Annotated in this window: 56 protein-coding genes, 1 pseudogene and 1 riboswitch (1 of these 58 only partly in view); of the genes and pseudogenes, 37 read left to right on the top strand and 20 right to left on the bottom strand. The window is 65.0% G+C overall.

The features are described 5' to 3' along the window. Positions 1-82: 82 nt before the first annotated feature. The 3 genes from rpsT to mutM all read right to left on the bottom strand — a co-directional run bounded on the left by rpsT (position 83) and on the right by mutM (position 2211). The gene (rpsT, locus tag K0P03_RS20070) at positions 83-349 is read right to left on the bottom strand and encodes a 30S ribosomal protein S20 (protein ID WP_023514010.1); all 267 of its coding nucleotides are present in this window, start codon (positions 347-349) and stop codon (positions 83-85) included. Positions 350-539: 190 nt separating this feature from the next. Beyond that, on the bottom strand, positions 540-1313 hold the full coding sequence (locus K0P03_RS20065) for an enoyl-CoA hydratase (protein WP_023514011.1): 774 nt from the start codon (positions 1311-1313) through the stop codon (positions 540-542). Positions 1314-1329: 16 nt separating this feature from the next. Continuing rightward, complete coding sequence (gene mutM, locus K0P03_RS20060) at positions 1330-2211, bottom strand: bifunctional DNA-formamidopyrimidine glycosylase/DNA-(apurinic or apyrimidinic site) lyase (RefSeq protein ID WP_023514012.1); 882 nt, start codon at positions 2209-2211, stop codon at positions 1330-1332. A 183-nt stretch (positions 2212-2394) separates the two neighbouring features. On the opposite strand from mutM, the gene ubiE reads away from it, so the two are divergent. The 6 genes from ubiE (at position 2395) to coaBC (ending at position 11114) form a co-directional block, all read left to right on the top strand. After that, positions 2395-3171 carry a bifunctional demethylmenaquinone methyltransferase/2-methoxy-6-polyprenyl-1,4-benzoquinol methylase UbiE gene (ubiE, locus tag K0P03_RS20055; protein WP_023514013.1) on the top strand — a complete coding sequence of 259 codons (777 nt, stop codon included), beginning with the start codon at positions 2395-2397 and terminating at the stop codon, positions 3169-3171. 37 nt (positions 3172-3208) lie between these two features. Then, complete coding sequence (ubiB, locus tag K0P03_RS20050) at positions 3209-4783, top strand: 2-polyprenylphenol 6-hydroxylase (protein ID WP_023514014.1); 1575 nt, start codon at positions 3209-3211, stop codon at positions 4781-4783. Between the two features lie 78 nt (positions 4784-4861). After that, positions 4862-8479, top strand: coding sequence for a FecR domain-containing protein (locus tag K0P03_RS20045; protein ID WP_272790425.1), 3618 nt, complete (start codon positions 4862-4864; stop codon positions 8477-8479). A gap of 42 nt (positions 8480-8521) precedes the next feature. Beyond that, positions 8522-9325, top strand: a complete 804-nt coding sequence (locus tag K0P03_RS20040; protein WP_272790424.1) for a potassium channel family protein — start codon at positions 8522-8524, stop codon at positions 9323-9325. Positions 9326-9453: 128 nt separating this feature from the next. After that, positions 9454-9681, top strand: a complete 228-nt coding sequence (locus K0P03_RS20035) for a hypothetical protein (RefSeq protein WP_023516244.1) — start codon at positions 9454-9456, stop codon at positions 9679-9681. A gap of 227 nt (positions 9682-9908) precedes the next feature. Beyond that, a complete protein-coding gene (coaBC, locus tag K0P03_RS20030; protein ID WP_272790423.1) occupies positions 9909-11114 on the top strand; it encodes a bifunctional phosphopantothenoylcysteine decarboxylase/phosphopantothenate--cysteine ligase CoaBC in 1206 nt (401 codons plus the stop codon). Here coaBC and K0P03_RS20025 read toward each other — a convergent pair. After that, a complete protein-coding gene (locus tag K0P03_RS20025; RefSeq protein ID WP_023516246.1) occupies positions 11107-11928 on the bottom strand; it encodes a class II glutamine amidotransferase in 822 nt (273 codons plus the stop codon). The two genes, coaBC and K0P03_RS20025, sit on opposite strands and share 8 nt — an antisense overlap. Positions 11929-12204: 276 nt before the next feature. Here K0P03_RS20025 and K0P03_RS20020 point away from each other — a divergent pair, with 276 nt between their 5' ends. The 4 genes from K0P03_RS20020 (at position 12205) to K0P03_RS20005 (ending at position 15077) form a co-directional block, all read left to right on the top strand. Then, positions 12205-13116 (top strand): pirin family protein, encoded by a 912-nt coding sequence (locus tag K0P03_RS20020; RefSeq protein WP_024270233.1) that lies wholly within the window; start codon positions 12205-12207, stop codon positions 13114-13116. 55 nt (positions 13117-13171) lie between these two features. Next, positions 13172-13576, top strand: a complete 405-nt coding sequence (locus K0P03_RS20015; RefSeq protein ID WP_023515492.1) for a GFA family protein — start codon at positions 13172-13174, stop codon at positions 13574-13576. 3 nt (positions 13577-13579) lie between these two features. Further along, positions 13580-14374: an AraC family transcriptional regulator gene (locus K0P03_RS20010; RefSeq protein ID WP_272790422.1), complete on the top strand. Its 795-nt coding sequence runs from the start codon at positions 13580-13582 to the stop codon at positions 14372-14374. 85 nt (positions 14375-14459) lie between these two features. After that, a complete protein-coding gene (locus K0P03_RS20005; protein ID WP_023511947.1) occupies positions 14460-15077 on the top strand; it encodes a LysE family translocator in 618 nt (205 codons plus the stop codon). A 26-nt stretch (positions 15078-15103) separates the two neighbouring features. Here the strand turns inward: K0P03_RS20005 and thiD are convergent, their stop codons facing one another. Both thiD and K0P03_RS19995 read right to left on the bottom strand, forming a co-directional pair. Beyond that, positions 15104-15907 (bottom strand): bifunctional hydroxymethylpyrimidine kinase/phosphomethylpyrimidine kinase, encoded by an 804-nt coding sequence (thiD, locus tag K0P03_RS20000; RefSeq protein WP_023511946.1) that lies wholly within the window; start codon positions 15905-15907, stop codon positions 15104-15106. A 41-nt stretch (positions 15908-15948) separates the two neighbouring features. After that, positions 15949-16045, bottom strand: a riboswitch (TPP riboswitch). A gap of 135 nt (positions 16046-16180) precedes the next feature. Further along, positions 16181-17761, bottom strand: a complete 1581-nt coding sequence (locus tag K0P03_RS19995) for a peptide chain release factor 3 (RefSeq protein WP_023511945.1) — start codon at positions 17759-17761, stop codon at positions 16181-16183. Positions 17762-17854: 93 nt separating this feature from the next. Between K0P03_RS19995 and dut the strand changes: the two genes are divergently transcribed. Next, positions 17855-18328: a dUTP diphosphatase gene (gene dut, locus K0P03_RS19990; RefSeq protein WP_272790421.1), complete on the top strand. Its 474-nt coding sequence runs from the start codon at positions 17855-17857 to the stop codon at positions 18326-18328. Positions 18329-18332: 4 nt separating this feature from the next. Continuing rightward, positions 18333-18674 (top strand): annotated as a pseudogene (locus K0P03_RS35610) (GNAT family N-acetyltransferase); the annotation flags it as partial. On the opposite strand, the gene K0P03_RS35605 reads toward K0P03_RS35610, so the two are convergent. Further along, entirely contained in the window at positions 18648-19088 is a 441-nt protein-coding gene (locus K0P03_RS35605) for a hypothetical protein (protein WP_336314295.1), read from the bottom strand. The pseudogene K0P03_RS35610 and the gene K0P03_RS35605 overlap by 27 nt on opposite strands. A 131-nt stretch (positions 19089-19219) precedes the next feature. Next, the gene (locus tag K0P03_RS19980; RefSeq protein WP_272790420.1) at positions 19220-19852 is read right to left on the bottom strand and encodes a LysE family translocator; all 633 of its coding nucleotides are present in this window, start codon (positions 19850-19852) and stop codon (positions 19220-19222) included. Between the two features lie 206 nt (positions 19853-20058). On the opposite strand from K0P03_RS19980, the gene K0P03_RS19975 reads away from it, so the two are divergent. The 4 genes from K0P03_RS19975 to K0P03_RS19960 all read left to right on the top strand — a co-directional run bounded on the left by K0P03_RS19975 (position 20059) and on the right by K0P03_RS19960 (position 22548). After that, positions 20059-20676 carry a LysE family translocator gene (locus K0P03_RS19975; RefSeq protein WP_050742668.1) on the top strand — a complete coding sequence of 206 codons (618 nt, stop codon included), beginning with the start codon at positions 20059-20061 and terminating at the stop codon, positions 20674-20676. Between the two features lie 130 nt (positions 20677-20806). Beyond that, positions 20807-21775 (top strand): cysteine synthase A, encoded by a 969-nt coding sequence (cysK, locus tag K0P03_RS19970; protein WP_272790419.1) that lies wholly within the window; start codon positions 20807-20809, stop codon positions 21773-21775. Between the two features lie 61 nt (positions 21776-21836). After that, the gene (locus tag K0P03_RS19965; protein ID WP_272790418.1) at positions 21837-22235 is read left to right on the top strand and encodes a VOC family protein; all 399 of its coding nucleotides are present in this window, start codon (positions 21837-21839) and stop codon (positions 22233-22235) included. 115 nt (positions 22236-22350) lie between these two features. Then, positions 22351-22548 (top strand): hypothetical protein, encoded by a 198-nt coding sequence (locus K0P03_RS19960; RefSeq protein WP_272790417.1) that lies wholly within the window; start codon positions 22351-22353, stop codon positions 22546-22548. Between the two features lie 91 nt (positions 22549-22639). Here the strand turns inward: K0P03_RS19960 and K0P03_RS19955 are convergent, their stop codons facing one another. The 9 genes from K0P03_RS19955 to rsmI all read right to left on the bottom strand — a co-directional run bounded on the left by K0P03_RS19955 (position 22640) and on the right by rsmI (position 32164). Beyond that, positions 22640-24172 (bottom strand): YifB family Mg chelatase-like AAA ATPase, encoded by a 1533-nt coding sequence (locus K0P03_RS19955; RefSeq protein WP_272790416.1) that lies wholly within the window; start codon positions 24170-24172, stop codon positions 22640-22642. Between the two features lie 263 nt (positions 24173-24435). Further along, positions 24436-25380 carry a glutathione synthase gene (gshB, locus tag K0P03_RS19950; RefSeq protein ID WP_023511937.1) on the bottom strand — a complete coding sequence of 315 codons (945 nt, stop codon included), beginning with the start codon at positions 25378-25380 and terminating at the stop codon, positions 24436-24438. 72 nt (positions 25381-25452) lie between these two features. After that, the gene (locus K0P03_RS19945; RefSeq protein ID WP_272790415.1) at positions 25453-26445 is read right to left on the bottom strand and encodes an endonuclease/exonuclease/phosphatase family protein; all 993 of its coding nucleotides are present in this window, start codon (positions 26443-26445) and stop codon (positions 25453-25455) included. Continuing rightward, on the bottom strand, positions 26442-27557 hold the full coding sequence (locus tag K0P03_RS19940; protein ID WP_272790414.1) for a sn-glycerol-3-phosphate import ATP-binding protein UgpC: 1116 nt from the start codon (positions 27555-27557) through the stop codon (positions 26442-26444). The genes K0P03_RS19945 and K0P03_RS19940 overlap by 4 nt, the downstream gene beginning before the upstream one ends. Before the next feature lie 12 nt (positions 27558-27569). After that, positions 27570-28412: a sn-glycerol-3-phosphate ABC transporter permease UgpE gene (gene ugpE / locus K0P03_RS19935; RefSeq protein WP_023514973.1), complete on the bottom strand. Its 843-nt coding sequence runs from the start codon at positions 28410-28412 to the stop codon at positions 27570-27572. Between the two features lie 13 nt (positions 28413-28425). Beyond that, a complete protein-coding gene (locus tag K0P03_RS19930; RefSeq protein ID WP_050742675.1) occupies positions 28426-29307 on the bottom strand; it encodes an ABC transporter permease subunit in 882 nt (293 codons plus the stop codon). A gap of 170 nt (positions 29308-29477) precedes the next feature. Beyond that, positions 29478-30776, bottom strand: a complete 1299-nt coding sequence (locus K0P03_RS19925) for an extracellular solute-binding protein (RefSeq protein ID WP_050742676.1) — start codon at positions 30774-30776, stop codon at positions 29478-29480. 103 nt (positions 30777-30879) lie between these two features. After that, positions 30880-31248, bottom strand: coding sequence for a YraN family protein (locus tag K0P03_RS19920; RefSeq protein WP_050742677.1), 369 nt, complete (start codon positions 31246-31248; stop codon positions 30880-30882). Next, positions 31238-32164, bottom strand: a complete 927-nt coding sequence (gene rsmI, locus K0P03_RS19915) for a 16S rRNA (cytidine(1402)-2'-O)-methyltransferase (RefSeq protein ID WP_130517814.1) — start codon at positions 32162-32164, stop codon at positions 31238-31240. Before rsmI ends, K0P03_RS19920 begins: the two co-directional genes overlap by 11 nt. A 235-nt stretch (positions 32165-32399) precedes the next feature. On the opposite strand from rsmI, the gene dnaN reads away from it, so the two are divergent. The 6 genes from dnaN to K0P03_RS19885 all read left to right on the top strand — a co-directional run bounded on the left by dnaN (position 32400) and on the right by K0P03_RS19885 (position 37036). Then, positions 32400-33518 (top strand): DNA polymerase III subunit beta, encoded by a 1119-nt coding sequence (dnaN, locus tag K0P03_RS19910; RefSeq protein ID WP_130517816.1) that lies wholly within the window; start codon positions 32400-32402, stop codon positions 33516-33518. 213 nt (positions 33519-33731) lie between these two features. Next, positions 33732-34334 carry a phospholipid N-methyltransferase PmtA gene (gene pmtA, locus K0P03_RS19905; RefSeq protein ID WP_037405986.1) on the top strand — a complete coding sequence of 201 codons (603 nt, stop codon included), beginning with the start codon at positions 33732-33734 and terminating at the stop codon, positions 34332-34334. Between the two features lie 9 nt (positions 34335-34343). After that, positions 34344-34925 carry a histidine phosphatase family protein gene (locus K0P03_RS19900; RefSeq protein ID WP_130517818.1) on the top strand — a complete coding sequence of 194 codons (582 nt, stop codon included), beginning with the start codon at positions 34344-34346 and terminating at the stop codon, positions 34923-34925. A 2-nt stretch (positions 34926-34927) separates the two neighbouring features. Beyond that, positions 34928-35626 (top strand): orotidine-5'-phosphate decarboxylase, encoded by a 699-nt coding sequence (gene pyrF / locus K0P03_RS19895; protein WP_165909379.1) that lies wholly within the window; start codon positions 34928-34930, stop codon positions 35624-35626. 21 nt (positions 35627-35647) lie between these two features. Further along, a complete protein-coding gene (locus K0P03_RS19890) occupies positions 35648-35935 on the top strand; it encodes a DUF1330 domain-containing protein (protein WP_023512752.1) in 288 nt (95 codons plus the stop codon). A gap of 120 nt (positions 35936-36055) precedes the next feature. Further along, positions 36056-37036 (top strand): complex I NDUFA9 subunit family protein, encoded by a 981-nt coding sequence (locus K0P03_RS19885; RefSeq protein WP_272790412.1) that lies wholly within the window; start codon positions 36056-36058, stop codon positions 37034-37036. Between the two features lie 124 nt (positions 37037-37160). Here the strand turns inward: K0P03_RS19885 and K0P03_RS19880 are convergent, their stop codons facing one another. Both K0P03_RS19880 and K0P03_RS19875 read right to left on the bottom strand, forming a co-directional pair. Continuing rightward, the gene (locus tag K0P03_RS19880) at positions 37161-37379 is read right to left on the bottom strand and encodes a hypothetical protein (RefSeq protein ID WP_272790508.1); all 219 of its coding nucleotides are present in this window, start codon (positions 37377-37379) and stop codon (positions 37161-37163) included. A 90-nt stretch (positions 37380-37469) separates the two neighbouring features. Beyond that, on the bottom strand, positions 37470-38276 hold the full coding sequence (locus tag K0P03_RS19875) for an undecaprenyl-diphosphate phosphatase (protein ID WP_023515689.1): 807 nt from the start codon (positions 38274-38276) through the stop codon (positions 37470-37472). A gap of 186 nt (positions 38277-38462) precedes the next feature. Here K0P03_RS19875 and K0P03_RS19870 point away from each other — a divergent pair, with 186 nt between their 5' ends. The 13 genes from K0P03_RS19870 (at position 38463) to cml (ending at position 52752) form a co-directional block, all read left to right on the top strand. Continuing rightward, on the top strand, positions 38463-39155 hold the full coding sequence (locus K0P03_RS19870) for a glutathione S-transferase family protein (protein ID WP_023516760.1): 693 nt from the start codon (positions 38463-38465) through the stop codon (positions 39153-39155). A gap of 10 nt (positions 39156-39165) precedes the next feature. Beyond that, entirely contained in the window at positions 39166-40311 is a 1146-nt protein-coding gene (gene queG / locus K0P03_RS19865) for a tRNA epoxyqueuosine(34) reductase QueG (RefSeq protein WP_023516759.1), read from the top strand. Then, positions 40308-41183: an SDR family NAD(P)-dependent oxidoreductase gene (locus K0P03_RS19860; protein WP_272790411.1), complete on the top strand. Its 876-nt coding sequence runs from the start codon at positions 40308-40310 to the stop codon at positions 41181-41183. The genes queG and K0P03_RS19860 overlap by 4 nt, the downstream gene beginning before the upstream one ends. A gap of 364 nt (positions 41184-41547) precedes the next feature. Beyond that, the gene (locus K0P03_RS19855; RefSeq protein ID WP_037405988.1) at positions 41548-41907 is read left to right on the top strand and encodes a septal ring lytic transglycosylase RlpA family protein; all 360 of its coding nucleotides are present in this window, start codon (positions 41548-41550) and stop codon (positions 41905-41907) included. Between the two features lie 75 nt (positions 41908-41982). Further along, positions 41983-43272 carry an RsmB/NOP family class I SAM-dependent RNA methyltransferase gene (locus tag K0P03_RS19850; protein WP_272790410.1) on the top strand — a complete coding sequence of 430 codons (1290 nt, stop codon included), beginning with the start codon at positions 41983-41985 and terminating at the stop codon, positions 43270-43272. A gap of 211 nt (positions 43273-43483) precedes the next feature. Beyond that, positions 43484-44761 (top strand): imelysin family protein, encoded by a 1278-nt coding sequence (locus K0P03_RS19845; RefSeq protein WP_050742684.1) that lies wholly within the window; start codon positions 43484-43486, stop codon positions 44759-44761. A gap of 46 nt (positions 44762-44807) precedes the next feature. Further along, positions 44808-46343 (top strand): di-heme oxidoreductase family protein, encoded by a 1536-nt coding sequence (locus K0P03_RS19840; protein ID WP_272790409.1) that lies wholly within the window; start codon positions 44808-44810, stop codon positions 46341-46343. Beyond that, the gene (locus K0P03_RS19835; protein ID WP_336314291.1) at positions 46343-47473 is read left to right on the top strand and encodes an imelysin family protein; all 1131 of its coding nucleotides are present in this window, start codon (positions 46343-46345) and stop codon (positions 47471-47473) included. The genes K0P03_RS19840 and K0P03_RS19835 overlap by 1 nt, the downstream gene beginning before the upstream one ends. Then, on the top strand, positions 47473-48576 hold the full coding sequence (locus K0P03_RS19830) for a DUF1513 domain-containing protein (RefSeq protein ID WP_272790408.1): 1104 nt from the start codon (positions 47473-47475) through the stop codon (positions 48574-48576). The genes K0P03_RS19835 and K0P03_RS19830 overlap by 1 nt, the downstream gene beginning before the upstream one ends. Before the next feature lie 134 nt (positions 48577-48710). After that, on the top strand, positions 48711-49160 hold the full coding sequence (locus tag K0P03_RS19825) for a PaaI family thioesterase (RefSeq protein WP_023512217.1): 450 nt from the start codon (positions 48711-48713) through the stop codon (positions 49158-49160). Beyond that, positions 49157-49801: a 5'-methylthioadenosine/S-adenosylhomocysteine nucleosidase gene (locus K0P03_RS19820; protein ID WP_050742688.1), complete on the top strand. Its 645-nt coding sequence runs from the start codon at positions 49157-49159 to the stop codon at positions 49799-49801. Before K0P03_RS19825 ends, K0P03_RS19820 begins: the two co-directional genes overlap by 4 nt. 53 nt (positions 49802-49854) lie before the next feature. Beyond that, positions 49855-51417 (top strand): glutamine-hydrolyzing GMP synthase, encoded by a 1563-nt coding sequence (guaA, locus tag K0P03_RS19815; RefSeq protein ID WP_050742689.1) that lies wholly within the window; start codon positions 49855-49857, stop codon positions 51415-51417. 141 nt (positions 51418-51558) lie between these two features. Further along, positions 51559-52752, top strand: a complete 1194-nt coding sequence (gene cml, locus K0P03_RS19810; RefSeq protein ID WP_443020587.1) for a CmlA/FloR family chloramphenicol efflux MFS transporter — start codon at positions 51559-51561, stop codon at positions 52750-52752. 32 nt (positions 52753-52784) lie between these two features. Here the strand turns inward: cml and K0P03_RS19805 are convergent, their stop codons facing one another. Then, positions 52785-53345 (bottom strand): methylated-DNA--[protein]-cysteine S-methyltransferase, encoded by a 561-nt coding sequence (locus K0P03_RS19805; protein WP_272790406.1) that lies wholly within the window; start codon positions 53343-53345, stop codon positions 52785-52787. A gap of 155 nt (positions 53346-53500) precedes the next feature. On the opposite strand from K0P03_RS19805, the gene K0P03_RS19800 reads away from it, so the two are divergent. Then, positions 53501-54559 (top strand): succinylglutamate desuccinylase/aspartoacylase domain-containing protein, encoded by a 1059-nt coding sequence (locus tag K0P03_RS19800; protein WP_272790405.1) that lies wholly within the window; start codon positions 53501-53503, stop codon positions 54557-54559. Between the two features lie 167 nt (positions 54560-54726). Beyond that, positions 54727-55786, top strand: the 5' portion of a protein-coding gene (locus K0P03_RS19795; protein WP_023513947.1) for a phospholipase D-like domain-containing protein. It continues 401 nt past the right edge of the window; the window shows 1060 of its 1461 coding nt (coding positions 1-1060); it begins with the start codon at positions 54727-54729; the stop codon falls past the right edge of the window.

The following is a 55786-nucleotide window of genomic DNA, read 5'->3' as shown; positions in this document are numbered from 1 at the left end:
CCATGGCCGGGTCAAAAAACCAAAGAAAAAGCCCGGCGCAAGCGCCGGGCTTTTTCTAATATTGCATAGCTCGATGGAACTATCAGGCCGACATCGTCTTCACGCGGTTCGCCAGACGCGACACCTTGCGGGATGCTGTATTGGAATGGAGCACACCCTTCGTGGCGGCGCGCATCAGTTCCGGCTGGGCAGCCTTCAGAGCGGCAGCGGCGGAAGCCTGATCGCCGGAGGCGATGGCCTCTTCGACCTTGCGGATGAAGTTGCGGACGCGCGAGCGGCGCGACTTGTTGACTGCGGTGCGCGCGGCGATCTTGCGGGTCGCCTTCTTTGCCGAGGTTGTATTGGCCATTTATGCCTCTCTTCAGAAATCTGACACAAACTCCACCCTCGCCGTGCCGGGTCACTGCGACCTGTCATCAAAGCAATTCGGGAGCAATATCGGAAAACCTTGGAATTCGGCTTTCCAAACTGTGGGCGGCGTATAGCGGGAAACCACGGCGACGTCAACGCGGATTCTGCAAGAAACGCCAACCGCGGTCTCAGCGATGCCGGAAGGCCGGCTTGCGCTTCTCGATGAAGGCCGCCATGCCCTCCTTCTGGTCTTCCGTGGCGAACAGCGCGTGGAACAGGCGGCGCTCCGCGCGCATGCCCTCGGCCAGCACGGTCTCGTAGGCGCGGCCCACCGCCTCTTTCGCCAGCATGGTGGCCGGCAGGGAGTAGCCGGCGATCTTCTCCGCCGCGGCCAGCGCCTCTTCCAGCAGCTTTTCCGGCGCCACCACACGAGCGACAAGGCCGGCGCGTTCGGCTTCGGCCGCATCCATGAGACGGCCGGTAAGGATGAGGTCCATCGCCTTGGCCTTGCCGATGGCGCGTGTCAGGCGCTGCGTGCCGCCCATGCCGGGGATGACGCCGAGCGTGATTTCCGGCTGGCCGAACTTCGCCGTCTCCGAAGCGATGATGAAATCGCACATCATGGCAACCTCGCAGCCGCCGCCGAGCGCAAAGCCGCTGACGGCGGCGATCATCGGCTTGCGGCAGGCCGCCACATCGTCCCAGCCGGCGGCAAGATCCTCCATCATGGCGTCGGCGAAGCCATAGGGCTGCATCTCCTTGATGTCGGCGCCGGCGGCAAAGGCCTTTTCCGAGCCGGTGATGACGATGGCGCCGATGCCGGCATCCGCCTCGAAGGCGGCAAGCACGCCCTTCAGCTCGTCGAGTAGCTTGCGGTTCAGCGCGTTCAGCGCCTGCGGCCGGTTGAGCGTGACGAGACCGACGCGCCCGCGCGCCTCCACCAGCAGGGTTTCATAGGTCATGGTTCTCTCCTCTGTTCTATTTCTGGCAGGCGGCGCAATGGAATGTCGATCGGCCGCTCTGCACGATGCGGCCAATCGTGCCTGCGCAGCCCGGCGTGCGGCAAGGCTCCTTCTCGCGGTCATAGACGGAAAAGGAATGCTGGAAATAGCCGAGCGAGCCGTCGGCGCGGATATGGTCGCGCAGGGTCGAACCACCCGCCTCGATGGCATCGGCGATCACCTGACGGATCGCCTCGGTCAGGTAGACGAGTTCCTTCTTCGGCTTGCCCGCAGCCGTTACCAGCGTGCCCGCCAGCCTTTCCGGCGAAAGATGCGCGCGCCAGAGGGCTTCGCAGACATAGATGTTGCCGAGGCCGGCAATATTCTTCTGATCGAGCAGAGCAGCCTTCAGCGGCGTCTGGCGGCCGCGGAACTTGGCGGCGATGTAGTCGGCATCCAATGTATTGCCGGTCGGCTCGGCGCCGAGATCGCGGAAGAAGGCGTGGGCGGCGATATCTTCCCGCCGGGCAAGGTCCATAAAGCCGAAACGGCGGGGATCGTTATAGATGACGCGGCGCTCGCCTTCCGGCGTCTCCAGATGAAACACGACATGATCATGGCGCGTGTCCTTGCTGCGGGGAATGTGGAAATCGCCGGGTGGCTCGGCACCCTCCACCCGGAAGGAGCCGGACATACCAAGATGGGCGATCACCACGTCTCCGCCGTCGATATCGATGAGCAGATACTTGGCGCGGCGGCCGAGCGAGACGACACGGCGGCCGGACACCGCCTCGGAAAAGGCCGGCGGGAAGGGGAAGCGCAGGTCTGGGCGGCGCAGCTCCGCCCGGCGGATCGTCGCTCCCTCCATGACCGGGGCAAGGCCGCGGCGCACCGTTTCCACTTCCGGCAATTCCGGCATTACGTTCTCCTTCGATTTAACCTTGAGCGCATTTGCCGCGGCGCGGCATTTCCCTCTCGGCAATCTATGTCCTATATACCCGGCGAAGCGACGGGTGCTGTGCGTGAGATAGCGCGGCCCCGGCCAATTCGCTATGGTCTTTGCGGCAATCCGGCTGCGACAGACCGGCCCATGGAGACGACGATGACGGAACAGCGCACATCCGCGGACGGCGGCATGGAAACCTCCTACGGGTTTCGCGAGGTGCCGCAGGGCGAGAAGCAGGCGCTCGTCAACGACGTGTTCCACAAGGTGGCCAAGCGCTACGACATCATGAACGACGTCATGTCCGCCGGCCTGCACCGGGCCTGGAAGGACGCGATGATCGCGAGCCTCAATCCGCGCAAGGATCCGTCCTACAGAGTTCTGGACGTCGCCGGCGGCACGGGCGACATCGCCTTCCGCATCGTGGAGGCTTCCGACAAGCTGGCCCATGCCACCGTGCTCGACATCAACGGCTCGATGCTGTCGGTCGGCGCCGACCGGGCGGCGAAGAAGGGCCTTTCCGCCAATCTCGATTTCGTCGAGGCCAATGCGGAGGAGCTTCCATTCGAGACCGGCAGTTTCGATGCCTATACGATCGCCTTCGGTATCCGCAACGTGCCGCGCATCGATGTGGCGCTGTCGGAGGCCTACCGCGTCCTGAAACGGGGCGGGCGCCTGCTCGTGCTCGAATTCTCCGAAGTGGAGATGCCGCTGCTCGACACGTTCTACGAGACCTGGTCGTTCAAGGCGATCCCGCAGTTCGGCAAGATGATCACCGGGGATGCCGAGCCTTATCAGTATCTCGTGGAATCGATCCGCAAGTTCCCGAACCAGCAGGATTTTGCCGCGATGATCCGCACCGCCGGCTTCTCCCGTGTCACCTTCACCAACTATACCGGCGGCATTGCGGCGCTGCATTCGGGCTGGAAGCTCTGAGCATGGCCCCGTCCTCCTGCAAGCGGCACCGTTCCGCATGAGTATTTTCGGTGCCTATCTTCGGCTCGCCCGCGTGGGCTGGGTTCTCGTGCGCGAGGGCGTCGTCTCGGCGCTGCCGACCGAGGGCATGCCGCCGCTCGCCCGCACCGCGCATACGCTTGCCGGCCTCTTCGAACGCCGTCGGGCTTCGAAGGAGGACCGCAGCGACCGCCTCGCCCGCGCCATCGAGCGTCTCGGCCCCTCCTATGTGAAGATGGGCCAGTTCCTGGCGACCCGGCCCGACGTTGTCGGCGCCGAGATCGCGGTCGATCTCTCCGCCCTGCAGGACCGCATGGCGACTTTTCCGCGCGAAGCGGCCGTTGCCACTGTCGAAGGCTCGCTCGGCCGGCCGCTCGACGATCTCTATGTGAATTTCGGCGACCCGATCGCCGCTGCCTCCATCGCGCAGGTCCATCCCGCGACGGTGCGCGACGCGACCGGCGAACGCAAGGTCGCCGTCAAGGTCATCCGCCCCGGCGTGCGCCAGCGTTTCGCCCGCGATCTCGAGGCGATGTATGCGGCCGCGCACCTCCAGGAACGCATCCTGCCCAACACGCGCCGGCTGAAGCCGGTCGAGGTGACGCGCACATTGGAGCAGACGACGAAGGTCGAGATGGATCTTCGCCTCGAAGCGGCCGCGCTTTCGGAACTCGGCGAGAACACCACGGACGACCCCGGTTTCCGGGTGCCCAAGGTCGATTGGGAGCGCACCGGGCGCGACGTCGTCACCATGGAGTGGATCGACGGTATCAAGATGTCCGATGTCGAGGGGCTGCGTAACGCCGGCCATGACCTCGACAAGCTGGCCGACACGCTGATCCAGTCCTTCCTGCGCCACACGCTGCGCGACGGCTTTTTCCATGCCGACATGCACCAGGGCAATCTCTTCGTCGATCCCGAAGGCGTGATCGTCGCCGTCGACATGGGCATCGTCGGCCGGCTCGGCAAGAAGGAGCGCCGCTTCCTTGCCGAAATCCTCTACGGCTTCATCACGCGCGACTACCAGCGCGTCGCCGACGTGCATTTCGAGGCGGGCTACGTGCCCTCGCATCATGATACTGCCAGCTTTGCCCAGGCGATCCGTGCCATCGGCGAGCCGATCCACGGCCAACCGGCCGAGACCATCTCCATGGCAAAACTCCTGACCCTGCTTTTCGAGGTGACGGAACTCTTCGACATGGAGACCCGCACCGAACTCGTCATGCTGCAGAAGACCATGGTGGTGGTGGAAGGCGTCTCGCGCACGCTGAACCCCCGCTTCAACATGTGGAAGGCCTCCGAGGGCGTTGTCGGGGACTGGATCCGGGACAATCTGGGGCCGAAGCGGCTTTTGACGGACCTGCGCGACGGCGCCCATGCCGCCCTGCGGCTGGCCGAGGCGGCCCCGGAAATCGCGGCCAAGGCGGAAAAGCTTTCGCAGGATATCACGAGCATGGCCGAAAAAGGCCTGCGTTTCGATGCAGAGACCGCCGAAGCGATCGGCCGCTCCGAGGCGCGCCACAGTCGCTCCGGCCGGCTGGCACTCTGGATCATTGCTGCAACACTCATCTATATCGCCTGGACGCTTACCTGACGGGTTGCTCTCCGCGCGTTGACAACACCGAAAAATTGCATCCATATCGTCGCCTTCGAGGGTGGACGAATAAGAAACATGCGTGTGTTGAAGCTGGGCGTTTCGGCCCTCGCGATCGTTGCGGGCTTTTTTCCGGCGTCGGCCGAAATTCTGCCGCGCGGCGCAACCGTCGATGGCGCCGTCGTGGATCGCAAATCCGGTGAGGAGGTGCGTTTCGTTGCGGTGGACAACTGGCGCGGCGTCGAGGTCAACCAGGACCTCCTTGCCGGCGATACGCTTCGCACCAATGCCATCGGCAGCCTTGCCATCCGCTTTGCCGACAACACGCTGGTGCGCATGGCGCGCGAGACGGTTTTGCGCGTGCGCAAGATCGACGGCGCCTCGGACAGTTTGCTCAATCTCGAAGGCGGCACGATCTGGGGCCGGGCGGACCGCGGCGGCAGCGGGCTCACCGTCGACACGCCCGCGGCGGCGGCGGCCATTCGCGGCACGGACTGGACGCTGCGCGCCGAGGGCGACCGCACGACGCTGACCGTGCTCGAAGGCACGGTGGAGCTATCCAATGCGCAGGGCACGGTGACAGTCGGCCAGGGCGAAGGCGCCGTGGCGCGGATCGGCGAGGCACCGCGCAAGTACATCCTCGTCAATCTCAAGGAGCGCGAGCAGGTCCTGCTCTACAGCGAGGTACGCGGCACCTTCTCGAGCCTGCCGATCAGCGGTGCGCAAAGCACCGAAGCCCGCGCCGAGCGGCGACGCATCCTCGATACGCCGGAAGCCGGCCGCAGCCGCGAGGACTGGCTGAAGCTTGCCGAGACGGCGCTCGCCTATGACGGCAGGGCCGCAGCCGAAGCCGCCCTTGCCCGCCTGCCGCGCCCGCTTCCCGCCGCGCTGGAAGCCCGCGCCAACCTGGTCGAGGCGATGATCGCCGGCCAGGCCACGCGATATGACGCGGCGATCCGGCTTTTCCGCAAGGCGATGCCGCATCTTGCCGGCGAACGGCGCGCCATGGCGCAGTACGGCGCGTGGATCGCCCTCTCGCTGGAGGATCCCGACACCAGCGCACGCCCTCCCGTGCTGAACCGCACGCCGAAATCGGCCGGCGAGGCCCTTGCCCAGGCCACCGTCATCGCCAACCTGCAGGGCGAGGTCGAGGCGATCGCGTTCCTGCGCAAGGCCGAGCAGCGTTTCCCGAAGGATGCGACCCTGCCCGCCATGCGCGCCAGCCTTGCCTATGAACTCGACGATCGCGACGAGGTGCGCGCAGCGCTCGACCGCGCCGGATCGATCGATCCGGACGATCCTGCCCACCTGCTTGTCAGCGCTCGGTTCCGTGCCACCGTGTCGAGCGACGTCGACGGTGCCCTTGCCGATCTCGACCGGGCGGTGAAGGCCGCCCCCGGCGACGATGCGGTGTGGAACGAGATCGGCATCCTCAAGAGCGACCGCAACGCCATCGTCGAAGCCAATGCCGCCCATCGGCGCGCCATCGCCCTCAACCCGGAAAACGCTGCGCTGCATGCCAACCACGCCCGTTTCCTGATGGACAACGACCAGATGGCAGCGGCAAAGGCGGCGATCGACGCCGCCGAAGCACTCGACCCCACCTCCTACGCCGTGCTTGCCGCCAAGGGTCGCTATCTGCTGCGCATGGGCGAGACCGCGGAAGGCGAGAAGGTCTTGCAGGAAGCCGCGGCCGTCAATCCGACGGCCGGCGACGCGCTGATCGGCCTTGCCATCGCCAACTACCAGAGCGGCGCCGATGCCGAGACCGCCCAGGCGCTCGACAATGCCGATCGTTTCGACAAGGACAATCCGAGCATCGCGCTGATCCGCGCCGGCATCGCGATCGATGAGTTCCGCGCCGACGACGCCATCCTCGACGCCCGCGAGGCGTTGCGCCGCCGCCAGGCACGCGGCGGCTACTATTCCGGCTACGACACCAACCGGCAGGTCTCCTCCTATCTCGGCGTGGCGCTCGACAATATCGGCCTCACCGAATGGGGCCAGTTTTATGCCGACCGGTCCTACGACCCCTTCGTCTCCACGACCTATATTGACGAGGCGACAGCGGGTGGCGGCAGCCCCTTCGTCAATACGCCGCTTTCCGGCCTCGACCGTTCCGCCTCCGGCGGGTCCTCCATCGCATCGGAACTTCAGGCCCGGCTCTTCGCCCCCCTGTCCATCGCTTCGGAGGAAAAGCGCAACAGCCTCGAGACCCGCAACTTCTTCGAGGCCTCGCTGGGCGGAACACTCACAGGCTACGGCGCCGATACCGGCTGGGCGAGCGACATCCTCCTCCAGGGCACGAGCTATACGCCCGTGCCGGTCAGCTACTATCTGCAGGGTAGCCTCTTCCGACCGGAGAGCGCCCGGGAGAACGACGAGAACGACCTTCTGGGCGGTCTTTTCCGGATCGGCATCAAGCCGATGCTGACCGACAGCGTCTACCTCTTCGGCAACAGGATCCGGCAGGAGGTCGGTTATCCCGGCCAGACCTCCAATCCTGCCCCTTTCAACGACAGCGTGACGGATGCTACCGAGCTTGGCGTCGCGTGGAGCCATGTCATCGGCGAGCGCAACGTGGTGCAAGCCTTCGCAGTCAACCGCCGGGTGGATGACCTGACTCGATCCCGCTCCACCGACAACAGCGTTGTCCCACCCGTCGTCTATCGCATCAATGAAAGGTCGCGGGAGGACATCTTCACCTATGGCGTCGGTCATCTTCTGGGCATCGGGCCGCTGACACTGCGCTACGGGATAGAAGCGGCAGAAAGCGATTTCCGAATTTCCGCGACCTCGACCAACCTGACGACCGGCGAGATCGAGGACCTCGGCGTCGCCAACGGCGGCAGTTCGACGACACAGGCCTATATCGACGGCTATCTGGAACTTTCTGATAGCCTGCAGATCCAGGCAGGCGCGTTCCAATCCCGCTTCGACGGCGACAGCCCGCGCTGGGGACCGGTCGACTACCGGCTCGGCATCGCCTTCGCGCCGAACGACAACCATTGGCTGCGCGCCTACTATCGGCAGGATACGCAATTCGCCAGCAACTATACGCTTTCGCCCGTCACGACGGTCGGGCTTGCCCCGATGGAGCTGCCGCTTTTCCGGGGCGGGCAGACGCGGACGACGGCGGTGCGCTGGGATGCCGAGTGGAACGAGCGCTTCTTCACCGCGGTCGAGTACCAGCACCTGCGCTTCAACGGCCTGACGCTGACACCGGAAGACTTCATGGCGAGCTTCCTGACGGACACGGGCAAGATCGACCGCCTGCAGATTAGCGCCAACTACTGGGTCGCCGACGGTCTCGGCGCCTTCGGCTCCTTCACCTGGAACACCAGCAAGGACACCACAACCGGCTGGGCCCCCTCCTTCGACGTGCCGCTGGTGCCCGACTATGTGGCGCAGGCAGGCCTGACCTATGTGCACCCTGCACGCTGGACGGCAACGCTCGCCCAGAACTTCGTCGGTCCGCGGCTCGGCTCGCAATATTACGAGGAGGACGGCGCACCGGGTGGTCGCACGCTCGACAGCTACTGGACGACGGATGTCGCACTGACCTGGAAATCGGAGAGCGGGCACCTGGAGGCCGGCCTCAGCGTGCTGAACATCTTCGACAACGACATCGAGATGGCAGATCGCCTGCCCGGACCCGGCCGCACCTTCCTCGCGACGATGAAGGCGCGGTTCTGACGGGACGCTTGACCGGCCTTTGGCGGGCGCTAGTCTTTCGGCATGGCTGACGAACCTCTGACCGCAACCGAACCGCCGCCCTTTCTCGAACGGGTGCGGCGGCAGTTGCGCGGGCTCTATTTCGGCCGCGACCGGGAGGCGATCCGTTTCCAGGTCACCATGCTCTTCGTCGATATCGTGATCCTCGGTTTCTTCATCGCCGGCCCGTATCTGCGCACCGGGCCGGCCTACATCATCGTCGATTACGTCATCGCCGCCATCATCGCCTTCGAGCTTGCCGCACGGGCGCTGATCGCGCCGAACCTGCGCTACTGGGCAACGCGGCCGATGACCTGGGTGGATATCGTCGTGCTCGGCACACTGCTCTTTCCCAATCAGCTGCACAATTTCGCCTTCCTGCGTGTCCTGCGCATCTGGGCGATCAGCCAGAGCAAGCTGGTGACATTGCTGCTGCACCGCATCGGGCAAGGCGAGAAGGAGGAGGTCATCCAGGCCTGCGTGAATTTCCTCGTCTTCCTCTTCCTCGTCACCGGCTTCGTCTACAGCAACTTCTTCTACGGCGCCGAGGGTTTCGAAGGCTTCGTCGACGCGCTCTATTTCTCCGTCGCGACCGTCACGACCACCGGCTTCGGCGACATCACCCTGCCCGGCACGCTGGGAAAGCTCACGTCCATCGTCACGATGATCATCGGCATCTCGCTCTTCGTCCGCCTCGCGCAGGCGATCGTGCGGCCCTACAAGGTGAACTTCCCTTGCCCGCAATGCGGCCTCTCGCGCCACGAGACCGATGCCGTGCACTGCAAAGCCTGCGGCCATGTGCTGAACATTCCGAACGACGACGCCTGAATCACCCTGTCTTGGCCCGCCGCGCCTGTTCCCGCAGGACGGGAAAGATGCTACTTTAGAAAAGTCGGAATAACCGACATATCGCATTGCAAGACCGTATTCTCCAAAGGGCCAGAGGGGAGCCGTCCATGCGCAAGATCCTTGTTTCCATCGCCATTACCGCCATGTCCCTTGGTGCTTCCGCCGCACCGTCGCTCGCCGGCATGACGCCGGACCCCGCGACGATCCGGCCGGCAAGCGCCGTCGAGCTTGCCACGCACTACTACGGCCACAAGCCGAAGTGCTTCTGGAAGAAGATCAAGAAATACGACTACTACGGCAACCTCGTCATCAAGAAGGTGAAGGTCTGCCACTAGGCGCCTTGCCGGCCACGGTTGGGGAACCGCCGCCGGACAAGACCTGAAAACACTGCCGCAACGGGCAGGACGGAGCAGTCGTCCTTCCGAGCGTGGGGCATGCGCTACAGGCGGCTGGAGGTTTCCGCGCTTCTTCGAAGCACGAAAACACTCCAGCGTCTTGTTTTCACACGATTGCGGGCGCAAAACCGCTTCAGCGCTTTTGCTGGAATTGTTTGGGACCCGCCATGTCGCTTGCTGGAAAACGCATCCTCCTCGTCATGTCCGGCGGCATCGCCGCCTACAAGAGCCTCGACCTGATCCGCCGGCTGCGCGAGCGCGGCGCCGAGGTTCGTCCGGTCATGACGGCGGGCGCGCAGCAATTCGTCACGCCGCTTGCCGTCGGCGCGCTTTCGGCCGGCCATGTCTATACCGACCTCTTTTCCCGCGAAGACGAGCAGGATGTCGGGCATATCCGGCTGGCGCGCGATTGCGACCTCATCGTCGTCGCCCCCGCCACGGCCGATCTCATGGCGAAGATGGCGAACGGCCTCGCCGACGACCTTGCCTCCACGGTGCTGCTCGCCACCGACCGGCCGGTGCTGCTGGCTCCTGCCATGAACCCGAAAATGTGGTCGCATCCGGCGACCCGGCGCAATGTCGAGACGCTGCGGGGGGACGAGCTTGCCTTTGTCGGCCCCAATGCCGGCGAGATGGCGGAGGGCGGCGAAGCCGGCCTTGGCCGCATGGCCGAACCGCTCGAGATCGTCGCAGCGGTGGAAGGCCTGCTCGATGGTAACGCAAGGCCGCTGGCCGGCCGCAAGGCCGTCGTTACGTCCGGGCCGACCCATGAGCCTATCGACCCCGTGCGCTACATCGCGAACCGCTCCTCCGGCCGGCAGGGCCACGCCATCGCCGCAGCGCTCGCCCGGCTCGGAGCCGAGGTGACGCTGGTGTCCGGCCCCGTCACGCTCAGCGATCCGCCGGGCGTCAAGGTGGTGAAGGTCGAGCGGGCGGACGAGATGCTGCAGGCGGTCCTCGGCGTACTGCCCGCGGATATCGCCGTCATGGTCGCGGCCGTCGCCGACTGGCGCGTGGCAACACCGAACAGCGAGAAGATCAAGAAGCAGCCGGGCGAAGGGCCGCCCCCGCTGATGCTCGCCGAGAACCCGGATATCCTGAAGACCGTCGGCCATCATGCCAAACGCCCGAAGGTCGTCGTCGGCTTTGCCGCCGAGACGCAGGATGTCGAGAACAACGGCCGGGTGAAGCTGCAGAAGAAGGGCGCCGACCTCATCGTCGCCAACGACGTCTCGCCGGAAACGGGCATCATGGGTGGCACGCGCAACAGCGTGAAACTGATCACCGCCGGCGGCGTCGAGCAATGGCCGGATCTTTCGAAGGACGACGTCGCCGGTCGCCTTGCCGGCTGGATTGCCGAACGGCTTACTTGACGAGGGCGAGACGCCCTTCCATCGCCTGTGCCGGCCGGCCGGCGGGAGAGAAGATGCGCACGTCGACGCCGTTTTCGCCGAGCACGACGGCGCTGCCATCGGGGATTTCCACCCAGGCTTCCGTATCGTCGTTCAGCGGTTCGGAGACCAGGCAATAGCCGCCCGTCGCACCCATTGGCGCAGCGTAGAGCGTCGGCGCCGCGTAGTCCGTCGCATAGCGCACCGCATAGAGCTGGTCGCCATCGGTGAAGGCGGCGGTGAAGCGCACGAGCACGCGGCGCTCCAGATGGGCGGCGAGCCGTTCGACGAAGGCGATCGTCTCGGCCATCGCGCCGAGCGGGTCGCGGGCAAGGCCGAACTGCAGGGCAAGCAGGAAGAGCAGCTCGGAATCCGTCGAGCCGGTGCGGGCCATGTAGAGGTCGTTGTCGAGCATGGTTTCGAGCGGCCGGCGCAGATGCTCGAAGTCGGCGATCTGGCCATTGTGCATGAAGGACCAGATGCCGTTGACGAAGGGATGGCAGTTGTCGCGCCGCGTTCCGCCGCCGGTTGCGGCACGCACATGGGCAAGAAACAGCGGCGAGCGCACCTGGCTGGCAATGCTGCGCAGGTTGCAATCCGACCAGGCGGGCAGGATGTCGCGGTAGCGGCCGGGCTCCGCGCGCTCGCCATACCAGGCGATGCCGAAACCGTCGCCATTGGTCGCCGTCTTGGCACGGGTGGCGCAGTGGGATTGCTCGATCAGCGAATGGGCAGGCGAGGACACCAGTTCCTCAAGGAAAAGCGGCTCTCCACGATAGGCTGCCCAACGGCACATGACGCTACTCTCGCTTTCGAAGACCGGCACGAACCGGTGATGGACCCGACGCATTAACCATGGCACTGCCCGGATTTTCAACGCAAATGGGTAAAATTGCGTTAACGAATGTAAACGGGCCGAAACCATGCGTGTCATTATGATGACAGCAGCAAAGGGCGCAGTTTCCGGCGGAACATGCGTTTTGTGAACGGTCCGTTTCCCGGGCGCCGGATTTCGTGAACAATGACCGGGGCGTATAAGGGCTGCAAGCAACCCGACCGAAAGGACCTCCCGATGTCCATACGCCCCGTCAAGCACGAAAGCATCGCCCAGCCGACCATGGAAGGCGCCGGCGTCAAGCTGCACCGCGTCTTCGGGTTCGGTGATCCCTCGATGACCGATCCCTTCCTGATGATGGACGATTTCCGCAACGACAACCCTGCGGACTACATCCGCGGCTTCCCCTGGCATCCCCATCGCGGCATCGAGACCATAACCTATGTGCTGGCCGGCACCGTGGAACACGGCGACAGCCTCGGCAACAACGGCGTCATGGGTGCCGGCGACGTGCAGTGGATGACCGCTGGCAGCGGCATCCTGCACCAGGAAATGCCGCGTGGCGACTTTGCCGGCAAGATGCACGGTTTCCAACTGTGGGCCAACCTGCCCTCCTCGCTGAAAATGACCGCGCCGCGCTATCAGGATATCAAGTCCGCCGACATCCCCGTCGTCGTCGATGACGACGGCACGGCGGTGCGCATCATCAGCGGCAGCTTCTGGGGCCGGAGCGGGCCGGTTGACGGCATCGCCGCCGAACCGGTCTATCTTGACGTTTCCGTACCGCCGGGCAAGCGCAAGGTGCTGCCCGTCGACACCTACCGCTCCGCCTTCGCCTATATCTTCGCCGGTTCGGGCACCTTCCGCGATGCCTCCAAGCCGTTCGGCGTGAAGGTGGAGAAGGAGTACCAGGGCGAGGAGCTGAACATTCGCGATCTCTCCGGCAACCGCACGCTCGTGGTCTTCGACACGGGCGACGAGGTGACGGTTCAGGCTGGCGAGAAGGGCATCCGCTTCCTGCTCGTTACCGGCAAGCCGATCCAGGAGCCCGTCGCCTGGCATGGTCCGATCGTGATGAACACGCGCGAGGAGCTGCAGCAGGCGATGCGCGAACTGCAGAACGGCACCTTCATCAAGCCGGCGCATTGACGCGCGGCCGCGAAACCCTATCCTTCCGCCCTGTCCCGCGGCGGAAGGATAGACCATGCGGATCGACGGCCAATGCCATTGCGGCTTCGTCACCTACGAAGCCGAGATCGACCCCGAGGCGGTCTCCATCTGTCATTGCACGGATTGCCAGCGGCTGACCGGCTCGCCCTACCGCGTCACCGCGAGCCTTCCGAAGGACGCCCTGCGCCTCACCGGCAATCCGCCGAAACTCTACACGAAGACGGCCGAGAACGGCCGCAAGCGCCTGCAGTATTTCTGCCCCGAATGCGGTTCGCCGCTGTTCACGACAGGCACGGACACCGATGCTGCAACGTGGGGCATCCGCTGGGGCAGCATCAACCAGCGCGCCGCGCTTTCCCCGAAAAGCCAGATCTGGTGCCGCTCGGCCCTCGACTGGTTCGGAGAAGCGACGGCGCTTCCCGGCGTCGCGACGGATTGAACCATGGCGACGGAGCGTTTCCAGATCGTGCGAACGGGCCTCGACGGTATCGAGGCGGTCTTTGCCGACAGCCGGCATACCTTCGCGCGCCATACGCACGAGACCTACGGCATCGGCCTCATCGAACGCGGCGCGCAGAAATCGGCGAGCGGGCGCGGGCTGGTGGAGGCAGCGGCCGGCAACACGATTACCGTCAATCCCGGCGAGGTGCATGACGGCGCGCCAATCGGCGGCGCCGCGCGTGCCTGGCACATGCTCTACCTGCAGCCCGCGCTCGTCCAAGCGGCCGCCGAGGATATTTTCGAAGGGCGACCGCGCGAGGAATTCTACGCGCCGGTGCTGGAGGACGGGCGCATTGCGGGCCTGGTTTCGAGGCTGCTCACCCTGCTTCTCGACGCAAGCGCCGGCGCGCTCGACCGCGAAGAACAGCTTCTCCTGCTGCTTGCCGCCGTGCTGCGCGAACAGGCGCCGCGGCAGGACGGTCCCGCGGCGATCGGCCGTGCCCGTGACCGGCTCGACGGCGATCCGGCCTCGGCCGTGACGCTGGAAAACCTTGCCAGCGAGTGTGGGCTCGGCCGCTTCCGGCTGGTGCGCGATTTTGCCCGCCTCACCGGCCTGACACCGCATGCCTACCTGCTCCAGCGCCGCACCGAGCTTGCCCGGCGGCTGATTGCTTCCGGCACGCCGCTCGCCGAGGCAGCGATTGCGGCCGGCTTTGCCGACCAGAGCCACATGACGCGCAATTTCACCCGCCGCTACGGCTACACACCTGGCACCTATCTCGCCGCCCGCGCCTGAACGGCCTGCATCCCGCAATTTCGTTCAAGACCCGCGCCGCCCTTCCGGTATTCCCTGCCGTCTTTCAAGCCGCATGGAACCAGACATGACTTCCGAATTCCTCATTACCTCGCTCGTCGTCATCCTTTTGCCCGGCACCGGCGTGATCTATACGCTGGCGCTCGGCATCAGCGGCGGGTTCCGCGCTGCTGTTCTGGCCGCCTTCGGCTGCACGCTCGGCATCATCCCGCATATCCTCGCCAGCGTCGTTGGCCTCGCCGCCGTGCTGCATGCCAGTGCGCTCGCCTTCGAGGTGCTGCGCTATATCGGCGTCGCCTATCTCCTGTTCATCGCCTGGAGCCTGCTGAAGGACAGCAATGCGCTGGATGTCGGGCCGGAGCAGGCACCGGTCGGCGGCGCGGCAAGGATCGTGCGCAAGGGCATCTTCACCAACATCTTCAATCCGAAGCTCTCGCTGTTCTTTCTCGCCTTCCTGCCGCAGTTCATCCCGGCGGGCACTTCCGGCGATGCCACCGGACAGATGCTCTTCCTCGGCGGCATCTTCATGGCGCTCACCTTCCTTGTCTTCGTCGGCTATGGAGCGCTTGCCGCCGGCCTGCGCCGGCAGGTGCTGAGCCGGCCGGCGGTCATCGTCTGGATGCAGCGCAGCTTCGCCGCCGCCCTCGGCCTCATGGGCCTCAGGCTTGCACTCGCCGACCGGTAACGGCCTGAGCGGGCTGCCGACCGGTCCTAAAGAGCGTGAAAATGATGCAGCGGGCCGTGGCCGGAGCCGACGGTCAGCGCATCCGACATGCGCACGGCACCGGCGATGAAGCGCTTGGCCGCCGCCACGGCATCGGGGAGCGCCAGTCCCTTGCCGAGTTCGGCTGCGATTGCGCTCGACAGGGAACAACCGGTGCCATGCGTGTTGCGTGTCAGCACCCGCACACCCTCGAACCAGTGCAGCCGGTCTGGCGTCGCGAGCACGTCGGGGCTCTCGCTGCCCGGCAGATGACCGCCCTTCAGCAGCACCGCCTTCGGCCCGAAGCCAAGCAGCCGCCTTGCCTGGTCCTCCATACCAGCCCGGTCCACGGCCTCCGCCTCGCCCAGGAGGGCAGCCGCCTCCGGCAGATTCGGCGTCAGCACGCTTGCGCGCGGCAGCAGCTGGCGCGTCAGTGCGGCGACGGCCTCCTGCGCCAGGAGCGAAGCCCCGCCCTTGGCGACCATGACCGGGTCGAGCACGATGGGCACATCACGATGCGGCGAGAGGGCAGCGGCCACGGCTTCGGCGATCTCTGCCGAGGCGATCATGCCGATCTTCACCGCATCCACCCGGATATCGGCGAAAACCGCGGCGATCTGCGCCGCCACGAAGCCGGGCGGCACCAGATGCACGCCGGAAACGCCTTGCGTATTCTGCGCCGTCAGGGCCGTCAGGGCCGCCATACCGTAAGCACCGCGCGCGGCAAACGTCTTGAGATCCGCCTGTATGCCCGCGCCGCCCGAGGGGTCGGAGCCCGCGATCGAGAGAATGTTTGCGATTGTGTCGGCCATCTCGCCTCCTTTCGGCAGGGGTGGCCTCGGGGTGGCTGCGATGCGGCACCCGTTCGACTCCCTCCGCCGGCATGATCCGGTTCAGGTTCAAAGGGTGCTTCTCAGCCCGCCTTCCGGCGGACGCCCCTGTCTTAAACGAGTTTTCGCAAATGACGCGGCGCCTGTCACGCCGAAAGTGGCGTACAGGAGCGTTTGCCCCCGGCGCCATGCATCCTTCTCCCTGTCCGCAGGGAGAAGGCGGCCGATGGATTCGCAGGCAGGTAACCCGCCCAATCAGGCCTTTGTGACGTGGTATTCCTTGATGGCAACCATCTTGATTGCCGGATACCGCTCTGCCTCGTAGCGCAGCGAGAAGGCATCCTGCGCCAGGAAGACCGGGTCGCCGTCAAGGTCGCGGGCGATATCGCCGCGGCGCTGGGTGACGAACTTGTCCAGCTCCGCTGCGCTGTCCGAGGAAATCCAGCGGCAGACGGAAAAGCGTGACATTTCGAAGGAGACCGGCAGGCCATATTCCGCCGAAAGCCGCTCCTTCAACACGTCGAGCTGCAGCGCACCGACGACGCCGACGATGGCGGGCGAGCCGTCTTCCGGCGAGAAGAGCTGCACGACGCCCTCCTCCGCCATCTGCTGGAGCGCCTCCTTCAGCTTCTTGGCTTTCATCGCGTCTTCCAGCCGCACGCGACGCAGAATTTCCGGCGCGAAGTTCGGCACGCCTTCGAAGACCAGCGCCTCGCCTTCCGTCAGCGTGTCGCCGATACGGAGCGTGCCATGGTTGGGAATACCCACCACGTCGCCGGCATAGGCCGTATCGGCCAGCTGGCGCTGCGAGGCGAAGAAGAACTGCGGGGCGGAAAGGCCGATCGTCTTGCCCGTGCGGGCAAGGCGCACCTTCATGCCACGCTCCAGCATGCCGGAGCAGACGCGGGCAAAGGCGATGCGGTCGCGATGGTTCGGGTCCATGTTCGCCTGGATCTTGAAGACGAAGGCCGTCATCTTGTCTTCCGAGGCGTGGACCTTGCGCACATCCGCCACCTGATCGCGCGGCGGCGGCGCGAAGGCGCCGAGTGCGTTGATGAGGTCTCGCACGCCGAAATTCCGCAGCGCCGAGCCGAAGAAGACCGGCGTCATGTGCCCCTCAAGGAAGGCCTCCTGATCGTAGGGCCGGCAGGCCTCGCGGGCGAGTTCAAGCTCTTCGGTGAAGGCGGCCCGCTCGTTTTCCGGCAGGTTCTTCGCCACGACGGCCGGGTCGTCGATCTTCGTCGGCTGCACTTGCGTGTCCGAGCCGCGGAAGGTGCGCTCGGCCAGGTGATAGGAGCCGCAAAAGGTCTTCGAGCGGCCGACCGGCCAGGTGATGGGCGCGGTGTCGAGCGCCAGCTTCTCTTCCACCTCATCGAGGATTTCGAAGGGGTCGCGGCTCTCGCGGTCCATCTTGTTGACGAAGGTGATGATCGGGATGTCGCGCAGGCGGCAGACCTCGAACAGCTTCAGCGTGCGCGGCTCGATGCCCTTGGCGGCGTCGATGACCATGACCGCAGCATCCACCGCCGTCAGCGTGCGGTAGGTGTCGTCGGCGAAGTCCTCGTGGCCGGGCGTATCGAGAATGTTGAAGACGTTGCCGTCATATTCGAAGGTCATCACCGAGGTGACGACGGAGATGCCGCGTTCACGCTCGATCTTCATCCAGTCCGAACGGGTCTGGATGCGGTCCTTCTTCGCCTTCACTTCGCCGGCGAGCTGGATGGCACCGCCGAAAAGCAGGAGCTTTTCCGTGAGGGTGGTCTTACCGGCATCCGGGTGCGCGATGATCGCAAAGGTGCGGCGGCGGGAGACCGCCTCTGCAAGGGTTTCGGCCATTTTCTGCAATATCCTGTGAGTTGCCGCGGTCTTTACAGGCTCCGCCGGGAAGATGCAATTGACGGGGTGGGACTGCGGCCGGCTTATGGGCGGATGAACGCACACGCCTCCACCCAGCCCATGCTCAGCCTTCTCCGCCTGCCGCATGGCGCGGGCATAGAACTTCCCGCCTACGAGACCGGCGGCGCCGCCGGCATGGACCTGCGTGCCGCCGTGGCAGAAGATCAATCGCTGACACTGCTGCCCGGCAAGCGCACCCTGGTGCCGACCGGCTTCGTCTTCGAAATCCCGTCCGGTTACGAGGGGCAAGTCCGCCCCCGCTCCGGCCTTGCCTTCAAGAACGGCGTCACCTGCCTCAACACGCCCGGCACCATCGACAGCGACTATCGCGGCGAGGTGAAGGTGCTGCTCGTCAATCTCGGCGATGAGCCTTTCGTCATCGAGCGCGGCATGCGCATCGCGCAGATGGTGATCGCCCCGGTCACGCAGGTCGCCGTGCGCGAGGCGGAGACGGCGAGCGAGACGACACGCGGAGCCGGCGGTTTCGGCTCCACTGGCGTACGCTAGGTCGATGCCCCACCGCGAAGACCTTTCCTTCCGTTCGGACTATTTCGGCGACAGCGCCGCCTGGCGGGCGCTCGCCGGTCTACTTGAGGATGTCTTCGACATCGATGTGACGGTCATGGACCGGCTCGGCGGACCGGACCCGACCAGTATCCCCTTTGCCTGGTTCGACGGTGAAGGCCGCTGCATCGCAAATATCAGTGCCTTTTCCCTGCCGCTTGTCGTCAACGGCACCTTCGTGCGCGCCGCGGGCCTGCAATCGGGCGCCGTGCGGCCGGAATACCGTGGAAAGGGGCTCTACCGCGACGTCATGGAAGCGGCGCTACGGCACTGCGATGCGGAAGGGTTCGAGGCCGTCGTGCTTCTGACCGATACGCCGGATCTCTACCGCCGCCATGGCTTTCGCGTGCTGGCGCAGCATCGTTTCGAAGGACCGGCGCCGACAGGCGGCCGGGCCGGGCCGCTTCGACGGCTCGATATCGGCAGCGAGGCCGATTTCACGCTGCTCGGCCGCCTGCTTGAGGGACGCCGACCGGTATCCGATCACTTTGCGCCGCTGCGGCAGAAGGAGATGTTCCTCTTCAATGCCGCGCTGATGCCAGACCTCAGACTCGACCTGATGGAAGAGACCAATACCGCGATCGCCTGGCAGATGAGCGAGGATGGCGGCGTCGATCTCCTCGATGTCGTCGGCGCGCGCATTCCGAGCCTTGCGGACATCCTGGCGAGCCTGCACACCGCACCTGCCCGTGTCACCGTGCACTTTGCACCCGATCATCTGGACTGGGCGGGCGCGGGTCTACCGGACGAAACGACATGGTGCTCATGCTGCGCGGGTCGGATGGGCTTTCGCCGGAGCAACCTTTCGCGCTGCCGCCGATGGCCGAGTTCTGATCAGCGGCGCGCATCCATCGCCATGCGCAGCGCAAACCCCGCGAGCACGGTGCCCATGAGCCAGCGCTGCACCAGCATCCAGCGCGGACGAGTCGTGAAAAGGGCAGCAACGGAGCCGGCGGAAACAGCGATCAGTGCATTGACGCTGATGCTGATGGCGACCTGCGTGCCGCCGAGGACCAGTGCCTGCAGGAAGACATCGCCCTTCGCCGGGTCGATGAACTGCGGCAGCAGCGAGAGATAGAGCACCGCGACCTTCGGGTTCAGCAGGTTTGTCAAAAGGCCCATGAGAAAAAGCTTGCGGTTGCTGTCTCGCGGCAGTGCCTTCACCTCGAAGGCAGAGCGCCCGCCAGGACGTAGCGCTTGCCAGGCAAGCCAGGCCAGATAGAGCGCGCCGGCAAACCGCAGCGCATCATAGGCATAGGGCACCGCCATCAGAAGCGCGGTGATGCCAAGGGCTGCGGAGATGAGGTAGAACACGAAACCGAGCGCCACGCCGCCAAGCGAGACGAGACCGGCTGCCGGCCCCTGACAGATCGAGCGGGAGATGAGATAGATCATGTTCGGGCCCGGCGTCAGCACCATGCCGAGCGCGATGAGGGCGAAGGCGGCAAGGCTGGTGACGTCGGGCATCCACGATCCTCCATGGCGGGAACAAGACATATCGCGCGTTTCCAGCCTGCAGCAAGTGCCCATCTCCCCAGACGCCATGGAGGCGTGAAAGGTGTGCAGCGCAGTTTTCCAAAGTCCGGTTTTCCGTTCCGTCTAGAGCGCTGCAAAACCGCTTCGCTCCCGGGCTGGAAGTGCGCTAGAAGAACAGGATCCTTCGGAGTTCCGTCATGACCGTCGCTGTCCTGCTTGCTTATTGTGGCGCCTTGTTCATCGCTGCCATCATTCCCGGTCCCGGCATCACGGCGATCGTCGCGCGGGCGCTCGGCTCGGGGTTCCGGCCCACTTTCTTCATGGGGCTCGGCCTCATCCTCGGCGACATGATCTATCTGACGGCGGTCATCCTGGGCCTTGCCTTCATCGCCCAGACCTTCACCACGACCTTCATGCTGATCAAGATCGCAGGCGCGCTCTATCTCGGCTATATCGCCTGGAAGCTCTGGACGAGCGGCCTCATCCCGCAGGATATCGAGGCGCGGACCTCGAGCAGCATGACGATGTCGTTCCTCTCGGGTCTCTTCGTGACGCTCGGCAACCCGAAGACCATGCTCTTCTATGTCGCGCTGGTGCCGACGCTGATCGATCTCGAGGCGATCGGCCTCGAAGACTACGGCATGCTGCTTGCCGCGACCTTCGTGGTGCTGCTCGTCGTGCTGGTGCCCTATATCGCCCTTGCCTCGCGCGCGAGGCTTCTCCTGAAGCAGCCGAAGGCGCTGCAGCGGATGAACCGGGTCGCCGCCGGCATTCTCGCCGGGACCGCCGCTTACATCGCGACCCGCGCGGCGTGAAGGTTCATCCGGTTTTGCGCCGGCAGGAAACGGATTATTCCGTTTTCGGCACTTTTGTCGCGAAATCCGGACTCGTCTCCGGCACCATTCGCTCCTATCTTCTGCGGAACGAGAACCGAGGGAGCACCCGATGACCGACACCCGCAAATCCGGCCGCGGCCGTATCTACGCCTCCATCACCGAGACGATCGGCGATACGCCGATCGTGCGGCTCGACAAGTTTGCAAAGGAAAAGGACGTTTCGGCCACCCTTCTTGCAAAACTCGAATTCTTCAACCCGATCGCCTCGGTAAAGGACCGTATCGGCGTGGCGATGATCGAGGCGCTCGAAGCCGATGGCAGGATCACGCCCGGCAGCTCGACGCTGGTGGAGCCGACCTCGGGCAATACGGGGATCGCGCTCGCCTTCGCTGCCGCCGCCAAGGGCTACCGCCTCATTCTCACCATGCCGGAGACCATGTCGATCGAGCGGCGCAAGATGCTGGCGCTGCTCGGTGCCGAACTTGTGCTGACCGAAGGCCCGAAGGGCATGAAGGGCGCGATTGCCAAGGCAGAGGAGCTGGCCGCCACCATTCCCGGCGCGATCATCCCCCAGCAGTTCGAGAACCCGGCCAATCCCGAAATCCATCGCCGGACGACCGCCGAAGAGATCTGGAACGACACGGACGGCGCGGTCGATATCCTCGTTTCCGGCATCGGCACGGGCGGCACGATCACCGGCGCCGGCCAGGTGCTGAAGGCAAGGAAGCCCGGTTTCAAGGTCGTCGCCGTCGAGCCGGCCGACAGCCCGGTCCTGTCCGGCGGCGCTCCCGGCCCGCACAAGATCCAGGGCATCGGCGCCGGTTTCGCGCCGGCGGTCCTTGATACGTCCGTCTATGACGAGGTCGTGACCGTCACGAACGACGAGGCCTTCGAAAATGCCCGCCTCGTGGCACGGCTGGAAGGCGTACCGGTCGGCATCTCCTCCGGCGCAGCGCTCACCGCCGCCGTCAAGGTCGGCAGCCGCCCGGAAAACGCCGGCAAGACCATCGTCGTCATCATCTCCTCCTTTGCCGAGCGCTACCTTTCCACCGCGCTCTTCGAAGGTCTCGGCGGCTGAGGCTCCCGGCCCGTCGCGCCATGCGCAAGGCGGGCCGCCACCATTTCCCGGCGGGCACTTCATGCTCCACCATCTCTCCCTCGGCGTTCGCGACATTCTCCGCGCAGCCGCGTTCTACGACGCGGCCCTGGCGCCGCTCGGCTACGGGCGGGTGTGGTCGGATATCCGCCCCGGCGAACCGGATCAGGCCGTCGGCTACGGGCCGCCGGGCAGTGGCGACAAGCTCTGCCTGAAGGACCGCGGCATGGTCGCCGCCCCGCCGGGACCGGGCTTTCACGTCGCTTTCGCCGCACCGAGCCGCAGCGCGGTGCACGCCTTCCATCAGGCCGCCCTTTCCGCCGGCGGACGCGACAACGGCCCGCCCGGCCTTCGGCTCCACTACGGTCCGGCCTACTATGCGGCCTTCGTGATCGATCCCGACGGGCACGCTATCGAAGCCGTCTTCAAAGACCCGGTTTAAGCCTCTATCGGCAGGCGTACCGTTCGCCCGCCACCGATCAACCTGGCACGATCCTCTCCACATCAAGGACGGCTCGGGCAGCGACACAATCCCCGGACTCCAAGGCGGGAGGCACTTGATCAGCAACGGCGCGACGAATGGCACCGGCGACCGGGAGGTCTACGCGTCCGTCAGAACAATCCCGATGAAATCCGGCTCACCGGAGTGGCTGCATAACTCGTTCTCAACACCATCCGGCACCGAAGCGATTTCGCTTCGGCTGGTGGGGCTTTGGTTTTGCGGTGCACCCACATCGCTGGAGCATTTCCGGTAAATCCGTGTTCACCGGAAATGCTCTATCTCCTTGTTTCTTCCGCATTGCCCGCCGCCGAAACGATCCCGCTTCGGCTGGAAATGCTCCAGGATCACGCCGCCGCGGAAAGCCGTTCGCTCGCAATGCGGTAGGAGATTGCCTCCGCAAGGTGAATACGCCCGACGATGGGCGTTTCATCGAGATCGGCGAGCGTGCGGGCGACCTTGAGGATGCGGTGATAGCCACGCGCGGAAAAATGCATCTTTTCCGCGGCATCGCGCAAGAGCTGGAGGCCACCGGGATCGGGCTCCGCCACCTTTTCGACGAGCGCGGTCGAAGCACGCGCATTGCTGGTGACGGAGGCCATGCCGAGCCGGGCAAAACGATCGACCTGCAGGACGCGGGCACGGGCAACGCGGCGGGCGACGGTCTCGCTGGCCTCGGCAGCCATGGGGCGGATGAGGTCCGTCGCCGAAACGGCCGGCACGTCGATGCGGATGTCGATACGGTCCATCAGCGGACCGGAAATGCGGGCCTGATAGTCGCTCATGCAGCGCGGACCGCGGGCGCAGCTGCGGCCGGGTTCACCCGCCATGCCACAGCGGCAGGGGTTCATCGCCGCGACGAGCTGCATGGCGGCAGGGTAGCTCACCCGATGGTTTGCCCGGGCAATGATGCACTCCCCCGTTTCGAGCGGCTGGCGCAGGGCATCGAGCGCCTGCGGCGAGAATTCCGGCAGTTCGTCGAGGAAGAGCACACCATTATGGGCGAGCGACACCTCGCCGGGCCTTGCCCGCGATCCGCCGCCGACCAGCGCGGCCATGGTGGCGGAATGGTGCGGTGCACGAAAGGGCCGACGATCCGACAGCCGACCGCCGGAAAGCTGGCCGGCGATGGAATGGATCATCGAGACCTCCAGCAGCTCGCGCGGCGAGAGCGGCGGCAGGATGGCGGCAAGGCGCGCGGCGAGCATGGATTTTCCCGAGCCCGGCGGGCCGACCATCAAGAGGTTGTGGTTTCCCGCCGCCGCGACCTCCAGCGCCCGCTTGGCACTCTCCTGCCCACGGATATCGGCAAGATCCGGCAGGCCCGCCGCTGCCGTACGGATGGCGGGCGCCGGCCGGGACAGGACCTGCGTGCCCTTGAAATGGTTGGCGAGTGCAATGAGGCTGCGCGGCGCCAGGATGTCGAGATCGCCGCCGGCCCAGGCGGCTTCCGCACCGTTTTCCGCGGGGCAGATCAATCCCTTGCCGAGCGCATTCGCCCCCATGGCCGCCGGCAGCGCTCCGGCGACCGCGGCGATCGTGCCATCGAGGTTCAGCTCGCCGATGACGACGTAGTCCTCCAGCGCATCCCCCGGCACGGCACCGAGCGCCATCATGAGGCCGAGCGCGATGGAAAGGTCGTAGTGGCTGCCTTCCTTCGGCAGATCCGCCGGAGCGAGATTGACCGTCACGCGCTTCGGCGGCAACGAGAGGCCCGACGCGTGCAGGGCGGCCTGCACCCGCTCGCGGCTTTCGGCAACCGCCTTGTCCGGCAGGCCGACGATCTGCATGCCCACCTTGCCGGGTGCGACCATGACCTGCACATCGACGGGCACACCCTCGATGCCCTGAAATGCAATCGTACCGACCCGCGCCACCATGATTGCCCCCGCCCGCTCCCGCCGCGCCGCGCTTCATTTCGCGCAAGGCACCGCGACACGTTTTCGCCGAAAACGATTGCCGCAACCCCTTCTGGTTGCAGGCGCAAATCTGGCATGGAATCCGGAATGAAACAAGAACAATTATAGAACTTGCGAGGGAATTTTCCGCGCACTGGTTGTACTCGGTTGCAAGGACGGAACGAAGGCGGGACGTTCGCAAACGGAACGCCCCGCAACGGTCCTTGCCGCGGGTGGCAAGCGGCTCAGCGCTTGCTCTCGATGGCGTCCCAAAGCAGGGCGGAGATGTCTGCGCCGCCGAACTTCCGCACCTCCCGGATGCCTGTCGGAGAGGTCACGTTGATCTCTGTCATATAGTCGCCGATGACGTCGATGCCGACGAAGAGGAAGCCGCGCTCGCGCAGCGCCGGGCCGATCCGGGCGCAAATCTCCTTTTCGCGCGCCGTCAGCTCCGTCGGCTCCGGCCGGCCGCCGGCATGCATGTTGGAGCGGGCGTCGTGTTCGGCAGGCACGCGGTTGATGGCACCGACCGGCTCGCCATCGACGAGCAGGATGCGCTTGTCGCCCTTGCGTACGTCCGGCAGGTACTGCTGGGCGATGAAGGGTTCGCGGAACATCTGGCCGAACATCTCGAGCAGCGAGGAGAGATTGCGGTCGTCCTTGGTAGAATGGAAGACGCCGGCGCCGCCATTGCCATAGAGCGGCTTCAGGATCATGTCGCCCATCTCTTCACGGAAACGGCGGATTTCGGCGGGATCGCGGGTGATGAGCGTTGCCGGCATGAGGTCGGCGAATTCGGTGACGAAGATCTTTTCCGGCGAGTTGCGCACCCAGGCCGGGTCGTTGACGACCAGCGTCTTCGGGTGGATGCGCTCCAGGAGATGCGTCGAGGTGATGTAGGACATGTCGAAGGGCGGGTCCTGGCGCAGCAGCACCACATCCATCGTCGAGAGGTCGATGCGCTCGGGGTCACCGAGCGTATAGTGGTCGCCCTTGACGTCGCGCAATTCCATCGGCTCGGCGGTGGCGTAGACCTTGCCGTCGCGCAGGCTCAGACGGTCTGGCGTATAGTGAAAAAGCCTGTAGCCGCGGTTCTGCGCCTCAAGGCTCATGGCGAACGTGGAATCGCCGGCGATGTTGATGGTCGACACATGGTCCATCTGGACCGCGACGTTCTTGATCTTTGCCATGGAAAGTCCCCTCAGGAATGCCCGACACATTTAGGGTGCGGGCGGCGCGATGGCAACGGGCCTCGCACGGGGTCAGGCGAAGCCATCGATTTGGCAGGTGATGAGGTCGTGGTCGGAAAGCGGGCGTCCGGAGGGGCAGAGCGAGGAGACGATCTGCGTCTGCGAGACGGCGAGGCCGCGTGCAAGAAACCAGTCGAGCTTCATCGCCCGCTCGGGCCAGCGCGTGATGAGGCTCGGGCGTGTCGTCATCCCGTCCAGCGGGCCGCCATGGCGAATGAAGCCCCGTTCAGCCGCGCGGGCAAAAAGCCCCTCGGCCTCGAAATCGCCGTCGGCGTGGTTGCCCGTGTTGAGGTCGCCGCCGATGAGGACGGGATGGCCGGGGAAAGCGGCGTCGAGCGCGTCGATCAGGCCGATCATCTGGCGCTCGCGATAGGCGGCCGTCGTAGCGCTTTCGAAATGCGTGGAGGCAAGGACGAGTGGGCCGGCCTCCGTGTTGACGACAGCGCCGATCGCCATGCGCTCACCAAGACGCGGCTGGTCGACCTCGCCCATGAACCACAGGCGTTCTCCTTCCAGCCGCAGCAGGAAAGGCTGGTGCAGCGGCACGGTGGCCATGAGGCCGTTGCCGTGCAGACCGCGGCGATTGAACGGATCCTTGCAGAATTCCAGCTCCGTGTCGGAGCCGAGGCCGAGTTCGATGAATTCGACGCCGTAGAGATAGGCCATGCCGAGATCGCCGGCGACCTCGGCCGTGGTGTGACGCTGGCGCGTGCGGGCCATGCCATCGTCCATTTCGGAGAGCAGCACGATCTCGGCACCGGTCGCGCCGAGATGCTCGGCGCTTTCGAGCGGAAAGAGGCAACGCTCGAGGTTCCACGCGGCGACGGTGAAGGGAAAGGGCAACGGTTCGGCGCGCTCGGCACGGCCGCCTTTCTCCACGGCGTTCATGCAGGCAAGCTCCGCCATCCGGGCATCGTGCGCCGGTATGGACTTTTCGAGATCGGCTATCGCCGCACGCTCCGCCGGAGTGGGAGCGGTCAACCTGTCGACGACCGTGCGGATCATGACGCGGGCTCCAGCGCCGGGATGCCGGCGGCATGGGTTTCCGACCGCTCCTCGCCCGACCAGTCGATCCGCCGACCGCTGGCACTGTCGAAAAAATGCAGCCGGCAGGGTGCGATGGAGAGCGACGCGGTTTCCGGCAGCAGATTTTCCGAGGAGACCGCGGCGACGAGCGGCTGGTCGCCGACGAAACCATGAACAAGACGCTGGGCGCCCAGTTCCTCGACATAATCGATCCGGAAAGGCAGGCTGCCCTCCCCGCCCGGATGGAGACGCAGATCCTCGGCACGCAGGCCGACGGTCACAGTGCCCTGTGCCGGGACCGTGGCGCCGAGGTCGATGAGGGCCGGGCCGAGGGCGAGTTTGTTGCCATGGATTTCGCCGGAAACGAGATTCATAGCCGGCGAACCAATGAAGCTGGCGACGAAGGTTGTCGCCGGGCGATGATAGACGTCGAGCGGACGACCGATCTGCTCGATCCTGCCGCCGGAGAGCACGACCAGTCGGTCTGCCAGCGTCATGGCTTCGAGCTGGTCGTGAGTGACGTAGATGGAGGTCGTGCCGACGCGGCGTTGCAGGCGCTTGATCTCGCCGCGCATGGAGACGCGCAGTTTCGCGTCGAGGTTGGAGAGCGGCTCGTCGAAGAGGAAGGCGGAGGGTTTGCGCACGATGGCGCGGCCCATGGCGACGCGCTGGCGCTGGCCGCCGGAGAGCGCGCGGGGCTTTCGTTCCAGATAGGGCTGGAGTTCGAGCATGCGGGCGGCTTCCGCCACGCGCGCGTCGATCTCGGCCTTCGGCGTGCGGCGGTTCTTGAGGCCGTAGGCAAGGTTTTCGTAGACCGTCATATGCGGGTAGAGCGCATAGTTCTGAAAGACCATGGCAATGTCGCGGTCGGCCGGATCGACATCGTTGACGACGCGTGAGCCGATCGTCACCTCACCCTCGCTGATCGTCTCCAGCCCCGCGACCATGCGCAAAAGCGTCGACTTTCCGCAGCCGGAGGGACCGACGAGCACGATGAACTCGCCGTCGGCAATGTCGATCGAGACGGAGCTGACGGCGGTCACGCCGCCATTGTAGATCTTGGACACGCCCTTGATACCGATCGATGCCATGGGACGACCCTCCTATTTGTCGCTTTCGGTGAGGCCCTTGATGAACCACCGCTGGAAGATCAGCACGATCATGACCGGCGGCAGCATGGCGAGGATCGCCAGCGCAAAGGCCTCGTTGTAATCGGGAATGTTGGAGCCGACCCAGACGAGCAGGATCTGCTTGATGCCACGCACCAGCGTGAAGAAGCGCTCGTCCGTGGTCATCAGCGTCGGCCAGAGATACTGGTTCCAGCCATAGACGAACATGATGATGAAGATGGCGGCGATCATGGTGCGCGAGAGCGGCACCAGCACGTCGATGAAGAACTTTATCGGCCCGGCGCCGTCGATGCGCGCGGCCTCCAGCAGTTCCTCCGGCACGGACTTGAAGAACTGGCGGAAGAAGAAGGTACCGGTGGCCGATGCCAGGAGCGGCACGATGAGACCGGTATAGGTGTTGGTGAGCGAGAGCTTGTTCATCACCTCGTAGGAGGGGACGATGCGCACTTCGAGCGGCAGCAGCAGCGTCGTGAAGATCATCCAGAAGAACAGCGTGCCGAGCCTGAAGCGGAAATAGACGATGGCATAGGCGGCGAGCATGGACAGAATGATCTTGCCCGCGGCGAAACCGACACCAAGGATCAGCGAATTCCAGATCATGCGCGCACCGGTGATCTCGCCGGTAAAGCCGCCTTCGCGCGTCAAAACGGTGTTGTAGGTCTCGGTGAAATTGCCGCCCCAGGTGATGGAGAGGCCGTTCCTGTGGATGTCGGCGGCATCGTGCGTCGAGGTCATGAAGGCGACCACCACGGGCGCGACCATGACGAAGACGCCGAGCATGAGGATGAGATGATCGAACAGACGGGTACGGTTCATGGCGGGCGGCCTCTCAATTGTAGTGCACGCGCCGCTCGATGAAGCGGAACTGGAAGATGGTGAGCACGAAGACGACGATCATCAGGATGACGGACTGGGCGGAGGAACCGCCGAGGTCGTTGCCGCGGAAGCCGTCCATGTAAACCTTGTAGACCAGCGTGATCGGGTTGTTGGCGGCCTTGTCCTTCACCATCACGTCGATGACGCCGAAGGTGTCGAAGAGGGCGTAGGTCATGTTGATGATGAGCAGGAAGAAGGCAGTGGGCGCGAGCAGCGGCAGCGTCATCGTCCAGAAGCGCCGGACGCCGGAGCGGCAGTCGATGGCGGCCGCCTCGCGCACGGAGGCCGGAATGCTCTGGAGCCCCGAGAGGATGAAGATGAAATTGTAGGGGATCTGCTTCCACACCGACACGATGATCATGGCAATGGCGGTATCGTTGTAATTGAGGCCGACCTTCATGTCCCAGCCGAAAAGGGCGGCGAATTTCACCAGAGGGCCGATATGCTGGTCGAAGAACATCATGCCCATCAGGCCCGCGACCGGCGGGGCGATGGCGTAGACCCAGATCAGCAGCGTCTTGTAGGTCGCGCTTCCCTTCAGCACCGCATCCGCCTTGACGGCGAGCAGCATGCCGATCCCGAGCGACAGGAAGGTGACGAGCGCGGTGAAGACCACGGTGAAGCGGGCGATCGACTGGTACTGCGGGGAACCGAGCGCATCCGAATAGTTCGCCAGGCCGACGAAGGTAGAACCGAAGCCGAAGGGATCCTCGAGATAGAAGGACGACTGGATCGCCTGGACGGACGGCCAGTAGAAGAAGACGAAGATGATCGCCATCTGCGGCGCGATAAAGAGATAGGGCAGGTAGGGCGACGAGAACTGGACGCGCTTCATGTCGTGGCCTTTGAAAGAGCGGAGGCGGCGGGCGACTGCCCCTCACCCCAACCCTCTCCCTAGCCAAGCGGGGAGAGGGGGAGGAAACGCCGCGGCTTGGTCCCTTCTCCCCGCCTGCGGGGAGAAGGTGGCCGGCAGGCCGGATGAGGGGCCGGCCGGAGCTGAACCTATCAGCCGGCGGTCTTGGCAAAGCGGGCGAGCAGGTCGTTCGCCTCGGTCTCGATCGTCTTCAGGGCGTCTTCGACCGACGTTTCGCCGGCGAAGATACGACCGTATTCACGCTCCATGATCTCGCGGATCTGCGGGTAGAAGCCGAGGCGGTAGCCCTTCGACCAGTCGCCCGAGGGCAGCATGAGCTGCTTGATGCCGACTTCGGCGACCGGGGTCTTTTCATAGTAGCCTTCGGACTTCGCCAGCTCGTAGGCCGCCTTGGTGATGGCGACGTAGCCGGTGGCCTGGTGGTAGAACTTCTGCACTTCCGGCGAGGTCAGGAACTGGAAGAAATCGGCCGTGCACTTGTTCTCTTCGTCCGACTTGCCAGACATGGCAAACAGCGCAGCACCGCCGATGAAGGAGTTGGTGCCGGCGCCCTCGACGCTCTGCCAATAGGGCAGGAAGGTCGCGGTGAACGGCTTCTGCGCGGTCTTCGTCAGGCCACCGAAGGAACCCGAAGAACCGATCCAGAAGGCGGCCTTGCCCTCTTCGAAGAGCTTCTGGTTGTCGTTCCAGCCGGCGCCGTAGTAGCCGAAGTAACCCTCGTCGGCCCAGGACTTCAGCTTGGTGAACATCATGACGAGGTTCGGGTCCGTCATGTTGATCTTGGTGTCAACGACCGAGTCGTAGCCGTTGTTGTTCGTTGCGAACTGGATGTTGTGGCGCGAGAAGAAGTTTTCGGTGAACTGCCAGGTCAGCTGCGACTGGACGAGCGGCAGGTAGCCGGCCTCCTTCAGCTTCGGCGCGATCGCCTCGAACTCTTCCCAGGTCTTCGGCGCTTCCACACCGACCTTTTCCAGGGCTTCGGTGTTCACGTACATGATCGGCGCTGAAGAGTTGAACGGCATGCCGACGAACTTGCCATCCGGCGCAGCGTAGAAATAGCGCACGCCCTCGATGAAGGCTTCGCGGTCGAACTTGTGGCCGGCGCCGGTGATCAGGTCTTCGGCCGGGATGACGGCGTTCGGAGCGTTGATGATCGTCGCCGCGCCGGCGTCGAAGACCTGCAGGATGTTCGGCTGCTCGCCCGAGCGGAAGGCGGCGATGCCGGAAGCGAGCGCTTCCTCATAGGTGCCCTTCGAAACCGGCGTCAGCGCGCAGGCCGACTGGGCCTCGTTGAACTTCTTGGCGACTTCATTGATGACTTCGCCGTTGCGACCGGCCATGCCGTGCCACCAGGTGATGTTGGTGGCGGCCATCGACGCCGAGGCGGAAAACGCGAGTGCGAAACCTGCGAGGGAAAGCGGCTTGAACATGGGTTGCTCCTCTTCACCGGATTTGGTGTGAGGGGTGCACTAAGGGGCCACCGTGACGGGCGCGTTACGGTTTCGTGTCAGTTTCGTTACATTTTCCTTTTGATCAAAACGCATCCGGCAGATGCCGGGGAAGCCGCCAGGGGCGTACGGCGACGATGTCATATCTGAGGGAAAGGCGGTGGCCGTCAGGTTGCTGCGACAACCAGATTTCGCTTGCCGCACGGATGCGCCGCTGCGCGGTTCCTGTGACGGCAAAGACAGCGCTGTCGACATCACGGCGGGCCTTCACCTCGACACAGACGACCAGATCGCCCCGTCGCGCGATGATGTCGATTTCGCCGAGCTTCGTGCGGTAGCGGATCGCACGGATGCGAAAACCCCTGGCGACAAGGTAGAGCGCGGCGATGTATTCTGAGACGTGCCCGCGGCGAAAGGCCTTCAGCCGGCCCGGATCCGCCGGCCTATTGCCCATCGCCGCCCTTCAGGTCGATGAGGCGCTGGTAGAGATCGCGCCGCGGCAGGCCGGTCTGCCGCGCGGCCTCGGTCGCCGCCTTGCCGGCCGGCATGTCCCTGACGAGCGCGGCAAGCAACCGGTCGACATCCTCCGCCTCCGGTGCGGCGGCCTCACCGGGCGGGCCGATGACGAAGACGATCTCGCCCTTGACGGTGTGGCCGTCGCCGTAAAATACCGAAAGCTCGCCGAGCGTTCCGCGGCGAAACTCCTCGAAGGTCTTGGTCAGTTCACGACAGACGCAGGCCGCCCGCTCCTCCCCGAGCACCTCGGCCGCCGCCGCCACCGTCGCGGCGATGCGATGCGGGGATTCGAAGAACAGCAACGTCGCCGGCACGCCGGCAAGCTCGGCCAGACGATCCCGCCGCGCCTTGTCCTTGGACGGCAGGAAGCCGGCAAAGAAGAAGGCCTCGTTGGAGAGGCCCGAGCCGACGAGCGCAGCAAGCGGGGCGGAGGCGCCGGGAATGGGCACGACACGGTGGCCCGCAGCAATGGCGAGCAATGCCAGCCGGTATCCGGGATCGGAAACAAGCGGCGTGCCGGCATCGGAGACGAGAGCAACGGATTTGCCTTGCTCCAGCGCGGCGATGAGGCGCGGACCCGCCTCGTCTGCATTGTGCTCGTGATAGGCGTAGGGCCGGTTTACAATACCGTAGCGGTCGAGCAGGACGCGGGTGACGCGGGTGTCCTCACAGGCCAGCACATCAGCGCCCGCCAGGGTCTCGAGCGCCCGCAGCGTGATATCGGAGAGGTTGCCGATCGGCGTCGCGACGAGATAAAGCGCCGGCTCCAGCGGCCGGGCGGGTATCACGGCATTGTGCAGGCGAAAGGTCTTCGCGCCTCCGCCACCGCCGTTTGCCGCATCGTCATCCCGCATCGCCCGTCGCCTTTCCAGCCGCTGGACGGCCGCCTGTCCTCATCCTTATGGGCGAGCGGGCAGGCCCTCGCAAGGTCCGGGCGTTGACTATCCTGTGTCCTCTGCCGTTAGCACTTGCAAAGTTCCGCATGTTTCTGCCATTTTGCCCGTCCACATCGTCCGGCACCCGCCGGGATTTCAAGGCAATGCCGCGCCGGCCTTCCGGCGTGCTAGCGGTCGAAAGCGGTACAGTTCCATGCGCATTACTCTCGAGCGGTCCAATCTTCTGAAGTCGCTGAACCACGTCCATCGCGTGGTCGAACGGCGCAACACGATCCCGATCCTCTCGAACGTGCTGCTGCGTGCGGACGGCGCGAGCCTCGACATGAAAGCGACCGACCTCGACCTCGAAATCACCGAAGCGACGCCTGCCCAGATCGAGCAGGCCGGCGCGACGACCGTTCCCGCACACCTGCTGTACGACATCGTGCGCAAGCTCTCGGACGGTTCGGAAGTGCTGCTCGCCACCAGCACCGACGGTTCCTCGATGACGGTCACCTCGGGCCGTTCGAAATTCTCGCTGCAGTGCCTGCCACAGTCCGATTTCCCGGATCTCACCGCCGGCAGCTTCTCGCACACGTTCCGCCTGAAGGCGACGGACCTCAAGATGTTGATCGATCGCACCCAGTTCGCGATCTCGACGGAGGAGACCCGCTACTACCTCAACGGCATCTTCATCCACACGATCGAAAGCAACGGCCAGCTCAAGCTGCGCGCCGTCGCCACCGACGGCCACCGCCTTGCCCGCGCCGACGTGGAAGCGCCCTCGGGTTCCGAGGGCATGCCCGGCATCATCATCCCGCGCAAGACGGTCGGGGAACTGCAGAAGCTGGTCGACAACCCGGAGCTGACCGTGACCGTCGAGGTCTCGGACGCGAAGATCCGCTTCACCATCGGCTCGATCGTTTTGACCTCCAAGCTGATCGACGGCACCTTCCCGGATTACCAGCGCGTGATCCCGACCAACAACGACAAGGAGCTGAAGATCGACTGCCAGTCCTTCGCCCAGGCCGTCGACCGCGTCTCCACCATCTCTTCCGAGCGCGGCCGCGCCGTCAAGCTGGCGCTTGGCGAGGGCCAGCTGACGCTGACCGTCAACAACCCGGATTCGGGCAGCGCGACGGAAGAACTGCCGGTCGGGTATGACAACGATCCGCTCGAAATCGGCTTCAACGCAAAATACCTTCTCGATATCACGTCGCAGCTTTCCGGCACGGAAGCCGTGTTCATGCTGGCCGATCCCGGTTCGCCGACGCTGGTGCGCGATCTCGCCGGTGACGACGCGCTCTACGTGCTCATGCCGATGCGCGTATAGGCCTCCCGTATTGGGGAAACTGTTCTGGAACCCGCCGGCTCGCCGGCGGGTTCTTTTTTAGGAAGTGCTTTCGCCGGCAGGGGAAACTTGCGGGCGGCGGCGCAATCAGACTTGTTTTTGACGCAAACCGCGTCACATATTTGGCATGGCCGAACGAAGCGGACGGGAATGAAGCCTGCCGCCGGCCGGAAGCGTACCATGAAGGGGGATGGCATGACGTTGCGTGTGAAGGTCAAGGAACGGCTCGGCAAGAAATTCGACGACGAGATCCGCTTCTTCAAGGGCTGGATGAGCAATACGCGGGCCGTCGGCTCGATCATCCCCACCTCCTCGATCACCGCGCGCCGTATGGCGAGCGTCGTCAATCCCGCTTCCGGCCTTCCCGTACTGGAGCTCGGTCCGGGCACCGGCGTCATCACCAAGGCGATCCTCGAGACCGGCCTTGCGCCGGAAAAGCTGACCTCGGTCGAATTCTCCACGGATTTCTACAACCACCTTGTCGCCCGTTTCGACGGCGTCAATTTCATCAACGGCGATGCCTTCGACCTCGACAAGACGCTTGGCGACCTCCGCGATGCCACCTTCGACAGCGTCGTCTCCGCCGTGCCGCTGCTCAATTTCCCGATGCACAAGCGCGTGTCGCTGATCGAGGACCTGCTCTCCCGCATTCCGGCCGGACGGCCCGTCGTGCAGATCTCCTACGGCCCGCTTTCTCCCGTCGTCGCCATGCCGGATCGCTACCAGATCACCCATCTCGATTTCGTCGTGCGCAACATTCCGCCGGCGCAACTCTGGACCTACCGCCGCACCCATTGAGGGGCGGCAATGTTCGCGCTCTACATCACCCATCCGCAGGTCGCCATCGACCCGGCCGTGCCGGTGCCCGACTGGGGCTTGTCCGAGCGCGGCCGCGAGCGAGCGCTGCTCGCAGCCTCCGCCGGCTGGGCGCGACAGATCGGCCGCTTCGTGGCAAGCGGCGAGCGCAAGGCGATCGAGACGGCGGAGATTCTTGCCGGCGGCCGCCTTGCCATCGAGACCGACCACGCCATGGGCGAGAACGACCGTTCCGCCACAGGCTACCTCGCGCCCGATGCCTTCGAAGCGGCGGCAGACGCGTTCTTCGCCCATCCAGAGACGAGTTTTCGCGGCTGGGAGCGCGCGGTGGATGCGCAGGCGCGCATCGTTGGCGCCATCGAGCGTGCGCTGGCTGGGCATGATCAGAACGTTCCCATCGCCTTTGTCGGCCATGGCGGCGTCGGCACGCTGCTGAAATGCCACCTCAAAGGCACGCCCATCCGCCGGGATGGCGACCAGCCGGCAGGCGGCGGCAATCTTTTCGCATTCCGGCTTGCGGACCGGGCCGTCGCATGCGAGTGGACGCCAATGGAATCTTGGAAAGGGTTTTGACCATGTCCGCGCGCGACCGCCTGATCGTTGGCCTCGATGTTCCGACCATCGCGGAGGCGGAAAAGGTGGTCCGGACACTCGGCAGCACCACCCTGTTCTACAAGATCGGCTACCAGCTCGTCTTCGCCGGCGGCCTGGAATTCGCCCGCGACCTCGCCAAGGACGGCAAGAAGGTCTTCCTCGACATGAAGCTGCTCGACATCGACAACACGGTGGCCAAGGGCGTCGAGAACATCGTGAAGATGGGCATGTCCATGCTGACGTTGCACGCCTATCCGAAGGCTATGGCTGCCGCCGTTTCCGCGGCGAAGGGTTCCGACCTCTGCCTCCTCGGCGTCACGGTGCTGACCTCGATGGACGCCAAGGATGTCATCGATGCCGGCTATGAATACGATCCGCATACGCTGGTGCTGCGCCGCGCCGAACAGGCCCGTATCGCCGGCATGGGCGGCATTGTCTGTTCTGCGGAAGAGTCCAAAGCCGTGCGCAAGATCGTCGGCCCGGACATGGCGATCGTCACGCCCGGCATCCGCCCGGCGGGGGCCGATCTGGGCGACCAGAAGCGCGTCATGACGCCTTCCGATGCGCTGAAGGCCGGCTCCAGCCATCTCGTCGTCGCCCGTCCGATCGTCAACGCGGTCGATCCGCTCGCCTCAGCCAAGGCAATCCTTGCCGAAATGGACGGCGCGCTCACAGCATAAACACCAAAGAGGGAGAGAGACATGCCCAAGGGCTACTGGATCGCACAGGTCGACGTGCGCGACACCGAGCGCTACAAGGACTACGTTGCCGCCGCCAAGCCGGCCTTCGAAAAGTACGGCGCGAATTTCATTGCCCGCGGCGGCGCCTTCGAACGGCTGGAAGGTCGCGTGCGTGCGCGCAACGTGATCATCGAGTTCCCCTCCCTGCAGGCGGCCGTCGACTGTTACAATTCGCCGGAATACCAGATCGCCGCGGCCATCCGCCAGGAAGTGGCGGATGCGGAAATGGTGGTTGTCGAAGGCTTTTGAGCCGACCGATCCAGACCGCGGAAAAACCCGGCGCTAGAGACGCTTCGCCGCGCTTCACCTTGCGAACGGTTTGGGCTATGTAGGCGCTACCTACCTACAATGTTCTTCAGGAGCAGCCTCATGACCTTGTCCAACCTTCCGCCGCTCGTCACCGTTTTCGGCGGCTCGGGCTTCGTCGGACGTCATGTGGTGCGCGCGCTGGCGCGTCGCGGCTACCGCATCCGCGTCGCCGTGCGCCGGCCGGATCTCGCCGGCTTCCTCCAGCCTATCGGCGGCGTCGGCCAGATCTCCTTCGTGCAGGCGAACCTGCGCTATCGCCAGTCGGTCGATCGCGCCGTCGAAGGCTCCGACCACGTCATCAACTGCGTCGGCATCCTCTTTGAGAGCGGCCGCAACAACTTTGACGCCGTGCAGGATTTTGGCGCCCGCGCCGTCGCCGAGGCGACCCGCGCCATCGGCGCCAAGCTGACGCACATTTCCGCGATCGGCGCCGACGAGGCTTCCGGCTCGTCCTATGCCCGCACCAAGGCCCGCGGCGAAGCGGCGGTTCTGCGCACGGTTCCCGACGCCGTCATCCTGCGCCCCTCCATCGTCTTTGGCCCGGAAGACGGCTTCTTCAACAAGTTCGCCACCATGGCGCGCTATGCACCCGTCCTGCCGCTGATCGGCGGCGGCCATACGAAATTCCAGCCGGTCTATGTCGCCGACGTGGCGGAAGCCGTCGCCCGCTCGGTGGACGGCACGATCGAGCGCGGCCGCGTCTACGAACTCGGTGGCCCGGAAGTGCTGACCTTCCGCCAGTGTCTTGAACTGATGCTGCGCATCGTCGACCGCAAGAACCCGCTCGTCTCGCTGCCCTTCGGCATCGCCTCGCTGATGGGCTCCGTCGCGTCGCTGGTGCCCTTCATCAAGCCGCCGCTGACGGCCGACCAGGTGACGCTGCTGCGGTCCGACAACATCGTCTCGGATGCGGCCCGCAATGAAGGCCGCACGCTGGAAGCGATCGGCATCGAGCCCATTCTTGTCGAAGCGATCCTGCCGAGCTACCTCGTGCGCTACCGCCCGCAGGGCCAGTTCACGCGGATCGACCGTACGGCCTGAGCCATTTTTCGTGAACGAAACCGGCCGCCGCAGGGGCTTTCCCGCGGCGGCCGGTCGCGTTTTGTGAAAGCGCTTTGGGCTGGCTGTTGCACTTATGCAGCGGTAAAAAAAATCGCTGCGGCATTTACGCGCGATTCAGCATGTCGCGATATTGATTGTCTTCGGACCAGCGAATAAACACCGCCCCCGTCGCGTCGTACTGATGACAGTTCTGCGGCGTATTTTCAGGACTTTGAGAGGCTTTCGGCGCAATGGGCAAGGCAATTGCAATCTTCTTCGGATTTTCGGCTCTGATCATCGTGGCCGGATCCTTTGCCGCGCCGTCGACGGTCTCCGCCGGCAAGCATGGCTGTTCGCCGGCCTACGGCGTCGATCCCTGCACGACCGCCTCGGTCAAGTAAGGCCGGCCGGCCCGAGAGCCGGCCAAGAACGTTCATCCAAAGATCAGAAGGCCGATCAGGCCCAGTGTTCCCACGACGATGCGCCAGATGGCGAACAGCGTGAAGCCGCGGCGCGACACGAAGTCGAGCAGCGAGCGCACGACGAAGAGACCCGCCACGAAAGCTGCGGCAAAGCCGACACCGATGACGAGAAGATCATCGGACGAGAGCGCATCGCGGTTCTTGTAGAGGTCCAGCGTGAAGGCGCCGACCATGGTCGGCATGGCGAGGAAGAACGAGAATTCTGCCGCCGAACGCTTGTCCGTGCCCATCAGCAAGGCGCCGGCGATCGTCGCGCCCGAGCGCGAGGTGCCGGGGATCATGGCAAGGCACTGGCAGAGGCCGATCTTGAAGGCCAGCGACGGCGGATACTGCATGGCATCCGTATAACGCGGCTGCAGCGGCAGGCGGTCGATTACATAGAGGATGACGCCGCCGACGATCAGCACGATGCAGATCAGCATGGGTGTTTCGAACAGCACCGTCTTGATGAAGTCATGCGCCAACGCGCCGATGACGGCCGCCGGCAGGAAGGCAATGAGCACGCTGATGACGAAACGGCGCGCCTCCGGGCTCGACGGCAGCGCGAAGGCGATCTTCAGCAGCTTGGCCGCATAAACCGAGAGGATGGCGAGGATCGCACCCAGCTGAATGAGCACGGCGAAGGTGTTGCCCGGCGACTTGAAGCCAAGAAAGTGCCCGGCAAGCAGGATATGACCGGTGGAGGATACCGGGATGAATTCGGTCAGGCCCTCGATCAATCCGAGAATGAGGGCGCTGACAATGGACTGGTCTGCCATGTAGGTTCCTTGGGGAAAAGGGGAAGAAAGCCACGAAATGAAGCGGACATACGGCAAAAAGCCCGATTCGCTTGTGTTTGTACCACCAAATTTCTATAGGTTCGTCAAATCAGCCATGGTCAAATCAGCCCGCATGCGCGCTCGACCCGGCCACAGCCCCTTCCGCAAGACCAGCAAAGCAGCCTGATGCCCACACTCTACCATCACCCGATGTCCGCCGCCTCCCGCTTCGTCCGCCTCATCCTGGCGGAATACGGGTTTCAGACGGAGCTTGCCGAGGAGCAGCCCTGGGAGAACCGGCGTGATTTCCTCGCCCTCAACCCGGCCGGTACGCTGCCCGTCTATGTCGACGACAGCATGCGGGCGCTTTGTGGCGCGAGCATCATCTCCGAATATCTCGACGAGACGCATGGCGTTCTGAAGCGCGACCGCCGGCTGCTCGCCGAAGACCCGTTCCAGCGCGCGGAAATCCGCCGCCTGACGGAGTGGTTCCTGCAGAAGATGGAGCAGGACGTGACGCGCCCGCTGGTGCGCGAGCGCATCTTCAAGCTGCAGATGACACCGGACCAGGGCGGCGGCCCGCCGGACAGCAAGATCCTGCGCAATTCGCGCGCCAATATCCGCCAGCACATGAAGTATCTCTCCTGGCTCGCGGGCTCGCGCACCTATCTTGCCGGCGACCGCCTCTCCTATGCAGACCTTGCCGCGGCGGCCTGTCTTTCCGTGCTCGACTATATGGGCGAGATCAACTGGACGGATGCACCCCAGGCCAAGGAGTGGTACCAGCGGCTGAAATCCCGCCCCTCCTTCCGCCCGCTGCTCGCCGAGCGCGTGCGCGGCGTCACCCCGGTTTCGCACTACGCGGACCTCGATTTCTGAGGACGAGACGATGTCGGGCGACGACAGGATCCGGCGCCGCCTGACCGACTTCCTCAAGACGGAAGCGGCGGACAAGGGGTTCGACCTCTGCCGCATCACCGGCCCCGATTCCATTCCGGAGGCGCCGCCCCGGCTCGCTGATTTCCTTGCCGCCGGCTATCACGGCACCATGGATTGGATGGCGGAGACCGAGGCGCGACGGGCCGATCCACGCGTCCTGTGGAGTGAAGTGCGCTCCGTCGTTCTCTTCGGCATGAACTACGGCCCGGCGCACGATCCGCGCGCCGTGCTCGCCATGCCGGATCGGGCGGCGATCTCCGTCTATGCACAGAACCGCGACTATCACGACCTCATCAAGGGCAAGCTGAAGGAAGTGGCGACACGCTTTGCCGCCCGCGGCGGGGTGGATGTGAAGGTTTTCGTCGATACGGCTCCCGTGATGGAAAAGCCGCTCGCGGCCGCCGCCGGGCTCGGTTGGCAGGGAAAACACACCAATCTCGTCAGCCGCACGCACGGCTCCTGGCTCTTCCTCGGCAGCCTCTTCACCACGGCCGAGCTTGTCCGCGACGAACCGGAGCGCGACCATTGTGGCTCCTGCCGCGCCTGTCTCGACGCCTGTCCGACCGACGCCTTCCCGGCACCGTACAAGCTCGATGCGCGGCGCTGCATCTCCTACCTCACCATCGAGCACAAGGGACCGATCGACCCGGACATCCGCGAAAGGATCGGCAACCGCATCTATGGCTGTGACGATTGTCTTGCCGCCTGCCCCTGGAACAAGTTCGCCGCTGCCGCTTCGCAGATGAAGCTCATCGCCCGCGAGGATTTGAAGGCCCCGGCGATTGCCGATCTTCTGACCTTCGACGATGCCGGCTTTCGTGCGCATTTCTCCGGCTCGCCGGTCAAGCGCATCGGCCGCGACCGCTTCATCCGCAACGTGCTGATTGCCGCCGGCAATTCCGGCGACCGCAGCCTGATTGCCGAATGCATCCGCCTTGCCGACGATGCGTCAGCCGTGGTGCGTGGCATGGCCGCATGGGCGCTTTCCCGGCTGATGACGGCTTCCGAATTCGGGAAATTTGCGGCAGGAAGGACGGACGACGCGGACGCGGATGTGCGCGCGGAATATGAAAGAGCGAAGGCAGACTGTCGATGACGCACCTCCTGATCCTCGGTGCCGGTTTTTCCGGCAAGGCCATCGGCCAGACCTTCAAGGCGGCCGGCTTTTCCGTTTCCGGCACGACGCGCTCGGCGGAGAAGGCGGACGACCTTCGCGCGCTCGGCATCGCACCGATCCTCTATGACGGTGGCCCGGTTCCCGAAGCCCTCGCCGCCGACATGGCACGCGCCACCCATGTCGTGCAGTCCATCGCGCCCGGCAAGGATGGCGATCCGCTGTTCCGCGCGGGCATGCCCTCCCTCTCTGCCCTGATGCCGAAGCTCGTCTGGGCCGGCTATCTTTCCACCGTCGGCGTCTACGGCGACCACAAGGGCGGCTGGGTGGACGAGGACACCGCGCTGAACCCGGTTTCCGCCCGTTCCATCGAGCGGGTGGAGGCGGAGAACCACTGGCTCGACTTCGGCAGGATCTCGGACCTGCCCGTCGCCGTATTGCGCCTTGCCGGCATCTACGGCCCGGGCCGAAACGCGCTGCGCAACATGGACGAGGGCACCGCACGGCGCCTCGTCAAGAAGGACCAGGTGTTCAACCGCATCCGCGTCGAGGATATCGGCCGCTCGGCTCTCTTCCTCGCGGAGAAATCCCTTGGCGGCGTCTGGAACATCACCGACAACGAGCCCGGCCCGCCACAGGACGTGGTGGCGGAAGCTGCCCGGCTGATGGGCCTGCCGGTGCCGCCGGATATTCCTTTCGAGACGGCGGAACTTTCCTCCATGGCACGGTCTTTCTATGGGGAGAACAAGCGCGTCTCGAATGCCAGGCTGCGCGCTGCCGGCTTCGAATTCCGCTTCCCGGACTATCGCCAGTCGCTCGCCGAACTCCACGCGACTGGCCGCTGGCGAGGCTGAGAGGCCGGACCTTGCCGGCCGGCTTTTGCGATTTTGCACAACCCTGAATTTATCTGCCTCATTTTTGCCGCCGAATTCCTGCGCATAAATTGCTAATATTGAAAGTTTTTTCCGAAAATTTGCGCGATTACCGGATGACTATTCCGGTCCGCAAGTCGATCCAGTTTAGTGACTGATTCGCAAGACTCTTTCCTGTCACGTTAACGAAGATTAAAACTCCATCGCTGGCGATGGACTGTATATCCTGCCGGCCCCCGACAGCAATTGCGGCGGGTTGAGGCACGTTTTTGCCATTTTTGCTTCCTCATACGGCGATCAACACAGTGGAAATTCACAACTTTCCCGGAAGGTCATCCGATACATGATGCTCAAGCTCTCCAGCCTCGCGCTTGCTTCGCTCGTTGCCGCCTCTTCATCCTTCGTTACGTTCTCGGAGGCTCAGGCCGCCGGTTGCGGTCGCGCCTCCTGGTATGCGCTGCACTCGCGCACCGCCTCCGGTGAGCGCATGAACCCGAACCTCATGACGGCCGCCCATCGCAGCCTGCGCTTCGGCACCAAGGTGAAGGTCACCAACGCCAACAACGGCAAGAGTGTCGTGGTACGCATCAATGATCGCGGTCCGTTCATCCGCGGCCGGGTGCTCGACCTCTCCAAGGCTGCCGCCTCCAACATCGGCATGATCCGTTCCGGCCACGCCAAGATCTGTTACGAAGTCATCGGCTGACGACCGCTATTCTGCGGCTCCCGGCTTGCCCTTCGCGCATTCCGCCGCTACCACGACGCAAAACGGAGTATGCGGATGCGATTGGGTGGGCGGCTCTCGGGAGCCATCGAGGTTCTGACGGATATCGAGACGCGGCGGCGCCCCGTCGCCGATGCGCTCAAGGACTGGGGCCTTTCCCACCGGTTCGCCGGTTCCGGCGACCGCGCCGCGATCGGCAATATCGTCTATGACGCGCTGCGCATGAAACTGTCGCACGCCTATCTCATGGACGATGACAGCCCCGCCGCACTCGGCTATGCTGTACTGCTGCGCCAGTGGGGCCTCGCCCCCGAGGCGCTTGCCGCCGAGTTCGACGGCGACCGCTTTGCGCCCGAAGCCTTTTCAGACGAGAAGCTCGCCGCTTTCCGTACCCGCAATCTCGATGACGCCGCGCCGCATGTGCAGGGCGACATTCCCGAATGGATCCAGCCCGCCTTCGAGGCCAATTTCGGCGAAGCATGGCTGGCGGAAGCGAAAGCGCTTGCCGGACGGCCGACGCTGGACCTGCGCGCCAACACGCTGAAGGCCGGCCGCGACAAGGTGCTGAAGGCACTGGAACGCAACGCCGCCGTCGCCTCTACTATCGCCCGCGAGGGCATCCGCATTCCCGCGGGCGAAGGCCCCTCGCGCCTGCCGAACGTCACCGCGGACCTCGCCTTCCAGAAGGGCTGGTTCGAGGTGCAGGACGAAGGCTCGCAGATCGTCGCCGATCTCGTCGTCCCGCAGGAGGGCGAGCAGGTATTGGACTTTTGCGCCGGCGGTGGCGGAAAGACGCTCGCCATGGCGGCCGCCATGCATAACAAGGGCCAGGTCCACGCCTACGACACCGACCGCAAGCGCCTCGCCCCGATCATCGAGCGGCTGAAGCGCGCCGGCACCCGAAACGTGCAGGTCCACGAGAGCATTTCCAGCCTCTCGCCGCTGAACGGCCGCTTCGACCGCGTGCTGGTCGATGCCCCCTGCACGGGCACCGGCACCTGGCGGCGCCGGCCGGACACCAAATGGCGCCTTACCGAAAAGAACCTCGAGGAGCGCCTCACCCAGCAGCAGGAAGCGCTCGCCAATGCCAGCGCCTTCGTGCGCCCGGGTGGCTTCCTGCTCTATGTGACCTGTTCGATCCTGCCGCAAGAGAACGAGGAGCAGGTTCACGGCTTCTGCGCAGCCAATCCGGATTTCGAGATCCTGTCCGCGACCGACACCTGGAAGGCGCTGTTCGGTGCTGAGAAGCCCCAGCCGTGGTCACGCGACGGTAAGACCGTCACCCTGACGCCGGCCTCGACCGATACGGACGGTTTCTTCTTCTGCGCGATGGGCCGTAGGGCCTGAGGCGATTGCGCTCTGTCAAATGTGCCGGAACAGCTTGAAACCATTCTAAACTATACACTTTGACACCAGTTTTTATTTGGTCCATGACAGCAATGCCTGAATAATCCCGGGCCCGGCGGTACGCCGGACCATCCGGGCGGCGGCGGCCAAGGGAGGCAAGCCGTGACGTCCGGTGTCGGGGGACACATCGAACAGGACACCAGGAGACGTCATGACCACTTTCTTCCTCCGCACGGCCGCCTTTGCGCTCGCTGCCGCGACTTCGGGGCTTGCCATTGGCTCCGCCCATGCGGCGGCCGACCCGGCGGCGATCGTCAAGCACTATGCTGAAATCGCGCATGCCAAATTCTCCGACTCGCTCGACGCCGCAAAGGCACTCGACGCGGCGGTCGACGCCCTCATCGCCAAGCCGAGCGACGAAACGCTGAAGGCCGCGCGCGAGGCGTGGCTGAAATCCCGCGTGCCCTACCAGCAGACGGAAGCCTACCGCTTCGGCAACCCGCTGGTCGACGACTGGGAAGGCAAGGTCAACGCCTGGCCGCTCGACGAAGGTCTGATCGACTATGTCGATGCCAGCTACGGCACGGAAAGCGACGAGAACGCACTCTTCGTCGGCAATGTCATCGCCAACCCGAAGCTGGAGATCGGCGGCAAGACGATCGACGCCACCACCATCACGCCGGCGGTCCTGCAGGAACTGCACGAGGCGGGCGAAGTGGAAGCCAACGTCGCGACCGGTTACCACGCCATCGAATTCCTGCTGTGGGGCCAGGACCTCAACGGGACCGGCAAGGGGGCCGGCAACCGCCCGGCGACGGACTATGACAAGGCCGCCTGCACCAACGGCAACTGCGACCGCCGCGCCGCTTACCTGAAGGCCGCCTCCTCGCTGCTGGTCACCGACCTCGAAGAAATGGTGAAGGCCTGGGCCGCCGACGGCGACGCCACCAAGAACGTGACGTCAGATCCGAAGGCCGGCATCACCGCCATGCTGACCGGCATGGGCTCGCTTTCCTATGGCGAACTGGCCGGCGAACGCATGAAGCTCGGCCTCCTGCTGCACGATCCGGAAGAAGAGCACGATTGCTTCTCCGACAACACGCACAACTCGCACTACTACGACGTCGTCGGCATCCAGACGGTCTATACGGGCGAATATACCCGCCCGGACGGGTCGAAGCTGACCGGCCCGTCGCTCTCCGAACTCGTCGCCGAGAAGGACGCCGCGCTCGACACCGAGATGAAGGCCAAGCTCGACGCCAGCCATACCGCCTTCAAGGCGCTGGTGGACCGTGCGGAAGGTGGCGAAGCCTATGACCAGATGATCGGCGAAGGCAACGCGGAGGGCAACAAGGTCGTCCAGACCGCCGTCGACAGCCTGATCGACCAGACCAAGACGATCGAGCGCGTCATCGGGTCGCTGGACCTCGGCAAGATCGAGCTTGAAGGCTCAGACAGCCTGGATAATCCTAACGCTGTCTTCCAATGATAGAAGGCGGGCCGCCTCCCCGTGGGACGGCGGCCCGATCCCAGCAATGACAGAACGTCCCGCCCGTCGCCTGCTCGCGGTCTCTGCCGCGATTTCCATCGCGGCGGGCGTTTTCGTTCTGGGAAATGCGCATTCCACCGACCGCGGGCGCGACGATCTCTCCGAAAAGGATCGCAAGCGCGTCGCCGCGGTGACGGCGCTCGCGACGGATTTTTCCAAGGCCGAGCAATATGAGGCGATGTCCGGCGGGGCGGCGACCTCGCTCGCATCGGTCAACATCAACAGCTTCTCCCACTTTTCCGAGAACATCACCTTCGAGGAAGAAGAGACGTTCAAACTCGGCAACGCGCTCTTCCAGAAACTCTGGGTCTCCTCACCCTCCTCCACCCAGGCCTCCGACGGGCTCGGGCCGCTCTACAATGCGCGCTCCTGCCAGACCTGCCACATCAAGGACGGCCGTGGCCATCCGCCGGAAGGCGCCGCCGAGGCGACATCGATGTTCCTGCGACTCGCCCGTGCGGCCAGGACGCCGGAGGACGAGACGGCGCTGAAAGATTTGCGCGAGATGAGCCTGCCGGACCCGATCTATGGCCGGCAGCTCCAGGATCTCGCCATACCCGGCCTCAAGGCCGAGGGCCGCATGGTGATCGACTATACCGAGGAGCCGGTAACGCTTGCTGGAGGCGAGGTCGTCACGCTGCGCCGCCCAAGATATTCCGTCGCCGGTCTCGCATATGGCGATCTCGACGCGACGACGACGCTTTCTCCGCGCGTCACCCAGCCGATGCTCGGCCTTGGCCTTATCCAGGCAATCCACGAAGCAGACATCCTCGCCCTTGCCGACCCCGACGACGCGGATGGCGACGGCATCAGTGGCAAGGCCGCCGTCGCCATCGATCCGGCAACGGGCAAGAAGGCGCTCGGCCGCTTCGGCTGGAAGGCGCAATCGGCCACCGTGCGCCAGCAGAGCGCCGACGCCTTCGCCTTCGACATCGGCCTTTCGACGCCGGAAGTGCCGCTGCACCAGGGCGACTGTACGCTGGCCCAGACCGCCTGCCTGAAACGTCCGAATGGCGTGCAGACGCGGCTTGGCGATGCCGAGGCACCGCCACCGGTGATGGACCTCGTCACCTTCTACGCGGAGAACCTTGCCGTGCCGGCCCGGCGCAAGGCGAGTTTCGCCGAAACGCTGAACGGCAAGCGCGTCTTCTACGAGACGGGCTGCACACGCTGCCACCAGCCGAAGTTCGTCACCCGGCGCGATGCCGGCAACAAGGCCCATGCCTTCCAGCTCATCTGGCCCTATTCCGATTTCCTGTTGCACGACATGGGCGAAGGCCTTGCGGACGGACAGGCGGTCGGCGTGGCGACCGGGCGGGAATGGCGCACGCCGCCGCTGTGGGGTATCGGCCTTACAAAAACCGTTAACGGTCATACGTTCTTCCTGCATGACGGGCGCGCTCGCAACCTGACCGAGGCCATTCTGTGGCACGGCGGGGAGGCTCAGGCGGCCCGAGACCGCTTCGCCGCGCTGGAAAAACAGGACCGCGACGCCCTTCTGACCTTCCTGGAGAGCCTCTGATGCCAAGCCGGCCCCGTCCCTTCTTTCGCTTTCCCGCCGTTCTCACGGCCTTCGCGATGCTTTCCGCCACCCTGCCGGCGCTGGCACAGGAGGGCGAGGCGCCCGTGCCGCCCGCGCTGACGGACGAGAACGTGGTCGGCGTCATGACGCGCGCGGTCGACGAGGTCATCCGTCCTGGCTACCGTCGTTTCCAGGCATCGGCCGGCACGCTCGCCGAAACAACCGCCGCCTTCTGCAAGACACCCTCCGAAGGCAGCCGGACAGCCGTCGACGATGCCTTCCGGCAGGCGGTCGCCGACTGGGGCCGCATCGAGATCGTCCGCATCGGCCCCGTCATCGACGACAACCGCTTCGAGCGCATCCTCTTCTATCCCGACCGCAAGAGCACCGGCCTGAAACAGGTGCAGGCCCTGCTGCAAAAAGCCGACGAAGCCGATACGAACGCAGCGGCCATGGCCGGCAAGAGCGTTGCGATCCAGGGTTTTGGCGCGCTCGAATTCGCGCTCTACGGCACCGGCGCGGAAACCCTGATGCAAGCACCGAACGGTTTCCGCTGCCGCTATGCCGCCGCCGTCGCCCGCCACATCGAGACGACGGCCGGCCAGCTCGTTGCCGCGTGGGACGCCCCCGGCGGTGTGCAGCAGGACTGGAAACATCCCGGCCCGCAGAACCCGGTGTTCCGCACCGGCAAGGAGGCGGTCACCGCCCTCCTCGGCATTCTCGTGCACGGGGCGGAGGCGGTGCGCGACCAGCGCATCGAGACCTTCTACCGCAATGGCGGCACGGCGCGGCCGAAATCGGCGGTCTTCTGGCGCTCGGGCAACACCTGGACCTCGATCAACGCCAATATCGAAGGCCTGCAGGCGCTGTTCGACACATCCGGCATGGCCGACCTCATCGATCCCAATTTCATGTCCATCGCCGGCAATATCGATTTCGTGCTGAAATCACTGCACCGCGTTGCACCGACCATCGATCCCGACATCGAAAAGGCCGTCTCGACGCCGGAGGAACAAGAGAAGATCGCTTTCCTCCTCGTCAACACGCGTGACCTCATCCTGCGCCTCAACACCGAATATGGCGGGGCAATCGGGCTCGGCGCCGGCTTCTCCTTCGCGGACGGCGACTGATGCGGGCCGCGGGCGCCGCAAGCACGCTTGTCGACCGTCGCGCCTTCCTGCGCATGGCGGGTGCCGCCTGGGTTGCGGCGCTTGGACCTCGGCCGTCCTTCGCACTGTCGCAGACCGACGCCGTTTTCGCCTCCGGCTATATGGAACGCGATGGAAGCTTCGGCATCGCAGTCCTGGCGGAAGACGGCACGCTCATCGACAGGACGCCGCTGCCGGCCCGCAGCCACGGCATGGCCTTTTCACCCGCAACCGGCCATCTCGTCGCCTTTGCGCGACGCCCCGGAACCTTCGCCCTGATCGCCGACCGCAACGGCCGGTCTGCACCCGTGACCATCGCCGCCGCCGAGGACCGGCACTTCTTCGGCCACGGCTGCTTTTCCCCGGACGGCAGGATCCTTTATGCCAGCGAGAACGACTTCGACGCCAATCGCGGCGTGATCGGCCTCTATGACGCCGGCGACGGCTACCGCCGCATCGGCGAATATTCGACCTACGGTATCGGCACGCACGATCTCTCCGTCAGCGATGACGGCCGCCTGCTGATCGCCGCGAACGGCGGTATCGAAACCCATCCGGATTTCGGCCGCACCAAGCTGAACCTCGACCACATGGAGCCCTCGCTCGCCCTGATCGACGCCACGTCGGGCGCGCTTGTCGAGCGTCATGCGCTGCCGGAAAAGCTGCGCCAGCTTTCCACCCGCCATATCGACCTCGACGTCACGGGACGTATCTGGTTCGCCTGCCAGTATGAGGGGCCGCGCGACGACCTGCCGCCGCTCGTCGGCCATTTCGGCCGAGGGGAAGACCTGACCTTCCTCTCGCTGCCGGAGGAAACCACGATCGGCCTTGCCAATTATGTCGGCGCCATCGCCGTCAACCGGCGCGAAGGCCTTGTCGGCCTCACCTCGCCGAATGGCGGACGTTTTGTCGTTCTGGAGGCCAAAAGCGGCCAGGTGCTGCGGGAGGAAACGGTTGCCGACGCCGCGGGCATCGCCGCAGCGCCGCAGGGCTTTGCTGTCTCCTCCTATGACGGCCGCTTCGCAGGCAGCCGGGAGGCTGTCGCCTGGGACCAGCATATTGCCAGCCTGATGCCGCGCCGCTGAACGTGCCCCAGGGCGGTCATGGGCGCCGCAATCTTCCCTGGGAACGGAAAGGCGCTTGCAGTGCAGCATGCCCCGTGCAAACGTTCGGCCATCTTCGCCAATCCCGCCGGCATGCCGGCAGACCTGTGTGCACCATGACCGATTTTCCACCGGCCGATTTCGCCGATCGCATCACCCGAAGCTTCGCCCGACAGCCGGCAATGCGGCTCATCGGCGCCGAACTCACCCGTATCGAGCATGGCACGGTGGAAATCGAGCTGCCCTTCGACGAGAAGCTGACGCAGCAGCACGGCTTCCTCCATGCCGGCGTCATCTCCGCCGCGCTCGACACCGCCTGCGGCTATGCTGCCTATTCGGTGATCGACGCGGATGCCGCGATCCTCACCATCGAGTTCAAGGTCAACCTCATGTCGCCGGGGCGCGGCGAGCGCTTCCTCTTCCGCGGCGAGGTCACCAAGCCGGGCTCCAACATCATCGTCGCCGACGGGCGCGGCTATGCCATCTCGGACGGCCCGGCAAAACTCATCGCCTCGATGACGGGCACGATGATGGTGGTGCGCGGGCGCGAGGACATTGCCGGATGAGCGTTTCCCTCAAGACCGTCGGCCCGCACCGCATCCTCTATGTGATGGCCGTCGATGCCGAATACGGCCCCCACCTGAAAACCCGCATCACGCCCTTCATGACGGGTGTCGGCCCCGTGGAGGCGGCCGTGCAGCTGACGCTCGCGCTCTGCCACCTGAAAGCGGAGGGCGATCTCCCTGATCTCGTCGTCTCGCTGGGCTCGGCCGGATCGGCGGTGCTGGAGCAGACCGGGGTCTACCAGGCGACCTCCGTCTCCTATCGTGACATGGATGCCTCGCCGCTGGGCTTCACCCGCGGCGCGACGCCCTTCCTCGACCTGCCGGTGGAAGTGCAGCTTCCCGTACGCATTCCGGGCATATCCGAGGCACGGCTTTCGACCGGCGCCAACATCGTCTCCGGCACCGCCTATGCCGATATCGACGCGGACATGGTGGAGATGGAGACCTTTGCGGAACTGCGCGCCTGCCAGGCCTTCGGCGTCAAGCTGGTCGGCCTGCGCGGCATATCCGACGGCAAGGCCGAACTCAGCCATATCGGCGACTGGACGGAGTATCTCCACGTCATCGACGAGAAGCTCGCCGAGGCCGTCGACCGGCTGGAAGCGGCCATCGCCGACGGGACCGTCGTGCTGAAGGGCTGAAAATCCGGCATTTCCCCGTTGCGCGGCGACAGGATTTTCATTAAAGGCTCGCCATGACCCAGACAGCTCATCCCGACAGCGTTCTCATCATCGATTTCGGCAGCCAGGTGACCCAGCTCATCGGGCGGCGCGTGCGCGAAGCAGGCGTCTATTGCGAGATCATTCCCTTCCAGTCGGCGGAAGAAGCCTTCCACCGCATGCAGCCGAAGGCGATCATCTTCTCCGGCGGCCCGGCATCGGTCCTCGACCAGGGCAGCCCGCGCGCACCGCAGGTCGTCTTCGATTCGGGCCTGCCGATCCTCGGCATCTGCTATGGCCAGCAGACGCTCGCCACCCAGCTCGGCGGCACCGTCGAGGGCGGGCACGCCCGCGAATTCGGCCGCGCCGATGTCGAGATCCTGAAGTCGAGCCCGCTTTTCGAGGGTTTCTGGGAAGTTGGCCAAAAATATCCGGTCTGGATGAGCCACGGCGACCGCGTCACCGTCGCGCCCGAGGGTTTCGAGATCATCGGCACCTCCGAAAACGCCCCTTTCGCCATCTGCGTCGACGAGGCGAAGCGCTACTACACGACGATGTTCCATCCGGAAGTGGTGCACACGCCCGACGGCGCGAAGCTGCTCTCCAACTTCGTGCACAAGATCGCCGGCATCAAGGGCGACTGGTCGATGTCGGCCTATCGCGCACGAGCCGTCGAGGCAATCCGCGAGCAGGTCGGCGACAAGCGCGTCATCTGCGCGCTTTCGGGCGGCGTCGACAGTTCCGTTGCGGCGCTCCTCATCCATGAGGCCGTCGGCGCGCAGCTCACCTGCATCCTCGTCGACCACGGCCTGATGCGCAAGAACGAGGCGGCCGACGTCGTCGCCATGTTCCGCGAGCACTACAACCTGCACCTCATCCATGTCGACGCCGTCGATCGCTTCGTCGGCGAACTGGAAGGCGTTTCCGACCCGGAGACCAAGCGCAAGATCATCGGCCGCCTGTTCATCGAAGTGTTCGAGGACGAGGCGAAGAAGCTCGGTGGTGCGGAATTCCTCGCCCAGGGCACGCTTTACCCCGACGTCATCGAAAGCGTCTCCTTCACCGGCGGTCCTTCGGTCACCATCAAGTCGCACCACAATGTCGGCGGCCTGCCCGACCGTATGAACATGAAGCTCGTCGAGCCGCTGCGCGAACTCTTCAAGGACGAGGTGCGCGTGCTCGGCCGCGAACTGGGCCTGCCCGATAGCTTCATCGGCCGCCACCCCTTCCCGGGGCCGGGCCTTGCCATCCGTTGCCCGGGCGGCATCACCCGCGACAAGCTGGAGATCCTGCGCGAAGCCGACGCCATCTATCTCGACGAGATCCGCAAGGCAGGCCTCTACGACAAGATCTGGCAGGCCTTCGCCGTTCTGCTTCCGGTCCAGACCGTCGGTGTGATGGGCGACGGGCGCACCTACGAGTTCGTCTGCGCGCTGCGCGCCGTCACGTCGGTCGACGGCATGACCGCCGATTTCTACCACTACGACATGAACTTCCTCGGCCGCGCCGCCACCCGTATCATCAACGAGGTGCGTGGCATCAACCGTGTCGTCTACGACGTGACGTCGAAGCCGCCGGGCACGATCGAGTGGGAATAGGAGACCGCATGCGGGGATCCAAGACAGCAGTGAAGTAGGCCGCAACGACACCCTGGTTGTTGCGGCGTTCTGCTGACGCATCTTTTTCGACAGCGCAGACGCCGCCGAATGTTTTCATTTAGCGGATGAACAGTCATGCGTATTCAAGATCCACGCCCGTGGACCAAAAGCCTTCCGGCGGCACTCCTGCTGCTGGCCCCCTTCAACATTCTTGCCTCGCTCGGCATGGACATCTACCTGCCGGTGGTGCCCGCCATGCCCTCGATCCTGCACACGACGCCCGAAATGGTGCAGCTGACGTTGACGGTCTATATGATTGTGCTCGGCGTCGGGCAGGTGCTCTTCGGCCCGCTTTCCGACCGGATCGGCCGGCGGCCGGTGCTGATTGCGGGGGCGGCAATCTTCGCTGCTGCCTCCTTCGGCCTTGCGGCAACCACCTCCGCGCCTCTCTTCCTGTCGCTCAGGCTGCTGCAGGCGGTGGGCGCTTCGGCGACGCTGGTGGCGCTCTTCGCCACGATTCGCGACGTCTATGCCGAGCGGCCGGAAAACGCCGTCATCTATGGCCTGATGAACGCCATGCTGGCCTTCGTTCCCGCCCTCGGGCCGATTGCCGGCGCCCTCATCGCGGGTGCCCTCGGCTGGCGGGCACTCTTCGTCGCGCTCGGCATTCCCGCCGTGCTCATGCTGCTCTGGGCGTTGCCGAAATGGCATGAAACCCGGCCAGCCGCGGCGATGGCACAGGCACGCGCCTTCCGCCCCGTGCTGGCAAGCGGCGCCTTCTGGACTTACACGCTCGCCTTCAGCGCCGCCATGGGAACGTTCTTCGTCTTCTTTTCGACGGCGCCGCGTATCCTGATGGATGAAGCCGGGTTTTCCGAGTTCGGCTTCAGCCTGGCCTTTGCCAGCGCGGCGCTGGTGATGATCGCGACGGCCCGGTTTGCGGAGGGTATTGTCGGCCGCTGGGGCATCCCGGGCTGCATGGTGCGCGGCATGACCTTGCTGCTGGCCGGTGCCGGCCTGCTGGCGCTCGGGCAGATGCTGGCGGCACCGTCCTTCTGGACCGTCCTGCCGCCCGTGTGGGTGATGGCCGTCGGCATCGTGCTGACGGCCTCGGTCGCCGCCAATGGTGCGCTCCGAGCCTTTGGCAAGACGGCGGGCACGGCGGTTGCCCTGCATTTCTGCGTCCAGAGCCTGATCACCGGCCTTGTAGGCACCGCCTTCGTCATCCTGCTCGATGGCACGACGGCCTGGCCCCTGGTCGGCTATGCCACCTCAATGGCCACGATCACGCTTGTCGTCCATGCCCGCTTGAAAAACCGGCGGCATGACGCCTGAAATGAGCACGGGCGAGCGTTGCTGGCCCGTGCTCAGAACCCGAAGGATTGCTGCGCCGGCTCCGGTGGGGTAAACGAAACCCCTTCGAGCGCCAGCATCTTCAGCTTGGACACCGAACCGCCCGGTGCAGAAAAGCCACCGACCTTGCCGCCCGCGGCAAGAACGCGGTGGCAGGGGATGATGAGCGCGACCGGGTTCTTCGCCATGGCCTGACCGACCTCACGCGCGGCTTCCGGCCCGGCGCCGAGTTCGCGGGCAAGCGCGCCGTAGGTCGTCGTCTCGCCCCAATGCACCCGGCGGGCCGCATCGTAGACCGCCAGGAAGAAATCGCTCTGGCCGGCAAGATCGAGCGGCACGTCGGAAAAATCCGCTTCCTCGCCGGCAAAATAGTGCCGCGCGGCGGCAATCGCCCTGGCGACGGCCGGTGGCGGCTCGGCCGCTTCCGCCTCAGGCAGATGGCGCAGAAGCAGGCGGCGCGTCGTATCCGCATCCTCGCCCGGAAGCTGGAAGCGCACGACGCCGGACGCGGTCCAGGCAATACCACAGGGGCCACCCGCGGTGTCGAAGATCAGATAGTGGGTTTTGCCGGTCATATGCGGCTCCTGTTCCCGTTTGTCACAAGATCGGGCTTTGCCCGACTGCTTTCAACCCGTTTCCTGCGCGACGGCGGGTTTGTCACCGGGGACTTGCGCCCATCTGCGCCAGTTCGCATAACCCGTTCCCAAAAGCGAAACAGCGAGGAGACGACGTGGAACATTCGCAGATCATCATCAGCGGCGATACGGCAGGTATCGAATGGCGCATTCCCGTTTACCGCTTCAAGGGTAATGATGCCGCGGCGCCCTCCGTCTATATCCAGGCCGCCCTGCATGCCAACGAACTGCCGGGCACCGCGCTCCTGCACTTCCTCGTGGAGCGGCTGCGCAAGGCAGAGGAAGACGGGGCAATCCGCGGCGACATCACCGTCATCCCGCAGGCCAATCCGATCGGTCTTGCGCAATCGCATTTCGGCGAGATGGAAGGCCGGTTCGATCTCGGCACGCGCACCAACTTCAACCGTGACTTTCCGCTGGTGGCGCTTGGCGAGCGGGAAACGCTGCTCGAGGATATCGACCGCCGCAGCGCCGTCGACCGCCTGAAGCGTACGCTGCTGCACACCGCGCTCGGCGCCGACCTCGTGCTGGACCTGCACTGCGACGACGAATCCCTGCAATACGCCTATATCGACGAGGCCTTCTGGCCGGAGGCGGCCGATCTCGCGGCGGCGCTCGACATGGCAGCCGTGTTCCTTTCCGATGGCGAGAGCACCGCCTTCGAGGAGGCGGTCGGCTACGCCTTCAAACGCCAGGGCGGAGAAAAGCTGAGCAGCGTGCCCGGCCGCCTCTCGGTGACCGTGGAGCTGCGCGGCAAGCGCGACGTCTATCCCGACATGGCGAAGGCGGATGCGGCTGGCCTGTGGCGCTTCCTTGCCGGACGCGGCGTCGTCGCCGACCCCACCCATGCAGCGGAAGCCTATGCCGGCTCCGCCGTGCCGCTCGACAATATCGAGATGGTACGGGCGCCGGAGCCCGGCACCGTGCTCTTCCACCGCGATATCGGCGAGACGGTAAAAGCCGGCGATCTGCTTGCGACGCTGATCACCCGGCCCGGCGCGCCGGATGGCACGCTGGCGGTGACCGCCGGCCACGACGGGCTGATCGCCACCCGCAGCTCCGCCCGCTATGCGCGGCGCGGCGACGACCTGATGAAGATCGCCTGCCACGAGGCGACCCGCAGGAACCGCAAGCCCGGCACGCTGGAGGACTGAACCGCAGGCCCGGAAAGAAACCTGCGAAGGGCGGGTCCCGCCCCTCGCAATCACCTCACCCGAAGCAATATATAGGTGCGAAACCAGCGTGACGCGCAACCGCCGCAAGCGGGTGTGACATCTGCACACGCGAAGACGAAGCCGCCTTGGGATGATCCGCACGCATCATGTTTGAGACGCTCTCCGCCTATTGGCCGCACATCCTCGTCGCCCTGTCGATCGTTCTCGGCGTGCCCGCCGCCATCCATGCCACGATGACGAAGGAAGAGGTACGTGCGGCGATCGGCTGGGTCGGCGTCATCATGCTGTCGCCGGTCGTCGGCCCGCTCATCTACGCCATCGGCGGAGTGAACCGCATCCGGCGCAAGACGCTGAATCTCAGCCGCGAGGGACTGCTTGCCGCCGGCTGGCACCATATGGCGGAATATGACGTTTCCAATGCCTATATGCAGGTGGCCTACGGTCGGGCCCTCGCCGCCATGCAGCACCTTGGCGATACGGTCGGCCGCTGCAAGCTGACGTCCGGCAACCGCATCCACCTGCTGTCGACCGGCGACGAGGCCTATGCAGCCATGCTGGCCGCCATCGCCACCGCCGAACGCTCCATCCTGCTCGAAACCTACATCTTCGACCGCGATCCCGCCGGCGAGCGTTTCGTTGCCGCACTGTCGGGCGCGGTGGCGCGCGGCGTACAGGTGCGCGTGCTGATCGATGCGGTCGGCGCGCGCTATTCGATCCCGTCGATCGTCTCCGACCTGCAGCGGGCGAACGTGCCTGTGGACGTTTTCAACGGCAATATCGTCATGGGCCTGCGGCTGCCCTATGCGAACCTGCGCACCCACCGCAAGATCCTCATCGTCGACGGCAGCGTCGCCTTTACCGGCGGGCTCAACATCCGCGCCGGCTTCTGCGCCGAATTCTCCGGCGAGGCGGCAGCGCTCGACACGCATTTCCGCCTGACCGGCCCTGCCGTCAGCGATCTCTTCCGCATCGCCTACGAGGACTGGCGCTTTTCCGGCGGCGACGAGCTGGCGGGCGAGGCCTGGCAGATCGCCCCGCCGCCGGACGCACCGGAAAGCGGCATGCTCGCCCGCGTCGTGCCGTCAGGCCCGGACAAGAGCCTTGAAACCAACCACCGCATGCTGATGGGCGCACTCTCCATCGCCAAGCGGCACATCCGCATCATGTCGCCCTATTTCCTGCCGGACCGCGAGCTGATCAGCGCGA

It is taken from the genome of Shinella sp. HY16 (assembly GCF_028534175.1).
Classification (GTDB): Bacteria; Pseudomonadota; Alphaproteobacteria; order Rhizobiales; family Rhizobiaceae; genus Shinella.
Note: the sequence above shows the minus strand (reverse complement) of the source record. Positions and strands in the feature narration are given on the sequence as shown.

Coding starts and splice junctions, on each gene's coding strand:
- rpsT (WP_023514010.1), bottom strand. CDS start 349: ATGGCCAATACAACCTCGGCAAAGAAGGCGACCCGCAAGATCGCCGCG.
- K0P03_RS20065 (WP_023514011.1), bottom strand. CDS start 1,313: ATGACCTATGAAACCCTGCTGGTGGAGGCGCGCGGGCGCGTCGGTCTC.
- mutM (WP_023514012.1), bottom strand. CDS start 2,211: ATGCCGGAATTGCCGGAAGTGGAAACGGTGCGCCGCGGCCTTGCCCCG.
- ubiE (WP_023514013.1), top strand. CDS start 2,395: ATGACGGAACAGCGCACATCCGCGGACGGCGGCATGGAAACCTCCTAC.
- ubiB (WP_023514014.1), top strand. CDS start 3,209: ATGAGTATTTTCGGTGCCTATCTTCGGCTCGCCCGCGTGGGCTGGGTT.
- K0P03_RS20045 (WP_272790425.1), top strand. CDS start 4,862: ATGCGTGTGTTGAAGCTGGGCGTTTCGGCCCTCGCGATCGTTGCGGGC.
- K0P03_RS20040 (WP_272790424.1), top strand. CDS start 8,522: ATGGCTGACGAACCTCTGACCGCAACCGAACCGCCGCCCTTTCTCGAA.
- K0P03_RS20035 (WP_023516244.1), top strand. CDS start 9,454: ATGCGCAAGATCCTTGTTTCCATCGCCATTACCGCCATGTCCCTTGGT.
- coaBC (WP_272790423.1), top strand. CDS start 9,909: ATGTCGCTTGCTGGAAAACGCATCCTCCTCGTCATGTCCGGCGGCATC.
- K0P03_RS20025 (WP_023516246.1), bottom strand. CDS start 11,928: ATGTGCCGTTGGGCAGCCTATCGTGGAGAGCCGCTTTTCCTTGAGGAA.
- K0P03_RS20020 (WP_024270233.1), top strand. CDS start 12,205: ATGTCCATACGCCCCGTCAAGCACGAAAGCATCGCCCAGCCGACCATG.
- K0P03_RS20015 (WP_023515492.1), top strand. CDS start 13,172: ATGCGGATCGACGGCCAATGCCATTGCGGCTTCGTCACCTACGAAGCC.
- K0P03_RS20010 (WP_272790422.1), top strand. CDS start 13,580: ATGGCGACGGAGCGTTTCCAGATCGTGCGAACGGGCCTCGACGGTATC.
- K0P03_RS20005 (WP_023511947.1), top strand. CDS start 14,460: ATGACTTCCGAATTCCTCATTACCTCGCTCGTCGTCATCCTTTTGCCC.
- thiD (WP_023511946.1), bottom strand. CDS start 15,907: ATGGCCGACACAATCGCAAACATTCTCTCGATCGCGGGCTCCGACCCC.
- K0P03_RS19995 (WP_023511945.1), bottom strand. CDS start 17,761: ATGGCCGAAACCCTTGCAGAGGCGGTCTCCCGCCGCCGCACCTTTGCG.
- dut (WP_272790421.1), top strand. CDS start 17,855: ATGAACGCACACGCCTCCACCCAGCCCATGCTCAGCCTTCTCCGCCTG.
- K0P03_RS19980 (WP_272790420.1), bottom strand. CDS start 19,852: ATGCCCGACGTCACCAGCCTTGCCGCCTTCGCCCTCATCGCGCTCGGC.
- K0P03_RS19975 (WP_050742668.1), top strand. CDS start 20,059: ATGACCGTCGCTGTCCTGCTTGCTTATTGTGGCGCCTTGTTCATCGCT.
- cysK (WP_272790419.1), top strand. CDS start 20,807: ATGACCGACACCCGCAAATCCGGCCGCGGCCGTATCTACGCCTCCATC.
- K0P03_RS19965 (WP_272790418.1), top strand. CDS start 21,837: ATGCTCCACCATCTCTCCCTCGGCGTTCGCGACATTCTCCGCGCAGCC.
- K0P03_RS19955 (WP_272790416.1), bottom strand. CDS start 24,172: ATGGTGGCGCGGGTCGGTACGATTGCATTTCAGGGCATCGAGGGTGTG.
- gshB (WP_023511937.1), bottom strand. CDS start 25,380: ATGGCAAAGATCAAGAACGTCGCGGTCCAGATGGACCATGTGTCGACC.
- K0P03_RS19945 (WP_272790415.1), bottom strand. CDS start 26,445: ATGATCCGCACGGTCGTCGACAGGTTGACCGCTCCCACTCCGGCGGAG.
- K0P03_RS19940 (WP_272790414.1), bottom strand. CDS start 27,557: ATGGCATCGATCGGTATCAAGGGCGTGTCCAAGATCTACAATGGCGGC.
- ugpE (WP_023514973.1), bottom strand. CDS start 28,412: ATGAACCGTACCCGTCTGTTCGATCATCTCATCCTCATGCTCGGCGTC.
- K0P03_RS19930 (WP_050742675.1), bottom strand. CDS start 29,307: ATGAAGCGCGTCCAGTTCTCGTCGCCCTACCTGCCCTATCTCTTTATC.
- K0P03_RS19925 (WP_050742676.1), bottom strand. CDS start 30,776: ATGTTCAAGCCGCTTTCCCTCGCAGGTTTCGCACTCGCGTTTTCCGCC.
- K0P03_RS19920 (WP_050742677.1), bottom strand. CDS start 31,248: ATGGGCAATAGGCCGGCGGATCCGGGCCGGCTGAAGGCCTTTCGCCGC.
- rsmI (WP_130517814.1), bottom strand. CDS start 32,164: ATGCGGGATGACGATGCGGCAAACGGCGGTGGCGGAGGCGCGAAGACC.
- dnaN (WP_130517816.1), top strand. CDS start 32,400: ATGCGCATTACTCTCGAGCGGTCCAATCTTCTGAAGTCGCTGAACCAC.
- pmtA (WP_037405986.1), top strand. CDS start 33,732: ATGACGTTGCGTGTGAAGGTCAAGGAACGGCTCGGCAAGAAATTCGAC.
- K0P03_RS19900 (WP_130517818.1), top strand. CDS start 34,344: ATGTTCGCGCTCTACATCACCCATCCGCAGGTCGCCATCGACCCGGCC.
- pyrF (WP_165909379.1), top strand. CDS start 34,928: ATGTCCGCGCGCGACCGCCTGATCGTTGGCCTCGATGTTCCGACCATC.
- K0P03_RS19890 (WP_023512752.1), top strand. CDS start 35,648: ATGCCCAAGGGCTACTGGATCGCACAGGTCGACGTGCGCGACACCGAG.
- K0P03_RS19885 (WP_272790412.1), top strand. CDS start 36,056: ATGACCTTGTCCAACCTTCCGCCGCTCGTCACCGTTTTCGGCGGCTCG.
- K0P03_RS19875 (WP_023515689.1), bottom strand. CDS start 38,276: ATGGCAGACCAGTCCATTGTCAGCGCCCTCATTCTCGGATTGATCGAG.
- K0P03_RS19870 (WP_023516760.1), top strand. CDS start 38,463: ATGCCCACACTCTACCATCACCCGATGTCCGCCGCCTCCCGCTTCGTC.
- queG (WP_023516759.1), top strand. CDS start 39,166: ATGTCGGGCGACGACAGGATCCGGCGCCGCCTGACCGACTTCCTCAAG.
- K0P03_RS19860 (WP_272790411.1), top strand. CDS start 40,308: ATGACGCACCTCCTGATCCTCGGTGCCGGTTTTTCCGGCAAGGCCATC.
- K0P03_RS19855 (WP_037405988.1), top strand. CDS start 41,548: ATGCTCAAGCTCTCCAGCCTCGCGCTTGCTTCGCTCGTTGCCGCCTCT.
- K0P03_RS19850 (WP_272790410.1), top strand. CDS start 41,983: ATGCGATTGGGTGGGCGGCTCTCGGGAGCCATCGAGGTTCTGACGGAT.
- K0P03_RS19845 (WP_050742684.1), top strand. CDS start 43,484: ATGACCACTTTCTTCCTCCGCACGGCCGCCTTTGCGCTCGCTGCCGCG.
- K0P03_RS19840 (WP_272790409.1), top strand. CDS start 44,808: ATGACAGAACGTCCCGCCCGTCGCCTGCTCGCGGTCTCTGCCGCGATT.
- K0P03_RS19835 (WP_336314291.1), top strand. CDS start 46,343: ATGCCAAGCCGGCCCCGTCCCTTCTTTCGCTTTCCCGCCGTTCTCACG.
- K0P03_RS19830 (WP_272790408.1), top strand. CDS start 47,473: ATGCGGGCCGCGGGCGCCGCAAGCACGCTTGTCGACCGTCGCGCCTTC.
- K0P03_RS19825 (WP_023512217.1), top strand. CDS start 48,711: ATGACCGATTTTCCACCGGCCGATTTCGCCGATCGCATCACCCGAAGC.
- K0P03_RS19820 (WP_050742688.1), top strand. CDS start 49,157: ATGAGCGTTTCCCTCAAGACCGTCGGCCCGCACCGCATCCTCTATGTG.
- guaA (WP_050742689.1), top strand. CDS start 49,855: ATGACCCAGACAGCTCATCCCGACAGCGTTCTCATCATCGATTTCGGC.
- K0P03_RS19805 (WP_272790406.1), bottom strand. CDS start 53,345: ATGACCGGCAAAACCCACTATCTGATCTTCGACACCGCGGGTGGCCCC.